Here is a 55,528-nt window from a genome sequence, read left to right on the forward strand (position 1 = left end):
AACGATGTCGCAGTATAAAAAGATGCCTCCTCCGGCATCCGACGCCACCAATACCTTTAATAACTCCCTTAACCCACCTATGTAACGCAATACCCGCCTTAACTCAGACTGGTAGAGTGCGCGGCTGTAGTTTGGTTTGCCGTTTCGGTAACCGCGCGGCTACCGCGATGTCCCCGGTTCGACTCCGGGAGGCGGGATCTGCAACGAGCCCAGGTAGTGTAGAGGCCTATCATGATGCCCTGTCACGGCATCGACACGGATTCGAATTCCGTCCTGGGCGCTACTTTCTTTTTGAACGTTGATTGAATGAGCACAGGGCTTTAAAAAAAGGTTTTTTCTTTCAGACGGCCCGGATCTCCACCCTGCGGCCGAGACACTTTTCGATCGCCGGCAGGGCGTCGCGCACTCCCCATATTTCGAGGTCGCACCCGCCCGGGCTCTCGACCTCGATGACCACGCTTTCCCCCTCTCTCCTCAGGGCGGCGTCGTTTACGAGACCCAGCTGGCTGCGGTCCAGGTTCTCTGCGATCCGCAGCAGGGCCGAGAGGGTCCGCACGGCCTTTGCCCCCTCGGGATCGAGTCCTGCGGCGATGAGCGCCTTTTCAGACGGGGCTTTTTTGCGGTGGAAGCATGCGGTCTCGCCGATGATCAGGGTTTCCCGCCGGGAAAACCCGGACATCCCGGCGTTCTCGACGATGTAGCGGGAGTGGTGCTGGTGGTTGCGAAAGGCGATGACCTTTCCTGTGTCATGGAGGAGGGCGGCGTATTCGAGCAGTTCCCGCATCTCTTCGCCGAGGGCGTGGACGCCTGATGCCGCCCCGGTGTCGAAGAGGCGCAGGGCCAGTCTGGCCACCTGGTGGGCGTGCCCCTCGTCGGCGCGGCAGGCACGCATCAGGTGCACGACGCTCTGGCGGCGGACCGGGACCGGGCTGCCCTGCAAAAAACCCTCGAAGCCGCTGAGGTAATCGACCAGCAGCCCGTCGATCACCCCGCGGTCGGAGATCCTGATCGCGGGGAGGCCGATCCCGGCCATCAGCACCTCCAGGATCACGCCGCCGCCGACGATGATGTCGGCGCGGCCCGGGTTGATCGCCGGGATCTGCCGCCGCTCCTCCAGGCTCATCGGATAGAGCCTCCTGAGGGCGGCGCAGAGGTCGGCGTAGGCGAGGAGGCTCCTGTCCCCGGCGATCGCCGCCAGCGTCTCGATCGTTCCCGAGCTCCCGAAGGCGAGGTCGGTCCCGATGTCGCCGAAGCCGTCGAGGGCCGGGCGGACGGCGGCGAGCACATGGGCCCGCATCGCCTCGTAGGTCTCCAGGTCGATCCGGCCGTCCTCATCCGGCGGGAAGAGGGCCGAGAGCCGGATCGCCCCGAGTTTCAGGCTTGCCCGGTGGCGGGGGGCGTGGTGGCCGCCGACCGAGATCTCGGTCGAGCCGCCGCCGATGTCGATGAAGACCGCTTCCCTCCCGCCGGTATCCCCGCCCGATGCGACGCCGAGGTGGATGAGCCGCGCCTCTTCGAGCCCCGAGATCACCCTGAGGTCCACGCCGGCCCCCTCCTTCATCGATGCCAGGAACTCGTCCTGGTTCTCCGCCTCCCGCGTCGCCGAGGTGGCGACCGCCACGGTCTCGTCTGCCCCGAAGCCCCGCGCCGCCTCCATGAGGTTTTTGCAGGCGAGGACCGTGCGCTCCATCGCCGCAGGCTGGAGGCGTCCGCTCTCGAACTCCCCTTCGCCCAGGCGGACGGTCACCTTCTGCCTGGTGAGCACGGTGTAGGAGCCGTTCTCGTTGAGCCTGACGATCAGCAGGCGGACCGAGTTGGTGCCGAGATCGATGAAGGCGGCGACCCTGCCCCCCGGCGGCACCGCCGCCCGGCTCATGGCCCCTCCCCGCCCGGCCGGTGGGCGATCATCCACGCCTGGGCGCTGCAGGTGCCGGTCTCTGGGCGCTCGTACGACCCGTCCGGGCGGAGCCGTCTTGCCTTCACGTCGTCCTCCAGGTGGACGGCGAGGAGGCGGAGGAGCCCGGCCCTGATCGCCGGGTCCTCCACCGGGAAGAGCACCTCCACCCTTCGGTCGAGGTTTCTGGGCATCAGGTCGGCGCTGCCCAGGAGGACCTCGCCGCTGCCGAAGGCGTAGATCCGGGCGTGCTCCAGGAACCGCCCGACGATCGAGGTGACGGCGATCCGCTCAGAGACGCCCGGGATGCCCGGGCGCAGGCAGCAGATCCCGCGCACCTGCAGGTCGACCTGGACGCCGGCCTCTGAGGCGCGGTACAGGGCGTCGATGCACTCCCGGTCCACCAGGGCGTTCATCTTGAAGATGATCCGGCCGTCCCCGTGCGCCCGCTGCCGTTCGATCTCCCCTTCGATCCGCGCGAGGACCTCTTTGCGCATCGAGACCGGAGCGGCCAGGATCTTCCGGTAGTCGGCCTTGCGCGAGACGCCGGTGAGGACGTTGAAGAGGTCGGAGACGTCGGCGGCGATCGCCGGGTCAGTGGTGAAGAGCCCGATGTCGGTGTAGACCCTGGCGCTCTGGGCGTTGTAGTTGCCGGTGCCGAGATGGACGTACCTGACGATCCCGTCCTTCTCCTTTCGTACGATCAGGCAGACCTTCGCATGGACCTTGAGGCCGGTGAGCCCGTAGACGACATGGACGCCGACACCTTCCAGGGCCCGGGCCCAGCCGATGTTGTTCTCCTCGTCGAACCGCGCCTTCAACTCGATGATCGCGGTCACCTGCTTGCCGTTCTGCCGCGCCTCCATCAGGGCGGCGACGATCGGGGAGTTGGGGCCGACCCGGTAGAGGGTCTGCTTGATCGCGAGCACCGCGGGGTCGTGCGCCGCCTCGCGCAGGACGGCGACGACCGGGGCGAAGCTGTCGTACGGGTGGTAGAGGAGGAGGTCCCGGCCCGAGAGGGCGGGGATGACCGGGGTGCCCCGGGTGAACTCAGGCGGCACCGCCGGGAGGAAGGGGGGGTCCTTCAGGTCGGGCCGGTCGATCCCGGCGATCTCCATCAGGTCGGCCATGCCGAGGGGGCCGCCGGTGGTGTAGACCTGGATCGGCGGGATGCCGAGGTGCGAGGCGAGGCGCTCCCGGATCCACCCGGGCATCGAGGTGGTGACGGCGAGGCGCGCCGGTGCGCCCCGGCGGCGGAGTTCCATCCCCTCCTCGACGGCGGTGAGCAGGTCTGAGGCTTCGTCCTCCTCGATCTCCATGTCGGCGTCGCGGGTGACCCTGAAGGCGTGACACTCCTCCACCTCCATGCCGACGAAGAGGAGGTCTAAGTTTGCGGCCACCACCTCCTCGATGAAGACGAGGTGGTGGCCGTCCATCCCCGGCACCCTGAGGAGGCGCGGGATGAGGTCGGTCGGCACTTTCACCCGCGCCAGCGCCCGCTCGCCGGTGGCCGGATTTCTGACGGCGACGGCGAGGTTGAGGGAGAGGTTCGAGATCGCCGGGAAGGGGTGGCAGGGGTCGATGACCATCGGGGTGAGGACCGGGAAGACCTCCTCGAAGAAGCGTTTCCTGATCGCCTCCTGTGCCGCGGCCGGGAGGTCTTCTGCCCGGTGGACGACGATCCCCTCCGCCTCCAGGGCCGGGAGGAGTTCCTCTTCCCAGCACCGCTGCCGCTCCTGGAGGAGGGGGACGAGGCGCTCGCGGATCGCCTGCATCTGCTCCTTCGGGCTCATGCCGTCGGGCGGGGCCTCGAGGGCGCCGCAGGCGATCTGCCGCCGCAGCCCGGCCACGCGGATCATGAAGAACTCGTCGAGGTTCGAGGAGAAGATCGAGAGGAATTTCACCCGTTCCAGGAGGGGGTGGGTGCGGTCGAAGGCCTCTTCGAGGACGCGCCGGTCAAACTCGATCCAGGAGAGCTCGCGGTTGATGTACAGCGCCGGGTCGCCGGGGGTGAATGCCGCCATGCTGATCACACTCTCTCGTTTTTTTTCCACAAGTAGTTTGAGGGAGGAGGGCGAGATCGGATGCATGAATCAGGAGAAGATTGGGGAGGAGGCGCTCACCCTCGCCCTCGGCGGTGCCGACGACGCCCGGATCAGGCGGATGTCCTCGCTCCTCCTTGGCAGGACCGGGGATGCGGCGGCGGCCCTTCCGCTGGTTGCGGCGCTCGGCGATCCCGATAAGGGGGTGCGGGAGGAGGCGGCGGCGGCGCTTGCGGCCCTCGGGCCGGTTGCGGTCGTTCCCCTGATCCCTGCCCTCCGTGACCCTGCGTGGCGGACCCGCTACCGGGCGGCCGAGGCCCTCGGGCGGATCGGCGACCGGCGGGCCGTGGGAGCGCTCGTGCGTGCGCTCTCAGACGAGAAAGACCATGTCCGCTATATGAGCGCGAAGGCGCTCGGCCTGATCGCCGACCCTGCGGCCGGGGACGCCCTCGTCCGGGTGCTCGGGGATCCGAACCCGCCGGCACGGAAGGCGGCGGCATGGGCCCTCGGCGAGATCGGCGAGTATGAGGCGGCCCTGCGGGCGGCGCTCGATGGCGAGCCCTCGGGTGCGGTGCGCCGGGCGATCAGGGACGCACTCGGGCAGGGGTGAGGCGCCTGTGGACCCGCTCGCCCTGCAGATCGATGTCGCCGTCGGCACGGCCGGGACCGGCGATCCTGCCGGTGTGACCGGGCGTATCGATGCGGTCCTTGCCCATACGCCCCACACGCTCGCTATCCGGGCGGTGTCTGTCGAGGAGGTCGACGGCTGCGATCTTGTCGTCGTTTTTCCCGACGCACCTGCCGGTCTGATCGCCGCCGCACGCTTCTCGGGCATCCCGGTCTTCCGGGTCATGGGTGGCGGCGGCGTTGTCGAGGGGCACGGTGCCGAGGGTTTTCTGGCGACGCTGCGTTCGCTCGACGCCTACAATGCCGAACGGGTGGACGCCAAACGGATTGGCCGGCAGGTGGACGAGCGCACCGCGGCGCTTCAGGCCGAGCTCCGCGCCGCCGGTCTGGACGCCGCTCTGCTCGAACCGGTCGCCGCCTCGCTTCTCCCCCATTATGTGCGGACCAGGATCCTCGCCGACCGCTACGGTCTCCTCCACCTCGGCGCCGGGACGTCGGTCTATGCCCTTTCGGCGATGGCGATTGCGGCGGTCACGGTGCAGGCGCTCCTTTTTCCCGATCTCCTCTCCCTCATCTGGGTTGAGGTGGGAGCGATCGCCGCCATCCTGCTGCTGCTGATCGCCGCCCGCACGCTGGACTGGCACCGCAAGTGGCTCGACTACCGGTTTCTTGCCGAACGGATCAGGTCGGCGATCTTCCTCTGTTTTGTCTGTGTCCGCTGCTCGGTGCCGGGCAACCACCCGGGGATCACCCTCACCCACCATGCCGACGACTGGATGTCCCGGGCCTTTGAGGGGCTGCTTGACGTCCGCCCGCTGGAGTACTGCTCTCTTGCGATCCCGCTCGAACCCCTGAAGCATTTCCTGCTCTCGACCTGGATCGACCGGCAGATCGATTTCTATGCGGCCACCGAAAGGCACAACCGCCGGTGGTACGACCTCCTCCTCCACGCCGGGGAGTTCTTCTTCATCGCCACCCTCATCGCCGCCGCCGCCCATGCATCAGGGGCCGTGCACCACGACGGCGCCCTGCTCGCCGCCGCCACCATCGTGCTGCCGGCGGTGGCGGCCTCTCTCTCGGCGATCCGGGTCCAGCGGGAGTACCGCCACAATGCCGAGCGGGCGGCGGCGATGCTCCATCATCTCTCGTCGATCACGCTCCGCATCCGCCGGGCCGAGAGGATGGACGAACTCTGTGATCTCCTGGAGGAGGCGAACGAGGTGATGCTTCGAGAGCAGCAGGAGTGGCGGGTGGTCTTCCGGTTCCGGGAGCTGGAGGGGGTGTGAAAGTGTCGATTGTAATCGACACTTTAATCATGTATTGTCGATTATACTCGACAGATGGATCACAGGCTCCGGATTGCTCTCGAAAGTCAAAACCCCTGGTGGTTTGAAAAAGCGTTTGAAACCGGTGTTGAGCGCCTATCGTATTTCCCCCAGATCGAGGCTACGATGGAGGCGAGGGAGGTGCTTCTTCTCTTCGGTGCCCGGAGAACCGGAAAATCCACGCTCGTATACCAGATCATCAGGTCTCTTCTCGAACGAGGGGTGGCCCGCGAGGCGATCCTTTTCATGAACCTGGATGAGCCGTTCTTCTTTTCCATGGCAGACGATCCCGCCCTGATCACCGGCATCGTCGAGGATCATATCGCCCGTCACCCCCATGTCGAGCGGTTTTACCTCTGCATCGATGAGATCCAGAATTATTCATACTGGGCCCAGGCGATCAAGACCATATACGACACAAAGAGCACGGTGAAGTGCATCCTGACCGGGTCCACATCGTCGCTGCTCCAGCGAGAGAGCAGCCGCCTTTCAGGCAGATATTTCTCCTGTACCGTCTATCCTCTGTCTTTTGAGGAATACCTCCGCTTTTGCGGGGTCGCACACCCGACCGTTGTCGAGCGCCGGCAGCATCTCGAGGACTATCTGAAATTCGGTGGGTTTCCAAGGGTGGTCCTGGAAGAGCAGGAGGGCCTGAAGATCCAGATCCTCAAAAATTATTATGAGACGATATACCTCAAGGATATCATCTTTCCAAACAGGCTGAGGAACAACAGCGACCTCGTCGATCTGCTTTATTATCTGATCTCCAATGTCGGCACCACGCTTTCCTACAACCGCATCGCCGATGGCCTTCAGATCTCGACCGATACCGTGAAGGAATATATCGAGTATGCAGAAGACGCCTTTCTTCTGTACACCGTGATGAAATTTGATTACTCGGTAAAAAAACAGGTTGCAAACCCGAAAAAGATCTATGCTCTCGATACGGGGCTTGTCAATGCCGTCGCCTTCACCTTTTCGGAAAACGCGGGAAAACTCCTGGAGAACCTCGTATATATCGCCCTGAGGAGAAAACACGGCGGGATCTATTATCATAAAGACCAGTATGAGTGCGACTTTCTGGTGAAGTCGGGCAGAACGATCGTCCAGGCCGTCCAGGTGACATGGTCCCTGAAGGAGGAGAGCACGCGGAAGAGGGAGATCCGCGGGCTGGTTGAGGCGATGGATGCCTATACCCTTGACGAAGGCGTCATTGTCACGGCGTCGGAATCTGAAGAACTGGTCGTCGATGGGAGGGCGATTCACGTCGTCCCTCTCTATGAGTGGCTGGACGCATGAGGGGTGTAGCCATGCAGAGATGGGGGATTGTCTGGAGCGGGATGGCGGACGCACGGCAGAATATATATAGCGTCTCAGGGATCATACGCGGCGTACACAACCCGGGAGGCACAGCGCCGGATGGTGCGGGCGGAAAAAGATCTACGGAGCGTACCTGGCGAAGATTTCGAGTGGGCATGTCTCTGTAAATATTTCGAAGAGGAGGAATGGATAGGTATACCGGCAGCACGGCCCCTTCTCCCGACCTGATGGCGGCCCTCCGCGCCTTTGCGGCGGATGTGCGCTCCCGCTTCCGGGTCGACCGGATCGTCCTGTTTGGTTCGGCGGCGAGGGGGTCCATGCACGAAGGGAGCGATATCGACCTGATCGTGATCGGGGATTTTTCCGAACGCTTCCACCGGCGCATCGCCGCCCTGCTCGACCTCACCGATCTCCCGGTCGAGCCCCTCTGCTATACGCCGGCAGAGTTCGAGCGCCTCGTGGAGGAGAAGAACCCGTTCATCCTCGAGGCGCTCTTAGAGGGCGTCGACCTGTAAAAAATCGCCCCGGGAACAGGGGTGATGACGAAACCGTTCCTCTGCCGAAAGGCTGATGATGGGTCAGGTTACAGCAAGAGGAATGTATACCCTGACCGAGAAGATCTGTGAGACCATCGTTCGTGTACTGACGCAGAACGATGCCGAGCGGATCGCAGTCTTCGGCTCCTATGCGCGGGGGGAGGCCGGCCCGGAGAGCGACATCGATATCCTGGTCAGGTTCGGCCGCACAAAAAGTCTTATCGAGATCGTGCGTATCGAGGACGAACTCAAGGCTGCCCTCCATAGAAACGTCGATCTCGTCACGGAAAAGGCGGTCAGCCCCTATCTTGCCGATGCCATACGTCGTGATGAAGTGGTGATTTATGAAGCCGGAAGATCCTGCGTACCTCCATCATATCCTTGATGCCAGCATTGAGGATTTTTCGAGGGGCATTTCGTCGGCAGCAGAACTCAACAAACCCGGCGTGCCGGAATCAGCGAGGCTTCACGGAACGTTTCGCCGCACCTGTGTAGTAAATATCGGCTTTGCAAAACCCCTCATTTTTTCTGGGTGCGAACGTGACCCAGTCGCCGGGATGAAGACAGGTCCGGGAAGGCAAAATAAATGAGCCTCGCCTCTGCCCGGGGGTTGCACCCCCGGACCCCCGCGCATGATTGCCCCTGGATATGCGAGGAGGGGCCGGGAGGAGCAGGTGTCGATGAAAAATGCTGGCTGTGCGTGCCGGAGTGGTTTGCCCGTCCCTACCTCTATCAGATGTGCGGGGGGGGTCGGGGAGCGGCTAGCCCTGGTTCTCGTCGCTTTCGAATGCATCGCTGCCAAATGTCTCGATGTGGAAGCGTATCGCGGATTTTATTTCGGCGAGCGCCTCTTCGTAGGTCTCCCCCTCTGCGACGACAACACCTCTCAGGCCAGGCGGATAGGCGACATAACCGTCAGGATGTTTTTCAACGATTATTTTTATGGTCTTCATGCCCTGTCCTGCTGCAGTCGTTTGTATTTGGGCGCTCCAGGTACTTTTTGAGCGTGTTCAGGTCCTGCTCTGCATCTTCTGCCGAATAATCCAGGGCTACGCCCTTCTCGTCCAGCAGCATGACCATCTCCCATTTGTTTCTCGCCCCGGCCACTTCTGCTGCCTTTCCAAGCGATAATCGCCCCTCACGATAGAGCTCGACGGCAAGGATCCGGCGGATGAAGCGTTCCAGCACTCGTATTGCCTGGAGCACCGATTCCGGGAGTGTGATCGTAGCTGCCATGGGGAACCTCACGTCATGGAGTGACGTGCGCAAGCAAAATAGTATCGTGGCCCGGCGGGGTATTGAGGCACGCTTCGGTAGATGGACGTCATTCCCTGGATGTTCGTCCTGCAGCTGATCGTCCGGTATTATTAATGGGTGTGGCAATACTCTCAGGTATATGGCTGGAACCGGATCGGTTGAACCTGTGATCGATCTGCTCAGGGCGATCAAACCCCTGCTGAAGAAAAAATACGGCGTTGTCGATATCGGCGTCTTCGGCTCGTATGCCCGGGGCGAAGAGGTCGAAGGGAGCGATCTCGATATTCTCGTCGATCTGGCCGAGCCCATCGGGTGGGACGTTGTCGACCTCAAGGAGGAGCTGGAGCATATCCTTGGGAGGCGCGTGGACCTCGTCCTGAAAGGGGGGGTTGTGGGGCGAAAACGTCTCTTCAAGGCGATATCAGAGGATATCATCTATGCCTGAGCGGAGATTCGCCTTCTTCATCAAATGCCCGGGAACGATAGGTCTACTTTTTCCCTGGACACATCCCCATCACGGCATCTGTCATACGGGAGAATGATTGCAATGGTTACTCCGCGTGACGACATCTCCGAGACCGGGGTGGTGCGGGAGATCCTGGAGTTACAGGAGCGTCCGAAACTCGTCGACAGAGAGCCCGGCCTGAAATAGAATCGTCTGAAGTGTCTTTGGAGCAAGGGTCTTCCCGGCGTGTACCGGAATCGTGACGATGGCACCGCGCCCGGCATGATAGAGGTAGTGGTGGCTGCCTCGCACTCCAACTTCCTCAAAACCCGCTTTTTTAAGGGCCCTGATCGCTCTCTCCCCGGTGATTCTTGGAAGTTTCATACTGCATTGATTGTATTGAGAGATACGGAAACCTCAACGGGAATGGGCCGTCCCAGTTTTCTGGCTACCTCAAGGTAGCCCGCGATCGCCTCCTCGATGTTTGCCAGCGCTTCTTCCCAGGTGGACCCCTCACTGATGCAGCCGGGGAGCGATGGAACCGTTACGGTGTAGCCTCCGTCCTCGTTCTGCTCCATGAGTACTGTGTAGCGCAGACGATTCTCTGACAATATATCCCTCCATGGGAGAATGGTATATGGCATTATATAGGGGTTCCGCAGGGGGGCATCTTCTCCTCGCCCGGAGTGCCATCCGGGGGGGACGATCGTTATCCCCCGGCGACCGCCTCATAGAAGGTGCGCAGTTCTCCCACCTCGTCCTCGCCGCAGGGGGTGCCGGCATACCGCACCCGTTCGTACAGGCGGGCGAACGCCCCCGCGGCGTCCGCGGCCGGCGTCTCCGCGAGGGCGGCGGCGACCTCGCGCGGGGTCTTCGCGCGCGGGTTTTTGATCCCGAAGCGCCTCCCCGCGGCGACGGCGAAGCGCTCCCAGAGGAGGGCGGCTTCGTCCAGGGGGGAGAGCGGGCCGACAGGCTCAGGGGGCTCCGGGATCTCTTCCTCCTCTTGCTCTTCCTCCACCACCGCGGGGGGCTGCACCGCGGGCTCCGGGGGCGCCGGCCGCCGGGAGCGGCGGAGGTACGCAAGCCCGGCGATCAGCCCGAACGAGACGGCGGCGAGGGCGGTGAGAACCGTCTTGATCAGCCCGAAGGGGTCGACGATCGCCACCTCCAGCTCCTGGCTCTCAGAGGGCTCCAGCGGGAAGCCCTCGCCGGCGAAGACCGTCTTGATCGTATACTGCCCGGGCTCCAGGGGGACCTCGATCTGGTACGCCCCGTTCTCCGCGGTTTTTCCCCAGGCGGTGGCGTTCCCGTCGACGAAGACCGCCACCTCGGCGCCGGGGACGCCGCGGCCGAGGGCCGTCAGCCTGCCGGTGCAGGCCGCAAGCCCTGCCGAGGCGTTCGCCTTTGCCGCGAGGGTGAGGTCTGAGGGCGAGGAGAGCACCGAGAACTGCGCCAGGTCTGAGACCGACCTGCCTGACTGCACATAGGCGAGGTGCGTTCCGGCCCGGTTCCTCCCCACCGTATAGACGAACTCGTAGCGCCCGCTCTCTGCGGTGGTGACGTTGGCGGCGAGGCGGCTGTCGATGTAGAGGTCCACCCCGGCGCCGTCCTCGCCGGTGGCGAGGAGGCCGCGGACCTGGACCGACTCGCCGTACCGCGCCTCCTCGGGCGTGAGGAAGATCGAGATCGCCGGCGGCGGCAGCACCGGGGCCGAGGCGCTCACCTCCTGGACCTGGACCTCTGCCACCTCCTCGACGATCTCCTTGTAGCCGTCCACGCTCTCCTCGTAGGCGGTGGTGTCGGCCTCGTACTTCTGGCCGATATCGGTCAGCTGCTCCTTCTGGCCGGCGTACGAGGTGTAGGCCTGGGAGAGCTCGTCCCGCAGGGCCTCGCCCTCGTAGATGATCGAGTAGAGCTTGCCGGGGTCGTCCTTGTTCCTGTACTCGATCTGGAGCTCCTTGATCTCCTCGAAGCGCTGCGTCCCGTTCACCAGGGTGCGCAGCGCCTCCACGTTCTCCCGGCTCCGGCTGGAGAAGTCCTGGACGTCGGTCTCCGAGAGGTCCAGGGAGACGACCAGGTTGCTCATCGACTGCGTCATCTCGGCGTAGCGTTCGAGGTCTCTCTGGGCGCTCTCCCAGTCCTTCACCTTCACCGAGAGGACGATCGTCCCGGACTGCGAGAGGAGGTCCTGCATCAGGGGGAGGACCGACTCCGCCTTATCGGCGTTCATCTTCGCCGCCACCGAGAGGTCGCGCTCGGCCACCGTGGCGGCGGCGTCCGCTGCCGTCCAGAGCATGGGGCTCGCCGCCTGGGCTGCGAGCAGGACGATGCAGAGGGCGGCGAGCCCGGCCAGGAGGAGGTGCGCCCCTCTCATGTGGCGACGATCTCCATGATCTTCATCACGACGATATACCCGAAGACCGCCACGCCGGCGGCGATGAGGTATTTCATCCGTCTCATGTACGTCGGCTGCGCGAACGGGGTGTCGATGAGCACCGCCACCACCAACAGGCCGATCAGGGCGAGGACGAAATAGACCTGGAGGTCCAGGGTGCGGTTCAAGAGCATGAACGCCCCCACCACCGCCGCCCAGGCGGCGAGCGCGCCGGCCGCCGCATATTTCGCCCTGGTCATCACTCCTATAGGTCGCCCCCCATGAGGATATATCTTTTGAAGAATGTCTGAATAGTCGGTGCCGCCGCCGTGCTGCCGGATGCCGACATCATAACCTTTTTATGGGCCCCGGCGGTTTGCAGCGCCTGCCGGCGCCGCCCCCTCCGCGCGATCTCTCATGGGGATCTTTTCTTATATTTCACTTTTGCCCGGGGACGCTCTTTCGTATATATGGCTTCTGTTTTACGTTCGCGGGGTGAAACCGTATGGTTATATACTTTCGAACCAATTTACTCATCACTTTAAATAACTGTTCCCCCCACGGAACCTCCCCGCACCTCAAGAATTCAGGGAAATTGTAGGATCCCCTGTGCTTGTGGGAAAAGGGCGGCGGTGAGGAGGGGCGGTTGGGAAGTGTCGCGTGGACCCAATCATGTCTCAGGAAGTACAGGTGCGCTGCCGGGACGGATCTTCCGGTATGCAGGAAAGAGGAGTTCACCCGGGGTATGCTCCTCTCAGGGGCCGGGTGCTCACGGACGATCCGGCCTCCCTCGCCACGCTGACCGGGTGTGCCGAAGGGCAGACGATCGCCGCGATGCCGGCCTACAACGAGGAGCAGTACATCGCGAAGACGATCGTCGGCGCATACCGCTACGTCGACCTGGTCCTCGTGATCGACGACGGCTCCTCCGACGCCACCGTCGAGATTGCGCAGGCCCTCGGCGCCCTCGTGATCAGGCACCGGACGAACCTGGGCTACGGCGGGGCGCTGCGGACGATCTTCTCGGTCTCCCGCACCCTGGGCGCCGGCGCCCTGGTGATCCTCGACTCCGACGGCCAGCACAGCCCCGATGATCTCCCTGCCCTCCTGAACGGCCTTGAGGAGGGCTCGGACGTGGTGATCGGCTCCCGCTTCCTGGACGGCTCGAAGGGCGACATTCCTGCCTACCGCAAGGTCGGCATGAAGGTCCTCGACACCGCCACGCAGTTTGCCGGCGGCGACCTGAAGGTTTCGGACTCCCAGAGCGGCTTTCGGGCATACGGCCGGCGGGCGATCGGGGCCGTGCACGTCACCGGCGAGGGGATGTCCGCGGGATCCGAGATCCTGATCCAGGCGGCCGACGCCGGCCTTGCGATCTCGGAGGTGCCGATCACGGTGCGCTACGACATCGAGGGGACGTCCTCGGAGAACCCGGTCTCGCACGGGGTCGGGGTGCTGATGAACATCGTGCGGCTGATCAGTCTGCGCCGGCCGCTGGTGTTTTTCGGGATCCCGGGGGCGCTCTTTACGGGTGTTGGGCTGGCGGCTGAACTCTATGCGTTTTCGGAGTTTTACCAGGCCGGGCAGTTTCATTATATTGTGTTTACCGGGGGGATCTTCTCGTTGATGCTGGGGTTGCTGCTCGTGACGACGGGGTTGATTTTGTACTCGCTGGTGGAGATTATGGGTTCGCAAAAGCAGTGTTCTGGAGGGAATAGTAATGGGTTATAGAGGTCGACGCGCTCCTAAATCTTCACGTGATGGGGATCCAAAGATCTCAGTGGTCATCCCTGTCCTGAACGATCAGACCAGAATAAAAGACTGTCTGAAAGCGGTCTTTAATCAGACTCTCCCTCCATATGAGGTCATTGTAGTTGATGGTCATTCCACCGATAATACCGTCAAAAATGCCCTTAAGTTCCCGGTACGTGTTGTCTTTGAGGACTTCGGGACTGTCGGCGGTGCACGCCAGGTGGGTGTCGAAGAGGCGCAGGGCGAGTATATCGCTTTTACCGACTCAGATTGCATTCCTCAGAAAGACTGGCTTGAAAACCTTGTCCGGGAATTTGATGACGGCATCGTGGGCGTTGGGGGAGGCATAAAAAACATCGGCACCGGGCTCTGGGAGGAGTCCATCTCCCTTGCCCTCGACACCTTCCTTGGGAGCGCGAACTCGGTCCAGGACCGCGTTCTCAAAGGGAAGAGGATTGTAAAGAGCATCAGCGGGTGCAACAGCATGTACCGCAAGCGGGATATTCTGGAGGCCGGAGGCTTTGATGTTCACCTCTCCATTAACGAGGACACCGAAATGAACAGGCGCCTCCAGAGTCTCGGTCGCATCTTCTATACTCCTGATGCCCTCATCCACCACAATCAGGCACGATCACTCCCGGCCTTTGTCCGGCGGATGGTGTTTTTCGGCTATGGGCGGGGTGTCAACAGGCTCTGGGATCTTCAGGTCGTCCCACCGATCGCGGCTGTCGGGATCCTTTTGATGGCGTTCATCGCTCCTCTGATATCCGTTGCCATGCTTGTGGTTTATGCATTGATCGTTATCGGTTATACTCTGGCGATCTCTACGAAGTCTAGAAAATTTGGTTATCTGGTCTCAGTTCCGATCGTATTTATTCTTGAACATACTGCCTATATGTTCGGGTTCTGGAAGGGCACGATTGAAAGCGTTACCGCCGGGAGCAATTCATGAGGATATATCTTCTCAATCCTCCATACTTCCCCCATTTTGGAAGGAGCGCACGCTGGCAGGACACGGGGAGAGCAGGCACCCTCTATTACCCGATCTGGCTGTCCTACGCGACCGCTCTCCTTGAGCAGGAGCATGAGACGCGGCTTGTTGATGCACCTGCATGGGACTGGAAGATAGAGGATGTCATAGATGATATCGGTACGTTTAAACCAGATATTCTGGTCATTGATTCAAGTTTTCCCAGCTTGAATAATGATATCGGTGTTGCAAGGGCTGTAAAGGCAGTCTGCCCTGCAATCACGACCGTCCTTGTCGGTCCCCCGGCGTCCCAGTACGCAACACAGATCCTGGGGCACGCGGCCATTGATATTGTCGCCCGGTTGGAGTATGACTTTACGTTGCAGGCCCTGGCGAGGGTTCTTGAGTGCTCGAAAGATCTTTCTTCTGTAGATGGCATTTCTTTCCGGATAAATGAGGAGATCATCCATAATCCAGATAGAGCGTTTTCAACATCGGCAGACCTCGATACGATCCCGTTTGTATCGAAAGTCTACAAAAAATATCTCCATATCGAGGACTATTTCCTTGGGCAATCCCTGTACCCGGAGGTCCAGATCTTCACCGGGAGAGGCTGTCCGAACCAGTGCACCTTCTGCGCCTGGCCCCAGACTCTCACGGGGCGGAGATACCGGGTGAGGAGTATTTCCAGCGTTCTGGATGAGTTTGCCTGGATTGAAGCCAACCTGAAGGTCAAGGAAGTCTTCTTCGAGGATGATACCTTCACCATCAGCAAGGACCGGGTCCTGGAGTTCTGTAAGGGCTATCAGCAACGCGGTCTTTCGGTCACCTGGTCATGCAACGCCCGTGCAAACTCCCTTGACCTCGAGACGATGCAAGCGATGAAGAAGGCGAACTGCCGCCTGCTTATCGCAGGCTATGAATCCGGGGTTGACTCCATACTTCAGGCGATCAAGAAAGGGATCACGACCGATCAGATCAGAACATTTGCAGAGAATGCCCGGAAGGCCGGGTTGCTTGTACATGGTGATTTCATCATAGGTCTTCCCGGCGAAACAAAAGAAACGATCGAGCAGACTAAGAAGCTCATCCGGGAGGTGAAGCCCGACATCCTGCAGGTTGCCGTGGCATCGCCCTTCCCTGGGACGGAGTTTTACGTCTGGTGCAGGGACAACGGCTATCTTCTCACCGATGATCCCAACGAGTATCTTGATGGTGAGGGCCATCAGAAGGCTATCATCTCTTATCCTGCCCTGAGCAACGAGGAGATGGTGCGTGAGGCAAATGAGATCTTGCGGGGGTATTATCTTTCGCCGGGATATGTGCCGCTTGCCATGAGGCAGATATTCAGGAAGAACGCAGTAGATGAATTGAAGAGGCTCTGGTTTTCTGCAAAGATGTTTTTAGGATATGTTTTGTAAAAAAGGTGTAGGATCTGAAGATCCCTTTAACGCTCTTATCTGTCACTTGAACAGAACTCAACTTAATAGGAGAGATGGTATATGGATGAATTCTTAGATAGGATCAAAGACTGCAATAAAATTGCATTATTAGTCCCAAATTTCGCCTCATATAGCGGCGACGCACGTGTTGTAGAATTACAGGCTAAGGATCTTCGAAGCCTTGGGAAAGATGTTGATATTATAACATTTCATCAAGAAATTGATTCAGATCTATCTGTTATTGAGATTGGGATGCCAAAATACCTCTTTTGGCAAAGGATTTACCGTTTGATCTTTCCAATTGATTTTATTAAAATTAACAATGTTCTGAAGGATCTTAAGGACTACGATCTAATCATCAGTCATCTCTATCCTATGAATTGGCTTGCAGATCTTGCCAAAAAGCACCATGGAACAAAGTATATTTATTGGTATCACGGTATCCCGACACCAAGTCTTCAGCCTTATCTATACGAACGGATTTATTTGAAACTCTTTATATGGGCGACCAAGATTACGATACAGAATGCAGATCTTGTTGTTTCCGTCAGCAAATCCGCTCGTGACGAAGTTAAAGGATACACTGGTTTAGATAGTATTGTAATATACAATAAAACAGATCTGTTAAGGTTTAATAAACAAGTCGATGGAACAAAAATTCGAGAGAGGTATAATCTTGGTGATGCTCCTGTAATTTTAAATGTTGGAAGGGTTTGTCCTCCAAAAGGCGCCGATCTCTTGATCAGGGCATTTAATCTCTTAAAGAAGAGAGTTCCCGAAGCAAAACTCATCATCATAGGGAAACCAACCTATCCATATTATATGGAGGAGTTGAAGAAGATGGCCGACAGTTCAGTAATTTTTGCTGGTTTTGTGTCGGATGAAGAATTGCCATATTATTATGCTGCATGTGATGTCTATGCTACAGGCTCACTCTGGGAAGCAAATAATGTTCCAGTGCTTGAAGCTCAAGCATCTGGAAAGCCAATTGTCGCATTTGATTTCAATTTCTTTGCCGAAGAACTTGGGGATAATGACATTCTAGTAGATAGAGGGAATGTTGAGAAGTTTGCTGAGGCATGTATACTCAAATTGCGCGAACTTGGGAGAGTCGCATGAGTGAGCAGGAACTTGAATATTGTATTCATGATCTTCTCTCCTTCCGTGTACAGAAGAAATCACAGCCCTGGATTCACTCCTCGATTCGCGAAGAATACCAAAATTTTCTCTCAAATGCGAGTTCAGATCCCGCCCTCACTGTAACTATCGGTGATTTTCATCCTGACTGCACTGGTTGTACTATCCTTGACAATATTTTCCATATCAAAAAGGACTACATCTATTGTGAGGACTCATATAAACGAGCACAATGGAAATTTGAGTTGACTGGTCTTGAAAGGGGGCATACGCAGTTAAAAATTTCTGGGAACTACTTTGCTAAATACATAATTCCCGGATTCCTCATCGATCCCATAATAACATATAAACTAAATGAGTTGGGCTGTTCATTGGTTCATGGTTCTGCTGTGTGTAACAACCATGGGACTCATCTTTTCACCGCTCAAGGCGGTGGGGGCAAAACGTCTACAGCGCTCTATGCCACTGAGCGTGGTTGTCAGTTTATGGGTGATAACTTTATTATTGTGCGTAAGGGACACGCTATGCCGTACTTATCGCCTCTGAATATCTTCTCATTTAACATGCTTCCCTATCTGGAGCGAAATATACCTTGGCAAATAAGGTTAGGTTATCACATGAGGAATATGCTCTTCCCATTAACTGGTCTACAAATGGTGACTAAGATCAATCCAACTGATATCGATATTTATTCTCCTTCTATACCGTCTCCTTTGCGTACAATTTGTATGCTTGTACCGCATGAGAGGTTTAGTTCTTCAAAAATCGATATTAATGAGTTGGTTCGACGAATGGCTTTTAATCTAAGAGTTGATTTTTCTTTTTTCACCAAATATATCATGCAATATTCATTTATCTATCCCCAAAGTTCTCTTGCAAAGTATTGGGATACATACGAAGAAAACCTAATGTGCAACCTGCAGAATATCTCTGACAGTAGTTACAGGATTGAAGTTCCTCAAAAATATGATCTGAACGTATTCGAAAAGATTTGGGAACTGATCGAATGAAAATTCCATTCTCTTGTTGTTTTGGTTCAAAGATAGTTTATGAAAATGGAGATGTTAGAAGATGAAACAGATACTATCTTACAACATTCACAACATCCTTAAATTCCAGATTATTCGGGATGCTACATGTGGTTGGAGAGACCGTATCAACTTGAAATTTTCTTATTTTGAGGTTGATAAAGTCGAAGATCCAGATATTACTCTCAATATTGGAAAGTTTACGCCTTCATGTACATCCTGCTACTCGGTCGATCATAAGTATTATATAAAGCAAAATTACCTCTACAGCAAAGAGTCAGAGGGTGTAGCAGAGTGGGAGCTTCAGATCAACGGGCTCGAAGATGGTCCTGCTATTCTCCACTATGATGGAAAAATCAGAGGAATATCTTCGCTACTGAACCGGGATTTCCTAGCTCAAAACTTTCTCTTAAAGATCATCGAATATAAACTATATCAGAAGGGATACTATTTAGCTCACGCTGGTGGTGTCAGTAAAAACGGTAAGGGGTATATCCTCGCTGGTAGAGGAGGCTCTTTTAAGACGACCCTTTGCATGGATCTGATCCGCAAGAAGGGCTGTAACCTGCTTGGGGATGATCGGGTCCTCATTGGGAATGGTTCAGCATACAGTTTTCCGATGAGTTTACCAGTTTTCTCCTATATGCTCCAAAATCTTGATCATGAAAATGCTTGGGCGTTCTCGCATAAGTTGGATTTACTCAGGCAATTGAGAAATAACAGTCTATCCGTTGACACTAATGTCTGTGAGCACAAACCTGTAAATATCTCAGGACTTTCCTTTATTAGTCGGGTGAATATATCCGAACCTAGAATGCAACAGGTGTCAGGGGAAGACACTTTTCAAAAGCTTATCATGAATAATAGACTAGAGGACTATATCGACATTTCATTTCTTCGGATTACATCTGGCCCCTTTTTGAGGTACATGCTGGCATATTCGTATATTTTTCCGGATAGTAAACTTGCACGATTCCTTGATCGTAGTGGCGTAAATCACCCCGAAATAGTCCAGTGTTTAGGGGATCTCGCAGTTTCAAATATGATGATTCCTAAAATCTACAATGAACAGGTTGTCGAACAATTATGTGACATAATTGGCCTGCATGGCATAGGCATAGAGTAAGTATGAAGAGCGTTGCAATTCTTGGGGGTGGCCTTGCGCCATATTTTAATGAAGCAATGGCAAACCAGATCAATCTGCTCTCTAAACATCTGAACCTACGGGTGATAACCTGTAATGATATCGGGTCACGGCCATTCATGAAGTACGACCAATATACTATATTTAATTCTAAATATCTTATCCAGAGGACTCCTTTTCTCTCCTTAATTAATGGAGGTGTACTTTTTCTGGCTACAAAATATTATGAACAAATTTTTGACTGGATCATACTACCGGGGGGGATCGAAAGTGAATTTCTGGAGTATTTAGATTCATGTAAGTGCATTCCCATGGTCCCTTCAATCTGCCAATTAGATGACAATGCTCTGGTAAAGATAAGGAATAAAATCCCTCAATTTCCGCTTATTATTGCACAGAGTAGGAAAACCAGGAATCAACTTGTCGAATTTGGTGCGGATCCTAAGCGCATTTTCTTGATGTATCCTCTGGTCGATTTAACCAAGTTCCGTTACAGCGATCCACCAAATCTAGATGAGTTTAGGATTGTCTTTGCTAGTTCTCCAAATATGGAGGTTCCAGGAGAAGACAACTTCGCTGATAAAGGTGTTCCTCTATTACTTGAGGCATTTAATGACTTCCTTAAGTATGAACCAAAATCGAAACTCTACTTGGTCTGGAGAGGTTACTATACCAGCGAACTCGATAAAAAACTGGATGAATTGGAATTAGGGAACTCGGTTGAAATACTACACGGTTTTGTTGATATGCCTGCAATTTATTCCCGTTCTCATGTTATAGTGATTCCATATCTGAATCTCAAGCGGAGCCCTGATATTCCTTTGTCTGCCCTCGAATCATTAGCCTGTGGCAGACCTGTTGTGGCAACCGATGTGGGGGAGATCGCCGATATTTTAACCTCACAGGGAGTAGGCGTAGCTTCCAAGACTAGGGTTGAGGATCTCTCACAGGCATTAAAAGAATGTCGACAGAATTACAACAAATTACAGGGAAACTGTAAAAATCTGAACATCCCTACCGAGTTATCTTTACAAAGGTTTATGCAACAAAATATCAATGAATAAAGAGGATTGCTGTGGACACGAAGATTACTACCATTCAGTTGATATCTGGTAGATGGGACAGAGATAACTTATCAATCGCGAGGACTGCTACAAAACTGTTGAACTCTCTCCTCCCTCTTACGCAGCATGTAGTCTCTATTACAACAAACCATCGCATTCCAACGAATTCAAATCAGGTCGAACAGACTATAATTCCTTATAGTAGTGGCAAGAGATCTCTTATTCGCCTAACTTCGATCCTCCACCACGAGATTGCTGTGACAAAGAAAGTGATAAGTTGTAGTGATGCCCGAGTAGTCTTGTTTTGCTTTGGGGCTGATCTTTTTGTTCTCCCAATTTTAACTGCGAAAATACTTAATAAGAAAGTGTTCATCAGGGCTGATGGTCGTCCTTCCCATTATTTACGTGCGATGCGATATTCTAAGATCAAGATTGCCTTTTTTACTCTCATTGAGAGACTAATCTATCCTCTTGTCGATCGAATTGTGCTTGAACATCCATATATGCTCTATTATTTTAATTATAAACAATACCAAAAAAAGGTCGTTGCAATTCCACTGTATATAGATTCCACGTTATTCAAAAGATCAAAAGATCTCAAGAGCAGACATTTCGACTTCGCTTTTATAGGTCGCTTCTCCCCTGAGAAAGGGATTATCGAATTTATATCTGCTCTGCAGGGCTTACCCTCAGGAATAAATATTCTCGTGATTGGGGATGGTCCACTAAAAAATGACATACCTTGGCCAAATCAATGTGCTCTGACTTATTTTCCATGGGTTGATCACGAGGCGATGCCCAACTTTTTAAATGATATAAAGATTTTAGTGATGCCCTCCTACAAAGAAGGGTTATCAAATCTTCTCCTAGAGTCCATGGCCTGTGGCACGCCGGTGCTCGCGACACCTGTCGGGGCGGCAATGGATATCGTAATAGATGAAAAAACTGGATTTATAATGGAGAATAACTCTCCGGAGTGCATCGCTAAGAACATGATCCGGGCGCTGAACTCTCCAGACCTGGAGCAAATTGCTGAGAGTGGGAGGCGATTTGTGGAGGGTAATTTTATGCTTGAAGGATCTGTAGAGAAATGGAGGCGGGTCTTACGGGATGTTGTATGAATCGTACATATGGCGGTTTTCATACCCATCCTCTGTACCTGGTCATATTGATTGTTGCATACTTCCTCCTTGCAGTAGCACTGCTTGTAACATCGAACTCCTCTGCAACGGGATATGAGGCTTCGATCTATCGTTCGACTCCCACAATTTTCTGGATAGCAGTGGCCTTTTCCACTGTCTGTGGGATAGTTTCTTTTATAGTCCATGTTTACAGTGGTGATAACAGAACTAGAAAGTTGTTACCCGCTTTTCTGTTAATCTTTCTGAGTTATGCGGTTTGCCTTTCGCTCTTTATTATTAGGGGTTACTATATGTGGTGCATGGGGGGTGACCCGGCTACCCATATTGGCTGGATAAAAGAAACCATCTGTACAGGATATGTTCCAGATTCGGTTATATATCCCATCACTCATATTTATTTCTCAGAGATTGTCCAGATTACTGGCCTTGACTTGGTTCTGTTGCATAAGGTGGTTCCCCTTATCTTTGCTTTATTGATGGTTCCATTCATGTACCTTTTTGCATGTATGGTTCTACCCCAAAAAGCGGAGATTCTCTTGGCAACACTGATCAGTTGTACAATGATCTATGGGTGGTATACCGATTTAACTCCAAATGGATTAGCAAATCTTTTTCTTCCCCTCGTTCTCTATCTTCTATTTAAATCTTTAAATTCCTACACGATCTCGTGGGGTTTTCTTCTGTGCATAGCACTCCTCTTTTATCCTGTTTTTCATCCAATTCCAACTATATTTTTAGGTTTAGTTCTCTTAATTCTGTTAATTCTCTATATAACTTTTCAATTTTTTAAGAAAAAACATTCCACTATTTTAACAGGTTACATGGGAGAAATAAAATCATATCTCCTCCCTTTGCTGGTTTTGGGAATTTGGTTCATCTTCTGGATCTCGTCATTTCGTGCATGGGATGTGACCATACAGAATATACTTGGCGATGGGGCTAGTCCTACTAGTTTGTCTAAATTGACAGCACAGATTGAATTAGCACAAGGATATGGCTACAATATACTTGAGCAGATCGTGAGACAAATGGGGGGGCAAATTGTTCTCGTATTTCTGGCTCTGGTTAGCCTACCCCTGCTCTGGCAACAAATCCAGAAAAATAACAGATATAGATATGTCTTTTCCCTTTATGGACCTATTTTTGTATTAGGGACACTCATAGCAATATTATATGTGTTCTATCTGCCCTTTGGCCCACTAAGGCTGATGTTTTATGTGTTAGTTTTGAGTACAGTCCCTGCAAGTTTTCTTTTGTGCTGGGCCTTGAAAAAATCTTGGGTCTGTAAAGGTGCACTAACTGCCGGGTCTATTTTGTTTTTAACAGGGATTGTATTAGTGGGTTTGTTTCTGGGGGGTATAACCAGTCTTTATCCATCTCCTTACGTTGCAACTGCAAATTATCATACGACCCAGGCTGAGGTGGAGGGGATGGATCATCTATTTGTACACATGTCAATTGATGTTCCTATTTTAAGAATCTCCATTCCCTTGAGTCGTTATGGGGAACTCTTACTAACTTCTGAAGAGATTAAGATAAAAAAAATACCTCCATTATATTTAGATAGCCCGAATGCTCCATATCACTTTGGTTATGATAATGTTTCGACAATAAGCATACTTTATTCTACAGAATACTATCTTATAATCTCTGAAAAGGATAGAAATATGTATGTTGATACCTTTCCAGATATGGCGCCATACCGATGGTGGCCTCAGGATTTTGAGCGACTGAACCATGATCCTGGTTTGAATCTACTCTATGTGAATGGTGGATTTGGCTTATGGATGTTAAGAGACGAGAGCACATGATGGTGCGATATTGTTACCGACGGTGTCACCGGCAGAAAATATCTATCTATGGAGATAGAATGGTCCTAGGAGAAGATTGGGATCAACAAAATTATAGAAATGGTGAGATATTACCTTAGAACAAAATCAATAAATAAATTTGATGATAATACTTTAAATCAAGTGCTTGCACATTAGACAGGTATTGGGTCGGTGAGAACAGTGATATACTCAGTGGAAAACATCCTGCTGGAGATTATGCTGCCTCTCTATATTAATAACGCGACAATATCCTAGAGTCTTGAGGGATGTTTTTACAGAGTCAATCATTATTTTAAGTTATAGGAGATTGTAATAATGGTCAAAAGACTTTTACTTGCAGAAAATGTTCCCTGTTTAAATAAAGGAGAAGAAACGATATTGCAAGGAATGCTTGAAAGTTTCAATTCTCTTGGGGATTTTCAGTTATCAATGTTATCAACGAATCCCCAATTGGATAAAAGTCGATATGGATCTAAGATTAAAATTCTTGATATAAGACAATATCTTCTATTTTTTGGTGACCGTGGATTCAAGTCGAGACTTTCAAAAATTATTTCTTCAATGATATTTTTACTGAATCATATTGGATTTCTCTGTCTGTTCAAGTTAATGGGGTCAAAGGTTTTTAGTCTTTATCGCTCCCCCATTTGGAAGGAGTATATAATTTCGGATGTAATTATTATAGGGCACAATGGAGCTTTCGGCATTGGTGGCGGGCCGAGCATCCCTGTCATTGGATATCCTATATTTATGTCATTCTTTGCGAAAAAGATGAATAAAGTATCGATTCTGTATGCTGGAAGTATAAAAGATCCGAAAACACTGGGCATTCTTACGAGAATGGCCTATAGGTTTGCACTTGAACATCTAGATCTAATTACTTTACGGGAGAATATTTCCTATGAACGCTGTATCGACCTTGGGGTTAAGAATGAAAGCATTTACGTGACATCTGATCTCGCCTTCCTTATGAAACCTGAAACTGATGACCGGGTATATGAAATAATGGCAAAAGAGGGGCTCCAAGAGAGTAATATGCCATTAATTGGGATGACAGTCACGAGGGAGAAAGCAAACATCGCATACCCCTATTTGGATCCAGATCAGAGTTATAATGAACATATAAGGGTACTTGTGAATATAATTGACGAGATCATCTCAAATACAAATGCATTATTTGTATTTTTGCCCCATTGTATTGGCCCAGATCCTTTTAGAGATGATCGACTGGCTGCAAAAGATATTTACTCCCGTAGCAGTATGAAAGATCATATCATTTTAATCGAAACAGAATATAATGCTGCTGAATTAAAAGGTTTGATCGGAAAATTTGATCTGTTCATCGGGGAACGAATCCATTCGGTTATTAATGCAATGTCAATGGGTGTTCCGGTCATCGCCCTTTCAAACGGAGCGGATGAAAGATTAGAGATAATTAGGATGTTTGGTCAAAAAAATGCAATTTATCCTATAGAAGATCTCCAATCGCAACCATTTGTAAATAAAATATGTGATATCCTTGTGGATTCGATGGATCTCCGGGAAATTATGGTAGCGCAATTAACTGAGACCATTCACAAATCAATGTTAAATGGTTCACTATTAAATCACCTGGTTACATCGCAAAGTGAATAGGCAGATATCTTAATTTTTCGGATAAATTTGCCGACATATTTTATTATGGATAAGAATATATTTAAGAGTTGGATGGTTTGACGATTCGCTGCTAAAACTGTGCGTGGACAGAGAATAAAAAGATCGAGTACCCAATCAATCTTTGATGGTTTGGGCAGATCGTTACATATAAGATATTTTGGGGTGCTTTTCCCTAAAAGCTTTGACAGATTAACACGAATCACATGGCGACGCTTTCTTTCAATTCCTCCTTGCGATCGAACGACATCAACAGTACTTATTTCCTTAATTCTGATGAGACTTTTTTTAGTCATATCATCAATAATATCCTTGCCAATTATACTCCTAGGCAATACAATGGAAGAACCAAGATTGTCATCCTCTGTAATCTCTTTTAGCCATGCATCTCCACATGATATGTCCGCTAACTCCGCTGTATGATCGATGCATAAAATACACCTCCATGGGGTGAAGGAACTAAAATAGGGGCTGTAATAATCAGATAAGGGTATAATAATAGCAGCATCATTAACTGATGTTGAAATTGACATGGATCCGGGCCATCCTCTACCCCGGTATTCTATTTTGGTAACTGTTAATGGATTAATATTCATCTTATGGAGTAATAACTCTGTGGCGAGGAAAGTCTTTGTACCTGCGCAAAATAAACCGAGATGTAACACTATTCTATGCTGCAGTTTTTTATTCATTGCCTCCGCTTTTCTAATTCCTTGGATGTGACACGGCAGCCCAACAACTGCATACTTTCCTTCGTTCTCCAAAATGTACTTTATTGCAACATTGGTGGGAACTGGACAATATTTTGATCCTGCAGCTTCAAGAATTTCTTCACGCGTTTTTGCTATGAATGGCTCTGGCTCTAGGGGTTTATTACAATTCATCCTTGTTACTAGCGCCCCATCGATTAGTCCCTCTTCGAGTGCATAAATGAGTATTTCTGTAATTATGCCCCCTGAAGATGAATTGTATCTTCGCTCTTGATTTATGGCATATGCAACACAGCAATCTCTTACGTTACCTAGAAGAGGGTGACTTGGTATTGCACCAAAGGAGAACTCGTTCAGATATGCGTAATTAACACTATGGCCAGGACAGCAGTTATAGCATATCCCACAGTTATTACACTTTATATGCTCTACCGTTGGGAGGTAGATTCCTCGTTGGTCATTTTTTTCTAGCGAGATTGCATTCCTCGGACAAAGACTTACACACGTACCGCAACCGGTGCAGAGGTCGTGTTTGACGACGGCGGTAATAACAGATGGTTTCATACGATAATTCTCCTGAGCGTTGGGGGCAGGTAGGACACAAAGAGTTCTCGTTCAAATCCACTGAGGCCGAGTTCCCAGACTGCCACAAGGTAGACCAGGGTGATGGCCGCACCAACAACGGTGAGCGTAACCTGGGCAGGAAGCTGGAGGACCGCACCCAAGGTTGCTGCCGCGATCCCAATGAGGACGGTCGCCACGATCCCAGGGAGCATCGACCGAGTGAAGGTGTGGGTTCCAACCCCGAGCACCTTCGTCGCATACCAGGGGGTGAAGAGGGCGTTCTTCAGGGTGAGAACGATCGCCCCCGCGGCTGCAACTCCGTAGTAGCCCCAGCCGGTCAGGAGTGGGAGGGCGATCGCAAGGCCGAAGTTTGCGATGCCCATGAAAAACGTCACGATCCCTGGTACCCGCACTCTGTTGTAGGCGATGTTGATGGTGAACAGAGGAGAGATTGAGAATGTGGTAATGCGTGGCCCAATAATGAGAATAACTAATGGAGCGAGGAAGGCGAGATCTGAACCGACCCAAAATTTTAGAATTTGGGGGGCAAGCCCACAGACCAAACCTAGTGGAATGGCCATGATAAGTCCTATCAACTTAATCGTACTCTTTGTGACTTTGATGAGAGTTTTCGTTTGTTTATTGGCGTAGTAACTAAGGATCGTAGGCGTCAGCACCCCCCCAATTGTCCCTGATATTGCTTGGAGCAGTACCGACAATTGTAGAGCAATTGCGTACTCCCCAGCTGATGTCGCCCCGAAGAGGAGGTTTACGACAATGAGGTCAATCTGGAGGAAGAGGAGAACACCGATCTGGTTGACAACAGACCACCATCCCATCCCACAGAGATCTTTCACCTTGCTACGGTCGAAGGAGTGGATTGAAACCCGCAAGTAAGGACAGACCTGTTGGGCAAGGGCAATCGAGACTCCTGAAGCCACGACAGCCCCTGCCAGGTATGCCCCTCCGATAAGGCCGAGGTCAGGACCGAGAAGGGTGAAGAGGAGGACGATCAGCCCGGTTTGAATTACGATATTTGTGATGTTAACGAGGTTTTGGAGGTCAAGCCGGTTGTAGGCGAATAATTGGACCGTGAAGTTTCCGCTCCAGGAGCGGATCATAAAGGCGGCAGAAACCCCGAGGAAGAGGAGGACTGCGCCGCTCTCCTGCCCTTCAGGTATACTGAAGATTGCCGGGATAAAATACGCGACCGTGAGGATGATCGGAGCCATCAGGAGGATGACCGCAGAGAGCCCGAAGAAGGCGGTGTTGAAGGTTCGGTTTGCGGCTGCATAGTCCTCTCGCTGGAGGTCGACGGTGAGGAATCGGGAGACGGAGGTGTTAAGGGACTGGACGACGATCGCAACGTAGCCAGTGATCGAGGTCGCCAGCGGGATGAGGCCGTAGGCAGCGACCCCGAGGGTGTCGATGAAGTAGGGAACCAGGAGGACGCCGATGACGACGTTCACCAGGAAGTAGGCGATGTTTGCCGCGAGGTTGCGGGGGAGTTGCGCCGCAAAATGTTGATTGGTATTGGTTTCTGTCTGCACGTTGGATCCTCGGGGGTGGGGAAGAGAATATTATTCTCAATGGATGAATTACTAAATAAATAGAGTTTTATTCTTTTAATGTGTGTTTCCCCTATTATCCGATTTGTAAATCTTACTTCTGTTTTCAGAGCAGGAGAAGAGGAGCGCCCGCCGTACGGTACGCTGGAAGAGCGACTCTTTTCCGAGGAGGGGGATGAACTGCTTCGGGTAGCAGGTCCGGCTGAGGGGAAAGAGGCGGGTGCCCGAACCGCCTGCAAGGATGATAGTCTTCATGGTGGGGGTACTCCGGATGAATGTGCGAAAACTCATATTTTATTTTGCGGCAATCGTTTAAGTGGATTTCTCTTTGTCGCTCCTGCCGATCTCCGGGAAGGGTGGTTATTTCCAGGCAACTCCGCAAGAGGTGGCTGTATCCGGGGTTTCTGGCTACGCAACAACCATTCTTTCAGGCTCGTTCAGGAACGAGAGATCCGCCGGCCCGGCGACCAGGTCATAGATCCCCCTCCCATGCCTGATCCCGAACTCCGGTACTTCCTGTGCCCGAATTTCCCGGATCTCCGGCACCGCACCATACCGCGCATTCCGCACCCACGCGCCCCCCTCCATCTCATAGTACGCCGCCCCCCTCCGCTCTTCGTACACCCCGTACTCACTCGAAAACCGCGTCGAGACCAGGTTCGCCATCACCAGCACCTCCTTCCCCGGGTTGACCGTTACATGCCCATATCCTGGCGGGATAAATACGAACTCTCCCGATCGCGCCGTGACCGCCACCACATCTGAAAGATCCTTTCTCTGCAGGAGATAGTGCGCCTCCCCGGCGAGCACCTGGTACACCTCCGGGTAGCCGACGCCGGCCGGGTTCTCCGGGTGGTAGTGCCCCTTCGTCTTGACGTACTCGCCGCCGATGACGGCCGGCGGGATGACGGTGAGGTCGAACCTGACGCCCTGCCCGCCGAGCCAGGCGCTGTCCTCCGGGGTGAGGGCGCAGTCGCGGTACATGAAATAGAGGGGGCCGTCGCAGGGGGCCGCGGGGTCGGCGAGCACGCACCTCATCTCGTCGGCGGTCCGCACCGCGGGGGCGGGGAGGGGGCCGGGCCAGAGGTCTGCCAGGGGGGTGGTCATGGGCCTGCCCTCGCTGATCGGTCTTCCCGGTGGTGTGGTGCTGAACCGCCTGCACGGATGATCGTCTTCATGGTGGGGGTGCTCCGGATGAATGTGCGAAAACTCATGTTTTATTTTGCGGCAATGGTTTAAGTGGATTTCTCTTTGCCCCTCCTGCCGATCTCCATGAAGGATAGTTATTTCCGGGCACACCCGCTGAAAAAGCCCTGAATCTCTGGTACCTCTGGAATGGGGCGCATGGCCTCTCTCCAGGGGACCCCCCTCCACCACCGACAAAATACGGCCGTATCGTCCCCGGATCCGGGGATCGCCCGGCCAATCCCTGCCCATGCCGCCGAGATCCGGAGATCCGGCCCCTGCGGGCGGCATCGGAGAAACACGGGAAATTCCGCCCCCTCTCCTGGCCCCCTGGCGGGCTGTATGATTAGCAGTAATGAAATGCCCTTCACACCCCCGCATACGGCCGGGGATGGAGCCGGACTCCGGGCGGAAATTGGTTTGATTCTTGGTCTGATTGGAAATTAATGCGTTTTTTATGGTGTTCTCCTGGTTCGATGAGGACGATTCACTCTTCCCCTGTCACTGTGAGAATGCGCCTGTACAGCGCATCATGGATCCAGAATCCCCCCTCTCCTCGCAGCCGGTCCATCTCCTCGCGCATCGAAACAACCTGGCCTTCAGCCTTCGCCTGCAACAAAAGGCCGATAATCCCGGTGACCGGGAGATCGTAGAGTCCGGCGATACGGCGGGCTTCGGTCTCGTCGAGAAGGAGAATATCCGGCTTCAACTCTACGGCCAGGGCAATACTTTCCGCCTCGCCCGGGTGCAGGTCCTGTTCGAGCAGGTGCACCAGAGCGGTATTCCCGGGCTCGACCACCGAGAGCCAGCCCTCCTCGCGGGCCCTCCTGACCTCGCCTGTCCCCGGGCGGTTGCCGCCCTCTTCTACGACCTCGCGCCAGACAGCAGGCGGAATACACACTGATGAAAACTGTTGGAGCAGGTGTAAGCGACCAATCGCTGAGAGGTGGATGAGTGGGGAGGAGTTACTGACCGCCCGCGGCATAAGCAATGTCCTGATCGAGGTCCTCGTCGGCATAGTGCCGCGGGATCTTCCGTGCGCCAAGCAATATCTCCCACTCCCACCGTTTCACCCCTGCAAGAGTACATGCCTTCCCCGACGAAAGAATGCCGCGCTGGTAGAGTGCCAGGGCAAGCTCCTGCTGCAGTGCAGCCTGGATGGCATCGGGAGGGAGACGGAGCGCCCGGACGATATCGTGAGGCACCATGATCGTGACGTCTGACATACTGCTTCACCTGATAAATAGGGATGGGACGGAGATCATATAATAGTGGTGCTGATGCTGATGCCCCTCTCTGGTGAGGGGGAGAGAGTGGGTTGAATACGCCCGTATCGCCCCCGGATCCGGGGTTCGCCCGGCAAATCCCTGCCCATACCGTCGAGATCCCCCGATCCCGGCCCGGCAGGCGGCATTGGAGAAAACCCCGAAATGCCGCCGCCTCTCCTGCCCCCCTGGTGGCCCGTATGATTGCTAGTAATGAACGCCCCTTCAACCCCCCGCATGCGGCCAGGGAGAGGGAGGGAATCCGGGTGGAAATCGGCATAAATCTGGCGAAAAATCTAAAATTGCACGTTTAAATTCGTTGTTGTAGACCGAGGGCGCAGGGCCGGCCGCGGGAGGAAACCCTTATCCTGATCAGTGCGTACCAGAGGTATAGCATGCTGACGGCGGAGGGCATCATCGGTGCGCTGGCAGATCACCGGGCGCGGATCAGGAGCCTCGGCGTCCGGCGGATCGGGATCTTCGGGTCCTTCGTTCGGGGCGAAGCACGCGAAGACAGCGATATCGATATCCTGATCGAGTTCGAAGAGGGGAGACGCTCCTTTGACACCTATATGGATCTCAAGTTTTTTCTCGAAGACCTCTTCGGGAGGAGCGTCGACCTCGTCGACCGGGACACCTTAAAACCGGGTCTTGCACCCCACATCCTCCGGAGCGTCAGGTATGTCCAGGGAATATAATCTCTATCTAAGAGACATTCTTGAGGCGATCGAGAGGATTCAGCGATATACCCGGGGAATGGACTACGAGGCGTTCATAAAGAACGATCTTGTGCAGGATGGGGTGATCCGGAACCTCATGGTGATCGGCGAGGCCGTCAAACTCATTCCCGAACCGCTCACGTCCGGGCATCCCGGTGTTCCCTGGAGAAAGATTGCAGGCATGCGGGACATTCTCATTCACGCCTACTTCGGGGTGCATGATGAGATCGTGTGGGATGTCGTCCTGAACAAAATTCCTGATCTGCAGGCTGCGGTCAGGGAGATGCTTGATCTCGCCTGATGATTTTTCCCGCTTCAGAATGGCGAGGGCGATGGGGAACACTCCATTGGCCCCCCTTCACCATAGACAAAATACGCCCGTATCGTCCCTGGATCAGGGGATCGCCCGGCCAATCCCCGCCCATACCGGCGGGATCCCCCGATTCCGGCCCGGCAGGCGGCGTTCGAGAAACCCACGAAATACCGGGCGCTCTCCTGCGCCCCTGGCGGCCCGTATGATTGCCAGTAATGAAACGCCCTTCAAACCCCCGCATGCGGCCGGGGAGGGGGAGGCATTCTGGCCGAAAAACGGCTAAATTCAGGTCATTATCGGGAAATGGCCGTGTTATATTCGTGGGCCGGCAGGCGCCGATCCGTGCAGCCGTGAGATGATCTCTCCATCAGGAATGCCGAACGCGCCTTTGAAATCAGTTCGAAAGAGCAGGATTCCCACCTCGGCCGCGTGATCCTCACGTTTGAACAACCGTCCTGATCTGATCGAGCATAACCCCTGCCGATCTCACCACGTCCCGGGCATCGCTTTCTGAGTACACGCACCCATAATCCGCGCCCTCACGCGTGCGCATCGCAAAGGTGAAATCTTCAAGTATGGATGGGGGCAGAATTTTTTCATCGATATAAAGCGCTTCGACGGCATACCGAAGACAGGTGTGGCTCTTTTCGCGCTTAACCCCTGGCAAAGACCAGCGCACGAAGGGCATGGAACGGTGCATAGTAGCCCTGGATGATCGCCCACTTCATATTCGCCTCCGCAAGAGAGTGGTGCGAGAGCATCGAAATCATCTCCTGCCTCCTGCAGTTCTTTTGCAACCAGCGCCTCATCGACCGGTATGCGCACGATCTTCCCCCGCTTCAGGCACTGCTCAAACTGATACTTCATCGTGCTCCTCGATCAACACCGTTCCTCCGAGAATACGCTCATACAGGGCTTGATCTCGTGCTTTCAACGAACGGAATTCGCCAGGCGTGAGGATGATCGGCGAGATCTCGCGGTCGAGAACGGCCTGAACCGCTGCAACGCTCTCCACCACGCCTGACATATCCACCGTCTCGATAAAGAGATCGATATCGCTCTCATCGGTGTCTTCGCCGGTTGCCGCGCTCCCGAAAAGTATCGCCCTCTTCGCATCTCTCCGCAACCGGAGGATCAGCGGGTTTATTTCAATGAGCGTGGCACAGATCTTCATCTCCCGCAGGAGCGGACTCTCCATCGCTGCCCGGTACACCACAAGACGTCCTCTCTCCTCGCGGTGGAGGAGACCGGCCTCTGAAAGACGTGCAAGCGTTTCACTGACCGTTCCCAGCCCCAGATCCAGGGCCCGGGCGATCTCACGAACATAAAATCCTTCATGATAATTCCTTCCCAGAAATCGGAGAAGCAAAAACGAAGTTCTGGAGATGATGTTCGTGTCACTGAACATATGTTCGTATATGCGAACGTATTCTCTGTCAACCTGTCGGTCTGGATATATGTTGATCGGGGGTTTGGATTTGCTTTTTCATCTCCTTGAGCGTGATGGCCGGTTCGTTTCGTCGCTCTGCCGCCACAACTAGATCATGGAGGTCCTCCTCCTCGTGGAGGGGAAGAATCACTGCAACGCCCTCTCCATGCTCATCGGTGATAGAGTGCTCTTTTAACGCGCTCAATTCGTTCTGCCCCCTGTATACTCCATGGAGGGTGTGTCATATATAATTCATCTCATTCTGCAGGGTTTCATCAGCAGAATCGAAGATCCTGAACTGGATGCACCGTCCAGAAAGACCTGTGAACCGTACCCTGTTCGTTCCGACAATGATCTCCCCGGCACGCTCCTGCACCCTCTGCCGGTGCTCGCATTGCACACCCATCCAGGAGGTACGGGATTATTATCCTCTGACATGTGCCGGGCAACGAGGTATTTACGTGAAAAACAGGCAAAAACCCCGGCCACTTCCTGCACCTCCCGTCATATTTATTGGTGGCATACATCCTATGCACTACAAGGAGGCACCGGTCATGCTGGTTACATTTGATAGCTATTTTGACGGTGCGTTCTGGTGTGCCCGCGGCATGGGTGTGGACATCTTCACGCAGGGCACGACGCTTGACGAACTCATGCATAATGTCAAAGATGCCGTAGAACTCCACTTTGAAGAAACTATCGATGCAGGAGAGCAGATCACGGTTGTATCCCTGACAGAACTTCAGGTCGGTTCAATTGCCAGAATCTCCGGTTGTTAGTGGATCTCTTCTGGTGAAGGTGCTCGGCTCGCCTGGATATACCGTTCTGCGGCAGCCATGTTCAAAAATCCCTGCACCAACATGCTCCTTTGTCTTGTGGGGGCGGAGCGGGAAGACCCGGGTGAGGGGATGAACGCTCTGCTGTCCCTCTCCCACAATTCCGGCCTGACAAAGGCAGAACGCTCATGGGGCGCCATCACGCCGAACCGGTACCGTCCACTACTCCCGTTCGGCGTTGCCTCGCCAGAGCCCGGTGCAGATCGAGGTACCGGGCACGGGAGAGGGCATAATTTCCGGCATTCTCCAGGAACGAATCGATCAGGTCGGCCTGCTCGCGGCTCCACACTTCATTCGGGGCCTCTCTGACCCATAGGGCCTGCTTCCGCACAAAGGCGAGCCTCTCCTGCCGGTTACGCTCGCGGTCAAACTTTAATTCCATACGGCTCCCCCTGCACATGCAGCCTCTCCATAAACGTTCGCAGCAGATCGCCGTCCAGCATCTCCTCAAACAACACCCAGAGATAGACCGCATCCTCAATATCCTTGTCGCTCCCGAGATAGAGTTTGTACGCAATCTGCAGCTCGATGGGAGATATAGAGAACTGGATATCCTCGAAGGTCACCACTTTCGCCATATTCATGGCGTAACGATCGAAGTCGTCTTTTTTGAATTTCATCTCAATGTTTGGGATGATCTTCTCCTTCTCGGCAATCCTTACGGCAAGCCCGTCCCGGAGCATCGAATATATCTCCCCGACATCATCTGAATTTAAAAAGTAGAACCCCCGTGCCAGAATCTCTTCAAAAAAAGACCGGAACATATCCTTATCCATATAGTCGATGAAGAGATCGATGTCTTCGGTACCTCTGGCCCTTCCAAAAAGGATCGCCACGTAGCCGCTGACGATCACGTAGTCGGTATACCGCTTGATGATCTCTGTCACCGAAGCCACAAAACGATCGAGTGCGGTTACAACCTTACCATTGATGAGAATGGTCCCGTCAGGAGCACTCGTGATCTGCATAACCTCTCCTCTGGTAGATTCTTACGGGGCACTATATAATTGCACATGCTCGGCCACCTCAAACGTCGTGATGATGGGCCGCCCCCCTTCTTCCATCGGGAATCCGGCAAGGTACAACTCTGTTGCCTCCTTGAGGTTTGCCACTGCCTCTTCCACCGTCCCGCCCTGGCTGACGGTGCCCACCTCCGGGCATTCGGCGATGTACATATCCTCTTCCCTGGAGAGCACGGCCGTCAATATCAGGGTATCATCTCCCTTCATAGATAAGATATGCCGCTCCCGGACCGTATGGCAGAATCTTCGCACCTCATCCCTGTGCCGCTCTCCGCACCAGCGCCGCAAGATCCTCGAGATCGAAACAGGCGCAATCGCCCCTGCGCGAGAACGACCGTGCAACGACGCAGAAGTGCTCGCTCCGCCGGTCGTTGTGCCAGGAGACGAGTGACGCCTTTCGCTGCAACTCAGAAAAAATCTCTGCGGCATCGACATCGTCCTGCCATTTGCACTCGCAGAAGAGGATATGATGCGGGTCCTCGGCGAGGCAGACGATATCGATCTCCTCTCCCCGGTGCCACCAGCTCCCGATTCTGGTGAACACGAACGGCAGGAGAGCGCGGCGGTTGAAGTGATCGAAGAGGTCCATCACCATGTCCTCAAAATGTTTGCCGACATACCGGGCAAAGTGCGGCCGCACGTAATGGTCCGCGATCAGCCGGGCATTGCCGCGCTCAAGTGCATCAAGGTGGGGGTTGACGAAAGAGAACCAGAAGTCGAAAAGGTTGTCCGAGAGAAAGTAGAGCCCTTTTCTGCTCTTGTAGCCCTCGGTCACCGGGATGCGCCGGTACACCAGCTTCAGGTCGATGAGGATCGAGAGGTACTTGTTGACGATGCTCTTCGAAAGGCCGGTGTCGTTGCAGACGAGGCCGATGCTGTGGTTCCCCTGCGCAAGGGAGAAGAGGATGGAGAAGTAATACCTCGGTTCGACGAGTTCGGTCCTGAGGACGAACTCCACATCCCTGAAGAGAAACGAATCCTCCCTCATCACCTTCTCCTCGATATTCTCCTGAATATCCCGGTCGGGATCGGCGGCCATGAGGTATGCCGGTGTCCCTCCAAAGACCGCGTAAAACTCGACTGCCTTCTTCATCTCCCCCAGGTAATCGAGGACATGGACGAACCTGAGGGGTTGCAGCAGGATCTGCCCGGTCCTCCTCCCGAAGAGAGGACTCCCGTACTCCATCGTCGCCGATTCCATCATCGATATGCTCGACCCGGAGAGGATGAGAAATATCCGGGTATTTTTCAGGCGTGTATCCCAGTATTCCTGGAGCATGGAGGGAAGGGAGGGATCCTCCTTGATCAGGTAGGGAAACTCGTCGATGGCGATCACGATACGGGAGCCGGCGTGCTGGATGAGGTACTCAAAAAAACTGTCCCAATCAGAAAAACCATTCTTTTGAAGGAATGGGTCCTGGAAGTATGCGCCCAGATCTCTGGAAAATTTTCGGAGCTGCAGATTTTTCGACTCTTCCCGGGCGATCAGGTGTATTCCTGCGGTGGTATGGAGGAATTGATCGATAAGTTCGCTTTTCCCGATCCGCCGTCTGCCGTAGAGCACGATGAACTCTGCACTCTCGCTCCTGTAGCGCTCATGGAGATGGGTGAGCTCACGCTCCCGGCCAAGGAAGGCACTCATAAGTAATATACTATCAAGTGTACTATTTCAGGATTGTGGGAGGAGATACATGGGTTACGCCCCTGCCCCTGTCAGGGGTCTGGAGGTGGAGCTGGTGGTCGGGGGAAGACGGCGCCCATATCTGAGGGCGGGGTAGCGACCCATCGAAGACGGTGCGTCACCGGGATCGGTGAGCACGCGCAAAAGCCGGGGGGCCGGGCAAGAGGCTCTTCAGGGGGTGCTCATGCGCTCGCCCTCGCTGATCGGTCTTCCCGGTGGTGTGGTGCTGAACTGCCTGCACGGATGATCGTCTTCATGGCGGGGCGACTCCACCCGGGGATTATCCCGCCTGAAGGATCTCGATGAGCCTGGTGACGACCGATAGTATCGCCTGATCATTGAGGTGGCCGGCCCGATACAGGACAAGACTGGCATCTGCGGAAAAAAGTCGGTTTGGCCGGATATTGCTTGCTTTTTGGAGCGTGCCCTCGGTGAAATCGGTATCGCTGATGCTGATGGCATAGCGGTCCCTGACCTGCTGGCTCGTGATCTGGCAGAGGATGATGTCGTCGCCACCCGGGGTGGCAACGACGAGGGCCGGACGCCGTTTCACCGTTGTAAGATCAGAGAAGGGAAACGGCACGACAACAACATCGCCTTTTACAAGTCGCTCCATGCCTCCTCCTCCTCGGGAAGAAGCCAGTCTTTCCTGAGCACGGGCTCGCTCGCGAGGGCGGTGTCGGGTTCGGCCTTCTGGCGCGTATGTTTCAGGAACCTGATGAAACTGAGAACTTCTCTGGACGCCCCGGGCGAGAGATTGTTCAACTCGCTGATGATCTCCTCTTTCACGCGGCTCATGGCAGCATCAACCTGATCTGGTGTGGGAGCCCCTGTCCGGCAGGTACGGCGAGGGGGTTATCTTATCACTGATTTATTTTTCTGCAATTATGTATCTTTTGTGGATGCCGTCATCTGATCCGCACCGGTGATCCCGCTCATGATACTCTTTCATCTCCATGGCCGGGGCGAGTGCTCTCCGTTTTGTGCAGGTTCTGTTCGAGCAGGTGCACCCGGGCTCGACCACCGAGAGCCAGCCCCCCTGACCTCCCCTGTTCCCGGGCGGTTGCCGCCCTCATCCACGACCTCGCGCCAGACAGCAGGCGGAATACACACTGATGAAAAGCGTTGGAGCAGGTGTAAGCGACCAATCGCTGAGAGGTGGATCAGCGGCGAGGAATTACTGACCGCCCGCGGCATAGGCAATGTCCTGATCGAGGTCCTCATCGGCATAGTGCCGCAGGATCCTCCGTGCGCCAGGCAATGCCTCCCATTCCCACCGTTTCACCCCTGCAAGAGCACATGCCTTCCCCGACGAAAGAATGCAGCGCTGGTAGAGCGCCAGGGCAAGCTCCTGCTGCAGTGCAGCCTGGATGGCATCGGGAGGAAGGCGAAGCGCCGGACGCTTATCGTGAGGCACCATGATCGTGACGTCTGACATACCGTACGAAAAGGGATGGAACGGAGATCATAGAATAGTGGTGCTGGTGCTGAATGACCCTCTCTGGTGAGGGGGATAGAGTGGGTTGAATACGCTTAATGGTGAGGTCCCATCCTGGTGGGCGGTGCTCCGGGATCCCACAAAATGCCGCTCACTCTCCAGACCGGTACGGCTGCCGGTCATTCCCTCTTCTTCGGGATCGTAAATGTGCGTACGGGGATAATCCGGATCTGCCGGGAGGAATGTGTCTGATATGGCCGATATATGTCCAATAAATGTTCAGGAATTAGAGGGGGGGGTTGCTGTGATAGAACCTACTTCCTTCCCCTTTTCTGACCGGTTGGATCAAGAAAACCATTTTCCACGCGTTCGATCAGGTCACGGCAAAGCGTTTTCTTCGATGCTTCCGGAATAATCATGGTATATTCTGCAAGAGTGATTGCACGGTGCTGTTTCACCCCCGGTCATATGTATGATTGCGACATCCCATGCACTATCTGGAGGCACCGGTCATGCTGGTTACATTTGATAGCTATTTTGACGGTGCGTTCTGGTGCGCCCGCGGCAATGGGTGTGGACATCTTCACGCAGGGCACGACGCTTGACGAACTCATGCATAATGTCAAAGATGCCGTCGAACTCCACTTTGAAGAGACTATCGATGCCGGAGAGCAGATCACGGTTGTATCCCTGACAGAACTTCAGGTTGGTTCAAAGAGCTCTGGCAAAGGATCGTCAGGTGTTACTGCTCATCCTTGTGATAGAGATCCAGAAAGACCAGCAGATCCCTCTGCTGATCATAGCAGTATGATAACCGGAATGGGGGGATATATACCTCCCTCGTCTGCTTTCTGCCGTACCTCATCGGCTTTCCGATCGCCGGATCATTGACGATCCTGATGATCTGCTGCTTCACCCGGTTCTTCGTCGTGCGATCACGGATCTTTTTGATCGTTTTCTTGAAGGACGCATCGTAGGCAACGGTTACCATGATTCAAGATCGTTGATAAAATCGACATCGCTCTTTCTGGTGAATGTACCCTTTTTAAACTCCTTAAATGCCTTTTCTGTTCTCTCTGCGAAGATAATGTCTTCTTTTAGCTCCGGCTCCAGTTCATCAAGGGGTTTTACGATAAAACGGCCGCCCTCCCTGATGATGAGCAGGTGTGTCCCCTCGACAAGATCTTTCCTCATAGATGCCGGAATGACGATCTGCCCCTTCGAACTCAGTCTGGTGATGCCAATGTCCATGGGTGTCCTGTAAGATGTATCTTACCTGATCCCATATGGCTCTTTGCATGGTGCCGACCGAACGCCCCCGCCCCTCGGCCCTTCCCTCAGGCATCGCAGATGTCGAGCAACGCATGGATCAGGGGTTTTTGTGCCGGGATCTCGTGGGTGATGACGTCCCACACGATTTCCCAGTCTACACTGAAATAGGCATGGATCAGGCGGTCCCTCATCCCTGCCATTGCTTTCCAGGGAACCTCGGGGTGCGCCTCCCTGAAAGGCGGGGGGAGGTTCTTTGCCGCCTCGCCGATCACTTCGATGCTCCGGAGAACCGATCGTTTGAGCACCTCGTCGTGGACGAGGTCATCGAAGGTGATAGCGCCGCATTGCTCCTCCAGAAAAGCCATCTCCTCTGCAATATGGCGGAGGAAGACCTCTTCACGCCTCACACCAGATCACCTCGCCTTCGATTGTCGGGCGGAGGTAGGGATCGATCCCGCCTGTGGTGACCAGGTCGACCCTCCGGCCGAAGAGGTCTTCCAGGTACGCTATCAGGGCCATGAAGTTCTGAAATGTCGCCTTCCCAATCGCGAATTCGACGAGGATGTCGATATCGCTCGCCGGGGTATTCTCCCCCCGGGCGACGGAGCCGAAGATCCCGATCCGCTCCACGCCGAAGTGCTCCCTGATCCAGGCCGTTCGCTCCTGCAATCGCCTGAGGTCATCGGTCTGGAGGTGAGCGGTCATATTGAATCGAGTGGATCTGGGGTAAGGGCGTATTTATAGGTACCCGTGCTTTGTGTACCTCCGGTCCGGGGGCGGTGCGCAAAACCCGTCACCAGGCCTGGATGAACCAGCATCCCTGCCAGGGCGGTTGCCGCCGGCAGACCGCAGGCGGAATGTTGGAGTGGGCTCAGGCGACCAATCGCCGAGAGGTGGATCAGTGGGGAGGAGTTACTGACCGCCTGCGGCTATAAGCGATTGTCCTGATCGAGGTCCTCGTCGGCATAGTGCCGCGGGATCTTCCGTGCGCCAGGCAATAGCTCCCATTCCCACCGTTTCACCCCTGCAAGAGCACATGCCTTCCCTGACGAAAGAATGCCGCGCTGGTAGAGCGCCAGGGCAAGCTCCTGCTGCAGTGCAGCCTGGATGGCATCGGGAGGAAGACGGAGCGCCTGACGCTTATCGTGAGGCACCATGATCGTGACGTCTGACATACCGTACGAAAAGGGATGGAACGGAGATCATAGAATAGTGGTGCTGATGCTGATGATCCCTCTCTGGTGAGGGGGATAGAGTGGGTTGAATACGCCCGTATCGTCCCGGGATCCGGGGGTCGCCCGGCCAATCCCTGCCCATGCCGCCGAGATCCGGAGATCCGGCCCCTGCGGACGGCATCGGAGAAACACGGGAAATGCCGCCCCCTCTCCTGCCCCCCTGGCAGGCCGTATGATTGGTAGTAATGAAATGCCTTCAAACCCTCGCATACGGCTGGGGGTGGAGCCGGAATCCGGGCGGAAATTGGTTTTATTCTTGGCCTGATTGGAGATTACTGCGTTTTTTATGGTGTTTTCCTGGTTCAGTGGGGACGATTCACTCTTCCCCTATCTCTAGAATACGCCTGTACAGACTGTCCTGAATCCATCGTCAATCCGTTCCGCGAGGAGAACTGCCCCGGGAGTACAGACGAGATCGGGTGACCCGTACTTCATGCCCAAAATGGACGAGATCGTGCTCTGCGCTTTTTTCCAGAGACCTTCCGTAGCCCCGCCGCTCGTTATCAGGTGAACGCCATGCAAGGGGACGGCAGTAGATCGCGGAGACGGGAGCGGCCCCATGGCAACCCTTATGATCCCCTATTCAGATAGGAGAGGATCAGATGAGCCTGTATGCAGATGTGCTCGAAAAACGGGATGATATCCTGCGGATCGCAGCAGGTCACGGCGCCCGTACAGTCCGGCTCTTCGGCTCCGTCGTCAGGGGCGAGGAGACCCCGGAGAGCGATATCGATCTCCTCGTCGAATTTGAACCGGGACGAAATCTCCTCGACCATGTCGCTCTCGTCCAGGACCTGGAGAACCTGCTCGGCCGCACGGTCGATGTGGTGACCGAGGGGGGGCTGCACTGGTATATCAGGGACCGCATCCACCGGGAGGCCGTCCCCCTGTGAAAGACGCTCTGGCCGTACCTCATCCATATCCTCGAATGTACCGACAGGATCGAGTCCTACACGCAAGGGAGGGCGGGACGCGTTCATGACATCTCCGATGGTGCAGGATGCGTATGATCCGGAACCTCGAGATCATCGGCGAGGCGGTGAAGCAGGTCTCCGAATCGGTGAGAGAGAAACGCTCCGAAGTACCCTGGCGGGCGGTTGCCGGCCTTCGTGATATCCTGGTATATGGGTGTGGATCTGACCGCTGTCTGGGACGTCGTCGAAGAGGGTCTCCCTGCGCTGAAGCGGGCAGTTGCAGAAGATCCTTGCCACACTGCAGCAGGACTCCTGACCTGGCGCTCTCTCCCGGGGGAGAATGGGGCCTTGCCCGGCCGGAAGAAGACGGGGGCCATATCTTGAGGTCACGGCCCAATCGTAGAGGGTACACTGCTGGCCCCCTCTTCGTGCCCCGCTCTCCCTCACTCCAGATACGAAAAGATCGGTTCCAGGTCCCGGTAGCCGACCAGCTGCCCCCCGATCCGACGCTGGGACTGATCGCCCCCATAGACCACGAACGATCGATCGGGCGTGTTGCCGGAGAGCCCATTCCAGTACGCGATCTCTTTGAAGAAGTCGGAACTTGCCGTCCTGCCCGATTTGATCTCGACCGGGACAAGGTCCAGTCCTCCATATTCGATGACGCAGTCGATCTCGTGCCCGAGTTTATCCCGCCAGAAGAAGAGATTGGACTCTTTGCCCCGGTTGAATCTAAACTTCAGGAACTCTGTTATAATGAGCGATTCAAAGAGCCCTCCTTTGAGAGGATGATAACAGAGATCGTCGGCATGCTGTATCCCGGCCAGGTGTGCGGCAAGACCCGGGTCGGTGAAGTAGAGTTTTGGCATCTTCACCAGCCGCTTGTTGAAGTTTTTGTGGTGGGGCCTGATCAGGACGATCAACGACGATGTCTCAAGAAGGGACAACCACTCTTTCGCCGTGTTATGGGTGATGCCGCAGTCATTGGCAAGGGACGAGTAGTTGACCACCTGGCCTGACCGGTGGGCGCACATCTTCATAAATGCCTGGAATGTCGAGAGGTTCTGCACCTGCTTGAGAAGACGGAGATCACGCTCAAGGTACGTCTGAATATATGACGAATAAAAATCTGCCGGGTGAATGGCGCTGGCGTACGGGCGGGGGAAGAGACCGGCATAGAGGAGGTCCTCGTACCGTCCGGCCTCAATCCCGGCCCGGGCAAGTTCCCTCATCGAGAGGGGGAGCAGTTTGATGATCCCGACCCGGCCGGCAAGCGACCGGGATACCCGCTCCATCATCAGGAAGTTCCGGGACCCGGTGAGAATGAACTGCCCCGGCCTCTGATGCCTGTCCAGAACGCCCTGGAGATACGAAAATATCTCAGGGACCCGCTGCACCTCATCAAAGACTGCCCCGCTCTTCTCGTACTGCGTAAGAAAACTGCGTGGATCCTCCTCTGCAAAGGCGCGGGTGTCAGGATCTTCCAGTAATACATCAGGCAGATCCGGGAAGACCGATCGGACGAGGGTCGTCTTTCCTGACTGGCGGGGGCCGATCGCCGATACTGCTGGAAATCCCCGGGCGAGCGATCGGACCTTCCTCCTCTGCATCCCGCTGGATGATGGAGGCCCTGCTGGACAGATTGTAAATCGTATTTACAATTTGTCCATATGTGTCTGCCTCTCTCCAGAGATTAGAGTGGAATACTATCTGAGGATGTCAATGGACGCAAAGAAAAAAAGGCCCTGTTCAAATCCCCCATATCTTTGTGGAAATTTGCGTCTATACGTCTGCCAGAGGCTGATGAACAGCGGATCAAAGACGAACTGATGGCTCTCGCAGACGAAACATATCCTCATGTGCACATCAAAAAACTGAATGGCCATCCTGATGCCCCGGTTTATGCTCTTCGTGCAGGGCAGTACCGGGCGATTCTCACCATCGATGGTGATATCATGGTTATTTTCGTGATCGAGGTCGAAAATCGGAGCACCGTCTACCGGAAGTAAGGATCCCGTGTTCATGGGCTCTCCAACCTCTTTTTCCATCAGACATGCCGACCCGGGCTCCAGGATCAGCAGCACTAAATTTTCATTTTCTCTCTGCGTGTACCCTCTCCGATTTTCATTTTTGTGTAAAAAAGAAAATCATCTGCGCAGAAATCACCCTCTTTTTTTTCATTTTTATCCTCGAAAATTTTCAGCATATGGCAGAAAAGATCTCTCTACACACGCACAACCGATCGGTCTTGAGATCCGATCTGCGTGCAGCAGCACGCAGTTTGGATCCTGGACCTTCCGGAAATACACGCAGGATCAGGGGGCGGCACTTCCTGCCGGAGAACCCGGCCAGTGCACGTCGCCTCCTTTCGCGCGGGCTCCCCCCTCCGGCCCTCTCTCCCGGGTCAGCTCCGCCTGTTTCGGGTTCCTCGATCAGGGCGGCGCCGCACTTCCTGACGACGTTTTGGCGGTGACGCCGACCGGCACCTCTTTTGCCCTCCAGAAAGAGAGATCCTGGCGATGGCAGACCGGTACCGTGTCGAATACCGCGCCGGGATCCGGCGGATAGAGGTCCTCAGCGGGGACGGCGAGATCGTCGTCCAGGCGCCCCGCGGCACGCCTGAAGAGCAGATCCGCGCTGCCGTGGGAGAGCACAACCACCCTGCCGGCCTCTTCAGGATCGGCTGGCGCCTCATCCCTTATTCCGTGGAATTTCGCCCCCGCTGCCGGACCGTGACCGTCGGGGTCGGGGACGGCGCACTCGTGGTGCGGGCGCCGCCGGGAACGAACCGGCACGAGATCGACGCCGCCCTCCGCACCCATGAAGCGAGAATCCTGCGGGCGCTGGCACCCCGGCGGGGCGAAGAATCTGCCGCCCTTCTCGTCGGTGGAATGACAATCCCGTACGTGATCGCCTACCGGTCGCGGGCGGTCAACCTCACCCTCAGGGTCCTGCCCGACAACACGGTCCGCGTCACCGCCCCCCCGGGCATATCGACAGACCGCGTTCGCTCATTCGTCGAATCGCACGCCGCGTACATCCATCAGCGTATCGCCGCCCCGGAAAGAACACCGGCGCTGCCGGTCGAGTACGCCGATGGGGGCGTGCTCCTCCTCTCCGGAAAAACGGTGACGATCAGGGCAGAGGAAAGGAGTGGGCCCTCCCTCGAGGGAGACCTCCTCCTCGTCCCTGACGACCGCCCGGTCGAAAAAACGGTATCCGCATATCTCCGGGCGGCCACACTCGCCCGGGCGAACCGCTCCCTCCCGCAGTATGCCGGCGCATTCGGCGTCGCTGTTCCCCCCGTGGAGGTCCGCTTCATGAAGACCTTCTGGGGCCGCTGCCACCCGGACCCGAAGATCGTCTTCAACGAGCGCTGTGCGATGCTCCCCCCCGACCTCATCGACTACGTCGTCGCCCACGAACTCTGCCACATCCTCCACCCCCACCACCAGCGGCCCTTCTACGACGCCCTCAGGGCGGTCATGCCCGACGCCGACGCACGAAAGGAGCGGTTGAAAAACTATCACCCGTGCTGGGCGAAGGGCACCTGACCGTTCAACAAAAGGTATCAACCAGGAGCACCGAATACTCAAGTAAACGGCATATCACCATGATCGTCATCGGCATCGATCCCGGGCTGGCAAGAGTCGGCTACGGCGTCCTCAGAAAAGGCGAGCGGTTTCCGGCGCCGCTGGCCTTCGGCTGCATCGAGACCGGCGGGGACCGGAGCCCCCCGGAGCGGCTGCTCGAGATCCACGAGCGGGTCTCGGCCCTCCTCGACGAATACGACCCCGCATGGGTCGTCCTGGAAAAGTTGTTCTTCTCCAGGAACGTCACCTCGGCGATGCATGTCAGCGAGGCCAGGGGCGTCATCCTCCTCGCCGCCGAGCAGCACGGGGTCGGGATCGCCGAGTACACCCCGAACCAGATCAAACAGGCCGTCACCGGATCCGGGCGTGCCGACAAACACCAGGTGCAGGAGATGATGCGGCGGCTCCTCCGCCTGGACGAGATCCCCCGTCCGGACGACGCCGCCGACGGCCTCGCCATCGCCCTCTGCCACATCAATATGGTACGATAAGATGATCGCTCATCTCTCTGGAGAACTGGCATCCACCGGCGACCGGTGGGTGGTGATCGATATCGGCGGCGTCGGCTACCTGGTGCAGGTGACCAGGCCGACGCTGGAGAGCCTCAGGCAGACCGAGGGCCGCGTCATGGTGCACACCCATATGGTGGTCCGCGACGACGACCTCCAGGTCTATGGCTTTCTCCACCCGGGCGAGCGCGACCTCTTCACGATCCTGATCGGCGTCACCGGGATCGGCCCCCAGACCGCCATGAACATCCTCTCCGGCCTCTCCTTCGAGGAATTTGCGATCGCCGTCATCGACGAGGACGAGCGGGCGCTCACCCGGATCCCCGGGATCGGGCAGAAGGGTGCAAAACGCCTGATCCTGGAGCTCAAGGAGAAGATGAAGAAGCGCGCCGATACCCTGGCCGTCAGCAGGCGCCCGGCCGCGGCTTCCGACGCCGCGAGCGCCCTCATCTCCCTCGGGTTCTCGCCGCAGGAGGCAGAGGCGGCAGTCGACGCCGTCCTCCCCGGCCTCGCCGACCCGACGGTGCAGGCGCTGATCAGGGCCGCGCTTGCCCGTCTCAGGGAGCGTCGATCCCCATGAACGAACGCATCCCCTCGCCTGCCGTCCTTCAGGACGAGCCCGACGACGCCGCCATCAGGCCGGCGCGCTTCGACGAGTTCGTGGGCCAGCCGCAGGTAAAAGAGACTCTCGCCATCGCCATCGCCGCCGCGAAAAAGCGCGGCGAGTCCCTCGACCACATCCTCTTCTCCGGGCCTCCGGGCCTGGGCAAGACGACCCTCGCCCAGATCATCGCACGGGAGATGGGGGTCGGGATCAGGAGCACCTCAGGGCCGGTGCTCGAGCGGCCCGGCGACCTGGCCGCCCAGCTCACCGCCCTCTCCCGCGGCGACATCCTCTTCATCGACGAGATCCACCGGTTAAACCCGGTGGTCGAGGAGATCCTCTACCCGGCGATGGAGGACTCCTGCATCGATGTGATGATCGGCGAGGGGCCGGGCGCCCGCTCGGTCCAGCTCCCCCTCGAGCCCTTCACCCTGGTCGGGGCGACGACGAAGGTCGGGCTGCTCGGCTCTCCCCTCCGCGATAGGTTCGGCTTCATCTTCCGCCTCAACCTCTACGAGGCCGCCGACCTGGTCAGGATCGTGGAGCGGAGCGCCGCGATCATGCAGACCCCGATCACCCCCGAAGGGGCGGACGAGATCGCACGGCGGAGCCGGGGCACGCCCAGGATCGCCAACCGTCTCCTCAGGCGGGTGCGGGACTTCGCCCTCGTCCGGGGCGACGGCCGCATCGACGGGGCGACCGCCGACGCCGCCCTCACCATGCTCGGCATCGACCGCCTGGGCCTCGACGACCTCGACCGCCGGATCCTCTCGGTGATCGCAGAGGACTTCGGCGGCGGGCCGGTCGGGGTCAGGACGATCGCCATCTCGGTCGGGGAGGAGGTTCGGACCGTCGAAGAGGTCTACGAGCCCTACCTGATCCAGATCGGGTTTATCAAGCGCACGCCCCAGGGCCGGGAGACGACCGCCGCCGCCCGGCGGCACCTCGATGCCGCCTGAGGCTTGTTCAACCGAAGAAACGCCGATGCTCAATGCGTTCGATGCTCCGGGGGCACGTGGCACCTGGAGAGCGATGGTAGAGGGGATCACCCTGTGGATCGGTCTCCCCGGGGCAGGGGCGGCGTTGTGTCAGCGTACGAGAAATCGGATTCTGCCGGTGTCGGGGGGCTGGCCGGCCCGCAAAACTGCGATAGGGGCAGGGACGGGCAAGCCTCGCCGGCATGTCCATCCATCATTTTTCATCGAGAGAGGCTCCGATCTCCCGTTCCCGCAGATCCAGGGCAATCGTATGCGGGGATCCGGGGGTAAGAGCCCCCGGGCAGAGGCGGACTTCGCTATTCGTTCTATCGTCTCTTCGTACCTGGAGAGTAAGAGTTCTGGAAAACCGAGCAGCCTCCCCCGGGAGGCTAGCCGCCCCCCGATCCCCCTGCACATGCGATTGGGGCAGGGGTGGGCACACCACGCCAGCCGGACCATCAAGATTTTTTTCATCGATAGATGCTCCGCCTGGCCCTTCCCCGCATTTCAGGAGCAATCCTCGCGCGGGGGTCTGGGGGTGCAACCCCCAGCGCGGGGCGGGATTTGTGTGACCGTATGGGAAATCAGGTTCGGCCCCTGCCGGGGGGCTAGCCGCCCCCGACCCCCCCGCACATGCGATTGGTGCGGGGATGGGCAAACCTCGCCGGCATGTCCATCCCGCTTTTTTTACCGATAGATTCTCCACCTCGCCTCTCCCCGCATATCCGGGGCAATTCGCTTTGCGGGGGTCCGGGGCAGAAACCCCGGCGCGAATCTTGGGGAAGGCGAATGAATCACGCGTGCATCCGGAAAAGTGAGGGTTTATATAAAGCTGTTCTCCGGGAGTATCTCACCCGAAGATTCGCGCCTGGAGCGAGAGGCTCTAAATCGCCCCCGGTGCTGAAAACTCATGCTCCGGGCGCGAAGCGAAGTCGATGGTCTGACCTCCTGAAGATAGTCTCAAACATTTTAGCGAAGTAATGTGGCCGAAAACCACCGGATCGTCTCCTCCAGCCCCTCCTCCAGGGAGTAGACGGGATCGTAGCCGAACGCCTCGCGTGCCCGGGTGATGTCGGCGAGCGAGTCCCGCACGTCCCCGGCCCGCCGTTCCCGGTGGATTGGTTCGATATCAGTCCCGGTCAGGTCCATGATCGTCCGGGCGAGGGCGTTGATGCTTGTGCGCTCCCCGCAGGCGATGTTGAACGCTCCCTGCGCATCGCTCTGCATCGATTTTATGTTCGCCTGCACCACGTTTTTCACGTAGGTGAAGTCCCGCGTCTGTTCGCCGTCGCCGTCGATCACCGGCGGCTGACGGTTCAGGATCCACGCCAGAAAGTGCGGGATCACCGCCGCGTACTGCGAGTTCGGGTCCTGCCGCGGGCCAAAGACGTTGAAATACCGGAGGCAGACGGTCGAAAGCCCGTAGAGGTCGGAAAAAACCCGGCAGTAGTGCTCGTCTGCGAGTTTCGAGACGGCGTACGGGGAGAGCGGGGCCGGGACCATATCCTCGCGCTTCGGGAGGACCGGCGTGTTCCCGTAGACCGACGAGGAAGAGGCCATCACGACCTTTCGCACCCCGCAGTCCCTGGCGGCGATCAGGACATTCAGGGTGCCGGTGACGTTCGCCTCGTGCGTCGCCATCGGGTTCTCCACCGAGCGCTGGACACTCGGGAGTGCGGCCTGATGGAAGACGCCGTCCGCCCCTGCAAAGACCCTCTGGAGGAGGGGGAGATCGGTCACGCTCCCCTGAACGAACGATATCCGTCCCTCATTGAGGAGCGGCTCGATGTTCTCGATGTGCCCGGTCGAAAGGTTGTCGAGCACGATCAGGTCGTGCGCATCTGCAAGTTCTTCGGTGAGGTTCGAGCCGATAAACCCTGCTCCTCCTGTAATGATATACTTCAGATCATCGCCTCGTCTGAGTAACGACAGAATTACTATATAAATATTTGTATATTGTGCTCGCCTTATTTCTGCCTTCCTCTCCCCGAGGAGGCGATGAAGCGGGTGTGCGCCAGCATCAGGTCTGTCCTGGTCAAAAACCCGGTCAGGCGGTCGGGGTCGCCGTCCCCGACGACCGGGAGGTGGTGGATATCGTGCTCGATCATCACCCGCAACGCTTCTTCGAGGGTGCGCCCCTCGTGGATCGTCAGCGGGGAGCGTGTCATCCTCTCCCCGACCGGCCTGGAGAGATCGCCGCCGGCCAGGAGCTCGCGCACGTCCCGCGTCGTGATGATCCCGACGAGGCGGTCCCCTTCGAGGACCGGATAGCCGGTGTGGGTCGTGGTCGAGATCAGGGAGAAGACCTTTGTGCAGGGGTCTTCGGGGGAGAGGGAGATGACCGAGGGGGCCGGGACCATCACCCCGCCCACCCGGATCGCCTCCAGGACGTCCACCTCGAACTCGCCCCGGTGAGCGCCCGACTCTGCCTTGCTCTGCACCTGCTCGAGAAAGATCGTCTCCTCGCGGGCGAGCACATAGGCCACCGCCACCGCTCCCATCGCCGGCACGAAGAGGGAGAAGTTCCCGGTCATCTCGACGACCATGATCAGCACGGCGATCGGTGCATTGGAGATGGCGCCAAAGAGGGCGATCATCCCGACGACCACGAAGCCCGGCACCAGGTCGAGCGGGACCATGCCCGGGAGAACCGTGTGGAAGGCCATGCCGACCGCCCCGCCGGCCACCGCGCCGATCATCATCCCCGGGGCGAAGACGCCGCCGCTCCCGCCCGAACCGATGGTTAAGGAGGTGGTGAGGATCTTGACGAAGGGGATGACGAGGAGGACAGAGAGCGGGAGCATCGAGTAGAGGGCGAGCTGGACAAAGCCGTAGCCGGTCCCGAGACCGGCCAACCCGATCACCGCCGTTTCCGGAGAGAAATAACAGAGCCCGACCGCAACGGCGCCGGTGAGGAAGGCGCCGGCGAGGGGCTTGACATGGTTCGGGATACCGTATCGCTCAAAAAATGCGGAAAACACCTTCTTCGTCCCGTAAAATGTCCTGATATAGAGGATGCCGAAGCCGGCGCAGATCACGCCGAGGACGAGGAAGAAGGGGAGCTGGGGGATGGTCCACGACACCGCCACCGGCGAAAAGATCGGATCGAAGCCTTCGAAGGTCCCGAAGATCGCATACCCGATCACCGAGGCGAGAAAGCCCGGGACGATCGCGTCCGACTCGAAATCGCGCCGGTAGAGCACCTCGGCCGCAAGGATCGCCCCGCCGAGGGGCGCCTTGAAGATCGTGCCGATCCCGGCCCCGATGCCGGTGGCGATCGCGATGCGCCGCTCCTTCTCGGAAAGCCCGAGATAGTCGGCGACGATCGATCCGAAGCCGGCCGAGATCTGGGCGGTCGGCCCCTCCCTGCCCGCGCTTCCGCCGGTGGAGATGGTGATGATCGCCGTGATCGCCTTGAGCAGGGGTATGCGGCGCCGGATCCGCCCGTCGCCGTGAAACGCCCTGATCGCCGCATCGGTCCCGTGCCCCTCGGCCTCAGGGGCGAAGGTATAGACCAGGAGGCCGGAGAGGAGGCCGCCGAAACAGATCACCGGCAGAATGAGCCAGGGCGTTTCCGGGGGCGACCAGAGGGAGATATCGGCGATGCTCTGCCCCTCCTCGGGGAGGTTGAACCCGACGATCGTCTCCATGAAGAAGTGTGTCCCGATCTCGAGCCCCTCAAAGAAGAGAAGGGCGCCGACTCCGGAGATCACGCCGACTACGATGGCGATGAGGAGAATCCGCTGCGAAGGTGTGGCGCCGCCGGTCATGGTTTTTCAGCATGAACATTGTGGGGCAAACGGGATAAAACGTATCTCGTCATCCCTGAATTGCCATCGGACAGGATATGGCCGGCCTTGCGGGGCGCAGCAAAAACTCTGCGCGCTCATCGAGCAATCGGGGGATTTCGGCGCGTATAATGGCGCGATGGGATCGGGAGGGGGATTCTCCGTGAAGTATTAGATTAACTATCTATAAAAGTTAATTAAAAATTGTGTACCTGCCTGGAAGACCGGTTCGGGTACGGCGCCGCGAAGATCCGGTTTTGCACTATCGTTTAGAAAGTCTTTAATAAGATTTCAAGAGAGTTAAGTTTGACCTATACGAGAAAGACTTTATAGTGCTGTATAGGTAGGACGTTTAAGAGGTGTAAAGAAAAATGGTGTTCCATCCTCCAGTAGCAATTGTCGCAAAGGCGGGTGACGTCGGCAAGTACAAGGTCGGCCTGCCCGCATGGAACATGATCCTGAGAGGGTTCATGTCAGGAGCCTACATCGCCATGGGTGCCGGTCTGGCAACCGTCTGTGCCACGGGTGCAGCCGGCTTCCTCGGTGCCGGTATGGCAAAGGTGATCCTGGGTTCCGTCTTCCCCGTTGGGCTTATCATCACCGTCCTTACCGGTGCAGAACTCTTCACCGGCGACGCGATGCTCGCCCCGATGGCCGCGTTTATCCACAAGATCTCCTGGGCCAGCGTGATCAACCTCTGGATCTGGGTCTATATCGGCAACCTGATCGGCTCGCTCATCTACGCCTACATCATGTCAATGGGCCCCCTGACCAGCTGGAACGCTGCAGGTGTCGGTGTTGCAAACGCCTTTGGCGTGAACGCCGTGGCCATTGCAGTGGGCAAGATATCGTACTTCAGTGCTCCAGCCGTATGGTCGCTCTTCCTTAAGGCGATCGGCTGTAACTGGCTCGTCAACCTGGCTATCCTCCTCGGCATCTGCGCCGACGACGCGGTAGGCAAGTTCTTCGGCATCTGGTTCCCGATCATGGCCTTCGTTTCGACCGGGTTCGAGCACTGTGTCGCAAACATGTACTTCATCCCGGCAGGCATCATGACCGCACCATACCTCACCGCCGAACAGGCCGCAGGCATCGGTGCAAACCTCCAGAGCCTCAGCTGGGCAACCTTTGTGACCAACAACCTGATCGTCGTTACCATCGGCAACATCGTTGGTGGCCTGCTCTTCGTCGGCGTCATTTACTGGGTCGCCTTCAAGAAAGAGATCGCGGCACTCAAGTAACCAGCGTGTACAATGGAAATCAGAAACATCAACGTGCGGATGTCGGCCGTTTCCCTGGCCGTCGCCGCATTTTTTATCGTTCTCGTCCTGGTGACGTTCACGCTCACCGGCGACCGCAGTATTCTCATCTGGGGCATCCCGACGATCATCCTGCTCTTCGTCATCCCGCTGGCGCTCAACTACATGAGCCAGAGCCAGTATGCCGAACTGGTCCCTGTCTATGAACAGGAGGCAAAGGACGTCAGGATCAAGGCGATCAACGAGAGTATGCTGGGCAAACCAGTCAGGATCCGCGGTGTCGTCGAACGATCGATGTTCCGTTTCCTGAACCGTCCGCAGTACCTCGTCGCCGATAAGAGCGGCGAGATCTCGGTGAAGATGTTCACGTCGCCGCAGGAAGACGTCAAAAAAGGCGACGTCGTCGAAGTGCTCGGTATTATCATCCGTCGGTACGTGGCGGCCGGAGAACCGGTGGTCAACTGCGTCTCGATCAGGAAGATAAAGCCGCAAGAAAAGTAACTCTTTTGCATGAAGGAGCAGGGGGCCTAGGAAAAGCCCCGGTGCAGTCCTTCATCGAGGGAAGAACGTCTCTCCCTGTTCAGTCTTGCGATATACTCGTCGAAGAGATGGATCCTGGTGCTCACCGGGAAAGGTATCTTCAGCGTGGAGATCACCGCCTCGCCGGTATCGAGGGTCTGGATCTCGGTGTCCATGCGGGAGAGGTCCTGTTTTGCGCTGCTCGCGACGATATCGCGGTCGCCGCGGTCCCCGAGCCCCATCACCACGAAGGTGTTGAGCTGGGCGAGCACGCGGGGGTCGATGTTCTTTGGCTGCTGGGTGACGACGCAGAGCCCGACGCCGAACTTCCGCCCCTCCATCGCCGCCTCGCGGAAGATCTGCGTCCGCCGTCCGCCTGCTCCGAGCACCCGCTGCGCCTCCTCGATGGCGATGAGCACCTGCGGGGGCTCCTCTTCGCGTGCGACGCCCCACTCGCGGTGGCGCTGCATGATCCGCCGGGCGATCACCGAGAGGGCGAAGAGTTCGCTGCGCTCGCCCATCTTCGGGATGTCGATGAGCACCACCCGGTTCTCCTCCAGGGCGGAGATGATCTCCTCGATCGCCGAGCCCGAGGGTTTTAAGAAGGCGGCGTTCGTCCGGGTGAGGATCTGGACGTGGCGGGCGATCACCTTCAGGGTGCCCGGGTGGAAACCGCAAAGTTGTTTGGCAGTCGCTTTATGATTTTCCGGATACGTCGCCTCTTTTGCCGGATCGAAGGTCTCGAAGTCGGTGTCCTGGAAGAAGCCGATCAGTTCTGCGCCGTTCACGTCCTCCAGGAGTTCGAGGACATCGCGCTGGGCGTCCGAGTGGTCGAAGAGGAGGTTGAGGTCGGAGGCCCGCACGTCGTCGTACTCGAGCCTGAGCCTGGAGAACGAGTATTTCTTCACGCTCTCCTCGTCGATCGTGAAGACGGCGAGACCGTCCCTCCCGGCCGTGTAGTGGATGAGCCCTTTCGTCGATTCCCCGGTCGATGAGCGCCCGCCGGTGGCGTACTCCCCGTGCGGGTCGACGATCAGGAGCCCGAACTGCTTCTCCCTCATGCACGAGGCAGAGAAGATCTTCATGAAGTTGCTCTTTCCCATCCCGGTCGTCGCAAACACGCCCATGTGCTGGGCCATCACCCGCGCGTGGAGGGCGACCCTGACGCCTTCCAGGACGCCCTGCCCGGTCTTCATCACCCCGACCTCGATCTCGCCCATCAGGCCGCGCAGGAAGTCGAGGTCGTCTGCGGTGGCGACCGAGACCAAAGAGAACTTTGCCGGGATCGTGTTTGGCCGCCTGAACTTCTTCTCCTGGTCGAGGTAGCCGAGGGGGACGGCGTCGACGCCCAGGAAGACGTCCTCGCCCATCTGGTAGAAGTGCCTCGTATAGGACCGCGTGTCCCACTTCGGGTCGGCGAAGTTGCAGTCGTGGAGGATGTCGGTGACCTTCCCGAAAAAGGCGAGTCCTTTGACCGTGTCCTGGATTTTCAGGAGGTCGCCGACGCAGAGGAGTTCGTCGTGGGGGACGATGAAGCGGTACGAGAGGACGCTGGTGCCGATCAGCCTGAAGGCGGCGCCTTCGGTTTCAATAGCGTGCAAATTCATCATGCATATCTCCGAACAATTCCTGGTATTCGCGCTCTGTCATGCCCCGTCCTGAAAGCGCCCCGATCACCTGCTGCTTCACGAACTCCGTCTGATCGGCGGTGATTGCGGCCATGCGGTGGGCGTCGAAGAGGGGGAAGGGGTAGCCGGTGACCCGGCCGTCGTCGGCATAGGCGGCAAGGGCCGAGAACGTCCTGGCCGCCTCGTCAGGCGAGGTGCCGACCGGCAGGTCCACCTTGAAGGGGTGCGGCGATCCGGGGTGGAGGCAGGCGACATAGGTGGCGCCAAAGTCCCACTCCAGGTGGCGCACGGCGTCGCCCAGGGTGGCCGGGATCTCGAGGTACCATGGGCCCGCGACGCCGAGCCGGCGAGCCAGCGCCGCGGCGGCCGGGACGAGGGGGATGCCGTTCCCCCAGGTCGCCGCCGCCGCCTTGGTCACCGCCGCCACCAGGACGCCGCGCCCGGCAGCCTTCCTGAGGATATCCATCAAGACCGGGCGGTGGCTCTCGTGGCCCACCCTGAGGGCGCCGTCCAGGAGGAGGACGTCGCCGGCGTCCAGGCTCTCCGCGAGGCGGCGTGCGACCCAGTACTCCAGGGTGTCGCGCAGGGTGGCGGCGGCCTCTGAACGGTCCTCATTCTCGAGGGATCGTGCCGGGAGGGCGCCGTCGAAGCATTCTGCATAGAGATCGGCATACGCCAAATTTTCCCGTTCAGGCCCGATCCGAAAGGCCCTGAGCGGGCTCTCCCCGGCATGCGCCCTTTTTCCCCCGAGATAGGTGACCTCGACCGCCCGCACGACCGCCACCGAGAAACTCCCCGAGGCCAGCACCTCGGCATTGCTCCCGTCCACCGCGGCGATGTGCCCGGGGCATGCAGGAGGGCAGGGGAGATAGGACGAGGCGTCAAAGCCTCCGCAGGCGGCGAAGCGTTCGGCAAGGTCAGAGGGACGGATGTGCGCCATCCATGCAAGGACGGCGGCGACGTCGCCGGGATCGACCGGGATCACTCAAGGGCCTCCACGTGGCTCTCAGGGCCAGGCCCGGCCTCGACGCGCAGCGTCGTCTCGAACTCCTCCTGCACCTCGCCGACATGGGAGATCAGGAAGATCTGCGGGAAGTGGGCCTCCTGGGTCCGCAGCGCCCGTATCAGGTTGGCCCGCCGCTCCTCGTCCTGGCTCCCGAAGATCTCGTCGAAGATGAGGACGGTGGCGTCCTGGACGCCGCGCACCTCGGCCAGGTAGCGGGAGAGGGCGATGCGCAGGGCGATGGCGATGTCGTCCTGTTCGCCGCCCGAGAAGCGCTCGGCCGGGTAGTCCTCGCCCATATCGTTGATCAGGGGCGTGAAGTCCTCGTCGATGAAGACGGTGTCGTAGCGGCCGTCGGTGATCTCGCCGAGCACCTCGCCGACGACGCCTTCGAGCCGGCCCCGCACCACGCCGAGGAGGTAGGCGGCATATTCGGAGATGAGGGAGCGGGCGAGTTTCAGGTGCTCGCGCTCCGTGTGCAGGGCGGCCGCCTGCCCCCTCAGGGCGCGGGCC

General features: G+C 56.5%; 61 protein-coding genes, 2 tRNA genes and 1 pseudogene (1 of these 64 only partly in view). 29 read left to right on the forward strand and 35 right to left on the reverse strand.

Going from position 1 to position 55,528, the window contains the following annotated elements:
• Positions 1–92 precede the first annotated feature (92 nt).
• A tRNA-Tyr gene (locus METLI_RS03645) sits at positions 93–197 on the forward strand.
• A gap of 10 nt (positions 198–207) precedes the next feature.
• A tRNA-Asp gene (locus METLI_RS03650) sits at positions 208–280 on the forward strand.
• A 60-nt stretch (positions 281–340) separates the two neighbouring features.
• Here METLI_RS03650 and METLI_RS03655 read toward each other — a convergent pair.
• Positions 341–1,876: a Ppx/GppA phosphatase family protein gene (locus tag METLI_RS03655; RefSeq protein ID WP_004038121.1), complete on the reverse strand. Its 1,536-nt coding sequence runs from the start codon at positions 1,874–1,876 to the stop codon at positions 341–343.
• Complete coding sequence (gene ppk1 / locus METLI_RS03660) at positions 1,873–3,918, reverse strand: polyphosphate kinase 1 (RefSeq protein WP_004038123.1); 2,046 nt, start codon at positions 3,916–3,918, stop codon at positions 1,873–1,875. Before ppk1 ends, METLI_RS03655 begins: the two co-directional genes overlap by 4 nt.
• A 64-nt stretch (positions 3,919–3,982) precedes the next feature.
• Here ppk1 and METLI_RS03665 point away from each other — a divergent pair, with 64 nt between their 5' ends.
• The 5 genes from METLI_RS03665 (at position 3,983) to mntA (ending at position 8,129) form a co-directional block, all read left to right on the forward strand.
• The gene (locus tag METLI_RS03665; protein WP_004038125.1) at positions 3,983–4,546 is read left to right on the forward strand and encodes a HEAT repeat domain-containing protein; all 564 of its coding nucleotides are present in this window, start codon (positions 3,983–3,985) and stop codon (positions 4,544–4,546) included.
• On the forward strand, positions 4,488–5,849 hold the full coding sequence (locus METLI_RS03670; protein WP_004038126.1) for a hypothetical protein: 1,362 nt from the start codon (positions 4,488–4,490) through the stop codon (positions 5,847–5,849). The genes METLI_RS03665 and METLI_RS03670 overlap by 59 nt, the downstream gene beginning before the upstream one ends.
• Positions 5,850–5,903: 54 nt before the next feature.
• Positions 5,904–7,187 (forward strand): ATP-binding protein, encoded by a 1,284-nt coding sequence (locus METLI_RS03675; RefSeq protein WP_004038127.1) that lies wholly within the window; start codon positions 5,904–5,906, stop codon positions 7,185–7,187.
• A 206-nt stretch (positions 7,188–7,393) separates the two neighbouring features.
• Entirely contained in the window at positions 7,394–7,723 is a 330-nt protein-coding gene (locus METLI_RS03680; RefSeq protein ID WP_004038128.1) for a nucleotidyltransferase domain-containing protein, read from the forward strand.
• Between the two features lie 82 nt (positions 7,724–7,805).
• Positions 7,806–8,129 carry a type VII toxin-antitoxin system MntA family adenylyltransferase antitoxin gene (gene mntA, locus METLI_RS03685; protein WP_157203205.1) on the forward strand — a complete coding sequence of 108 codons (324 nt, stop codon included), beginning with the start codon at positions 7,806–7,808 and terminating at the stop codon, positions 8,127–8,129.
• Positions 8,130–8,505: 376 nt separating this feature from the next.
• Here the strand turns inward: mntA and METLI_RS03690 are convergent, their stop codons facing one another.
• On the reverse strand, positions 8,506–8,697 hold the full coding sequence (locus tag METLI_RS03690; RefSeq protein ID WP_004038131.1) for a type II toxin-antitoxin system HicB family antitoxin: 192 nt from the start codon (positions 8,695–8,697) through the stop codon (positions 8,506–8,508).
• A complete protein-coding gene (locus METLI_RS03695; protein WP_004038132.1) occupies positions 8,672–8,980 on the reverse strand; it encodes a UPF0175 family protein in 309 nt (102 codons plus the stop codon). Before METLI_RS03695 ends, METLI_RS03690 begins: the two co-directional genes overlap by 26 nt.
• 160 nt (positions 8,981–9,140) lie before the next feature.
• Here METLI_RS03695 and METLI_RS03700 point away from each other — a divergent pair, with 160 nt between their 5' ends.
• Entirely contained in the window at positions 9,141–9,446 is a 306-nt protein-coding gene (locus METLI_RS03700) for a nucleotidyltransferase family protein (protein ID WP_004038134.1), read from the forward strand.
• Between the two features lie 159 nt (positions 9,447–9,605).
• Here the strand turns inward: METLI_RS03700 and METLI_RS03705 are convergent, their stop codons facing one another.
• The 4 genes from METLI_RS03705 to METLI_RS03720 all read right to left on the reverse strand — a co-directional run bounded on the left by METLI_RS03705 (position 9,606) and on the right by METLI_RS03720 (position 12,080).
• The gene (locus METLI_RS03705) at positions 9,606–9,830 is read right to left on the reverse strand and encodes a type II toxin-antitoxin system HicA family toxin (protein ID WP_004038138.1); all 225 of its coding nucleotides are present in this window, start codon (positions 9,828–9,830) and stop codon (positions 9,606–9,608) included.
• Positions 9,827–10,057, reverse strand: a complete 231-nt coding sequence (locus METLI_RS03710; protein ID WP_004038140.1) for a type II toxin-antitoxin system HicB family antitoxin — start codon at positions 10,055–10,057, stop codon at positions 9,827–9,829. The genes METLI_RS03705 and METLI_RS03710 overlap by 4 nt, the downstream gene beginning before the upstream one ends.
• Before the next feature lie 98 nt (positions 10,058–10,155).
• Positions 10,156–11,820 (reverse strand): carboxypeptidase-like regulatory domain-containing protein, encoded by a 1,665-nt coding sequence (locus METLI_RS03715; RefSeq protein WP_004038141.1) that lies wholly within the window; start codon positions 11,818–11,820, stop codon positions 10,156–10,158.
• Positions 11,817–12,080: a hypothetical protein gene (locus tag METLI_RS03720; RefSeq protein WP_004038143.1), complete on the reverse strand. Its 264-nt coding sequence runs from the start codon at positions 12,078–12,080 to the stop codon at positions 11,817–11,819. Before METLI_RS03720 ends, METLI_RS03715 begins: the two co-directional genes overlap by 4 nt.
• 412 nt (positions 12,081–12,492) lie before the next feature.
• On the opposite strand from METLI_RS03720, the gene METLI_RS03725 reads away from it, so the two are divergent.
• The 10 genes from METLI_RS03725 (at position 12,493) to METLI_RS03765 (ending at position 24,966) form a co-directional block, all read left to right on the forward strand.
• Entirely contained in the window at positions 12,493–13,551 is a 1,059-nt protein-coding gene (locus tag METLI_RS03725; RefSeq protein ID WP_245529396.1) for a glycosyltransferase family 2 protein, read from the forward strand.
• 49 nt (positions 13,552–13,600) lie between these two features.
• Positions 13,601–14,524 carry a glycosyltransferase gene (locus METLI_RS03730; protein WP_048103613.1) on the forward strand — a complete coding sequence of 308 codons (924 nt, stop codon included), beginning with the start codon at positions 13,601–13,603 and terminating at the stop codon, positions 14,522–14,524.
• Positions 14,521–15,963: a B12-binding domain-containing radical SAM protein gene (locus tag METLI_RS03735; protein WP_004038149.1), complete on the forward strand. Its 1,443-nt coding sequence runs from the start codon at positions 14,521–14,523 to the stop codon at positions 15,961–15,963. Before METLI_RS03730 ends, METLI_RS03735 begins: the two co-directional genes overlap by 4 nt.
• 81 nt (positions 15,964–16,044) lie before the next feature.
• Positions 16,045–17,103 carry a glycosyltransferase family 4 protein gene (locus tag METLI_RS12350; RefSeq protein WP_004038151.1) on the forward strand — a complete coding sequence of 353 codons (1,059 nt, stop codon included), beginning with the start codon at positions 16,045–16,047 and terminating at the stop codon, positions 17,101–17,103.
• Positions 17,100–18,131, forward strand: coding sequence for a hypothetical protein (locus METLI_RS13075; RefSeq protein WP_004038153.1), 1,032 nt, complete (start codon positions 17,100–17,102; stop codon positions 18,129–18,131). Before METLI_RS12350 ends, METLI_RS13075 begins: the two co-directional genes overlap by 4 nt.
• A gap of 61 nt (positions 18,132–18,192) precedes the next feature.
• Positions 18,193–19,275, forward strand: coding sequence for a hypothetical protein (locus tag METLI_RS03750; RefSeq protein ID WP_004038155.1), 1,083 nt, complete (start codon positions 18,193–18,195; stop codon positions 19,273–19,275).
• 2 nt (positions 19,276–19,277) lie between these two features.
• Positions 19,278–20,357 carry a glycosyltransferase family 4 protein gene (locus METLI_RS03755; RefSeq protein ID WP_004038158.1) on the forward strand — a complete coding sequence of 360 codons (1,080 nt, stop codon included), beginning with the start codon at positions 19,278–19,280 and terminating at the stop codon, positions 20,355–20,357.
• Between the two features lie 485 nt (positions 20,358–20,842).
• Positions 20,843–21,478 carry a glycosyltransferase family 4 protein gene (locus METLI_RS13465; protein WP_217178703.1) on the forward strand — a complete coding sequence of 212 codons (636 nt, stop codon included), beginning with the start codon at positions 20,843–20,845 and terminating at the stop codon, positions 21,476–21,478.
• Between the two features lie 47 nt (positions 21,479–21,525).
• On the forward strand, positions 21,526–23,310 hold the full coding sequence (locus METLI_RS13085; RefSeq protein ID WP_157203206.1) for a hypothetical protein: 1,785 nt from the start codon (positions 21,526–21,528) through the stop codon (positions 23,308–23,310).
• Positions 23,311–23,646: 336 nt separating this feature from the next.
• Complete coding sequence (locus METLI_RS03765; RefSeq protein WP_004038161.1) at positions 23,647–24,966, forward strand: polysaccharide pyruvyl transferase family protein; 1,320 nt, start codon at positions 23,647–23,649, stop codon at positions 24,964–24,966.
• Here METLI_RS03765 and METLI_RS12685 read toward each other — a convergent pair.
• The 6 genes from METLI_RS12685 to METLI_RS03790 all read right to left on the reverse strand — a co-directional run bounded on the left by METLI_RS12685 (position 24,939) and on the right by METLI_RS03790 (position 30,237).
• Complete coding sequence (locus METLI_RS12685; RefSeq protein WP_004038162.1) at positions 24,939–26,258, reverse strand: Coenzyme F420 hydrogenase/dehydrogenase, beta subunit C-terminal domain; 1,320 nt, start codon at positions 26,256–26,258, stop codon at positions 24,939–24,941. The genes METLI_RS03765 and METLI_RS12685 overlap by 28 nt on opposite strands.
• Positions 26,255–27,808, reverse strand: a complete 1,554-nt coding sequence (locus METLI_RS03770; RefSeq protein ID WP_004038164.1) for an oligosaccharide flippase family protein — start codon at positions 27,806–27,808, stop codon at positions 26,255–26,257. Before METLI_RS03770 ends, METLI_RS12685 begins: the two co-directional genes overlap by 4 nt.
• 75 nt (positions 27,809–27,883) lie before the next feature.
• Positions 27,884–28,081 (reverse strand): sugar phosphate nucleotidyltransferase, encoded by a 198-nt coding sequence (locus tag METLI_RS03775; RefSeq protein ID WP_004038166.1) that lies wholly within the window; start codon positions 28,079–28,081, stop codon positions 27,884–27,886.
• 153 nt (positions 28,082–28,234) lie between these two features.
• Entirely contained in the window at positions 28,235–28,933 is a 699-nt protein-coding gene (locus tag METLI_RS03780) for a glucose-6-phosphate isomerase family protein (RefSeq protein ID WP_004038167.1), read from the reverse strand.
• 565 nt (positions 28,934–29,498) lie between these two features.
• Positions 29,499–29,912 (reverse strand): DUF3368 domain-containing protein, encoded by a 414-nt coding sequence (locus METLI_RS03785; protein WP_217178705.1) that lies wholly within the window; start codon positions 29,910–29,912, stop codon positions 29,499–29,501.
• 64 nt (positions 29,913–29,976) lie between these two features.
• Complete coding sequence (locus METLI_RS03790) at positions 29,977–30,237, reverse strand: UPF0175 family protein (protein WP_004038170.1); 261 nt, start codon at positions 30,235–30,237, stop codon at positions 29,977–29,979.
• 434 nt (positions 30,238–30,671) lie between these two features.
• Between METLI_RS03790 and METLI_RS03795 the strand changes: the two genes are divergently transcribed.
• The gene (locus tag METLI_RS03795; RefSeq protein ID WP_004038172.1) at positions 30,672–30,974 is read left to right on the forward strand and encodes a nucleotidyltransferase family protein; all 303 of its coding nucleotides are present in this window, start codon (positions 30,672–30,674) and stop codon (positions 30,972–30,974) included.
• Positions 30,958–31,296, forward strand: coding sequence for a HepT-like ribonuclease domain-containing protein (locus METLI_RS03800; protein ID WP_004038174.1), 339 nt, complete (start codon positions 30,958–30,960; stop codon positions 31,294–31,296). Before METLI_RS03795 ends, METLI_RS03800 begins: the two co-directional genes overlap by 17 nt.
• A gap of 862 nt (positions 31,297–32,158) precedes the next feature.
• On the opposite strand, the gene METLI_RS03805 is transcribed toward METLI_RS03800, so the two are convergent.
• Together METLI_RS03805 and METLI_RS13320 are read right to left on the reverse strand one after the other, a co-directional pair.
• A complete protein-coding gene (locus METLI_RS03805) occupies positions 32,159–32,716 on the reverse strand; it encodes a MarR family transcriptional regulator (protein WP_004038176.1) in 558 nt (185 codons plus the stop codon).
• 28 nt (positions 32,717–32,744) lie between these two features.
• Entirely contained in the window at positions 32,745–32,942 is a 198-nt protein-coding gene (locus METLI_RS13320; RefSeq protein ID WP_004038186.1) for a hypothetical protein, read from the reverse strand.
• Positions 32,943–33,267: 325 nt separating this feature from the next.
• Here METLI_RS13320 and METLI_RS03810 point away from each other — a divergent pair, with 325 nt between their 5' ends.
• Positions 33,268–33,516 (forward strand): type II toxin-antitoxin system HicB family antitoxin, encoded by a 249-nt coding sequence (locus tag METLI_RS03810; protein WP_004038188.1) that lies wholly within the window; start codon positions 33,268–33,270, stop codon positions 33,514–33,516.
• A gap of 196 nt (positions 33,517–33,712) precedes the next feature.
• Here the strand turns inward: METLI_RS03810 and METLI_RS03815 are convergent, their stop codons facing one another.
• The 12 genes from METLI_RS03815 to METLI_RS03870 all read right to left on the reverse strand — a co-directional run bounded on the left by METLI_RS03815 (position 33,713) and on the right by METLI_RS03870 (position 40,161).
• Positions 33,713–33,955, reverse strand: coding sequence for a hypothetical protein (locus METLI_RS03815; RefSeq protein WP_004038189.1), 243 nt, complete (start codon positions 33,953–33,955; stop codon positions 33,713–33,715).
• Positions 33,939–34,541 (reverse strand): hypothetical protein, encoded by a 603-nt coding sequence (locus METLI_RS03820; RefSeq protein ID WP_004038191.1) that lies wholly within the window; start codon positions 34,539–34,541, stop codon positions 33,939–33,941. The genes METLI_RS03815 and METLI_RS03820 overlap by 17 nt, the downstream gene beginning before the upstream one ends.
• 21 nt (positions 34,542–34,562) lie before the next feature.
• Positions 34,563–34,802 carry a type II toxin-antitoxin system HicB family antitoxin gene (locus METLI_RS03825; RefSeq protein ID WP_004038196.1) on the reverse strand — a complete coding sequence of 80 codons (240 nt, stop codon included), beginning with the start codon at positions 34,800–34,802 and terminating at the stop codon, positions 34,563–34,565.
• A 46-nt stretch (positions 34,803–34,848) separates the two neighbouring features.
• Positions 34,849–36,237 carry an ATP-binding protein gene (locus tag METLI_RS03830; protein WP_004038198.1) on the reverse strand — a complete coding sequence of 463 codons (1,389 nt, stop codon included), beginning with the start codon at positions 36,235–36,237 and terminating at the stop codon, positions 34,849–34,851.
• Between the two features lie 319 nt (positions 36,238–36,556).
• The gene (locus METLI_RS03835; RefSeq protein WP_004038200.1) at positions 36,557–36,892 is read right to left on the reverse strand and encodes a type II toxin-antitoxin system PemK/MazF family toxin; all 336 of its coding nucleotides are present in this window, start codon (positions 36,890–36,892) and stop codon (positions 36,557–36,559) included.
• Complete coding sequence (locus tag METLI_RS03840) at positions 36,877–37,074, reverse strand: hypothetical protein (RefSeq protein WP_004038202.1); 198 nt, start codon at positions 37,072–37,074, stop codon at positions 36,877–36,879. Before METLI_RS03840 ends, METLI_RS03835 begins: the two co-directional genes overlap by 16 nt.
• Positions 37,075–37,453: 379 nt before the next feature.
• Positions 37,454–37,714 (reverse strand): UPF0175 family protein, encoded by a 261-nt coding sequence (locus METLI_RS03845; RefSeq protein ID WP_004038204.1) that lies wholly within the window; start codon positions 37,712–37,714, stop codon positions 37,454–37,456.
• A gap of 742 nt (positions 37,715–38,456) precedes the next feature.
• A complete protein-coding gene (locus METLI_RS03850; RefSeq protein WP_004038206.1) occupies positions 38,457–38,705 on the reverse strand; it encodes a type II toxin-antitoxin system RelE family toxin in 249 nt (82 codons plus the stop codon).
• The gene (locus METLI_RS03855) at positions 38,699–38,965 is read right to left on the reverse strand and encodes an AbrB/MazE/SpoVT family DNA-binding domain-containing protein (RefSeq protein ID WP_004038208.1); all 267 of its coding nucleotides are present in this window, start codon (positions 38,963–38,965) and stop codon (positions 38,699–38,701) included. The genes METLI_RS03850 and METLI_RS03855 overlap by 7 nt, the downstream gene beginning before the upstream one ends.
• Positions 38,966–39,051: 86 nt before the next feature.
• Positions 39,052–39,393 carry a HepT-like ribonuclease domain-containing protein gene (locus METLI_RS03860; RefSeq protein WP_004038210.1) on the reverse strand — a complete coding sequence of 114 codons (342 nt, stop codon included), beginning with the start codon at positions 39,391–39,393 and terminating at the stop codon, positions 39,052–39,054.
• The gene (locus METLI_RS03865; RefSeq protein ID WP_004038211.1) at positions 39,383–39,691 is read right to left on the reverse strand and encodes a nucleotidyltransferase family protein; all 309 of its coding nucleotides are present in this window, start codon (positions 39,689–39,691) and stop codon (positions 39,383–39,385) included. The genes METLI_RS03860 and METLI_RS03865 overlap by 11 nt, the downstream gene beginning before the upstream one ends.
• A gap of 224 nt (positions 39,692–39,915) precedes the next feature.
• Positions 39,916–40,161 carry a UPF0175 family protein gene (locus METLI_RS03870; protein WP_004038214.1) on the reverse strand — a complete coding sequence of 82 codons (246 nt, stop codon included), beginning with the start codon at positions 40,159–40,161 and terminating at the stop codon, positions 39,916–39,918.
• 662 nt (positions 40,162–40,823) lie between these two features.
• Here METLI_RS03870 and METLI_RS03875 point away from each other — a divergent pair.
• Together METLI_RS03875 and METLI_RS13515 are read left to right on the forward strand one after the other, a co-directional pair.
• Positions 40,824–41,114: a nucleotidyltransferase family protein gene (locus METLI_RS03875; RefSeq protein ID WP_004038215.1), complete on the forward strand. Its 291-nt coding sequence runs from the start codon at positions 40,824–40,826 to the stop codon at positions 41,112–41,114.
• 113 nt (positions 41,115–41,227) lie between these two features.
• A pseudogene (locus tag METLI_RS13515) lies at positions 41,228–41,287 on the forward strand (hypothetical protein); the annotation flags it as partial.
• Positions 41,288–41,578: 291 nt separating this feature from the next.
• Here METLI_RS13515 and METLI_RS03880 read toward each other — a convergent pair.
• Both METLI_RS03880 and METLI_RS13600 read right to left on the reverse strand, forming a co-directional pair.
• On the reverse strand, positions 41,579–42,745 hold the full coding sequence (locus METLI_RS03880) for an ATP-binding protein (RefSeq protein ID WP_004038217.1): 1,167 nt from the start codon (positions 42,743–42,745) through the stop codon (positions 41,579–41,581).
• Positions 42,746–42,841: 96 nt separating this feature from the next.
• Positions 42,842–43,183 carry a hypothetical protein gene (locus tag METLI_RS13600; protein ID WP_157203207.1) on the reverse strand — a complete coding sequence of 114 codons (342 nt, stop codon included), beginning with the start codon at positions 43,181–43,183 and terminating at the stop codon, positions 42,842–42,844.
• Between the two features lie 471 nt (positions 43,184–43,654).
• Between METLI_RS13600 and METLI_RS03890 the strand changes: the two genes are divergently transcribed.
• Genes METLI_RS03890 through ruvB form a run of 4 tightly spaced genes read left to right on the forward strand, consistent with a single transcriptional unit; the run spans position 43,655 to position 46,800 of the window.
• A complete protein-coding gene (locus METLI_RS03890; RefSeq protein WP_004038223.1) occupies positions 43,655–44,689 on the forward strand; it encodes a M48 family metallopeptidase in 1,035 nt (344 codons plus the stop codon).
• A 59-nt stretch (positions 44,690–44,748) separates the two neighbouring features.
• On the forward strand, positions 44,749–45,219 hold the full coding sequence (gene ruvC, locus METLI_RS03895) for a crossover junction endodeoxyribonuclease RuvC (RefSeq protein WP_004038234.1): 471 nt from the start codon (positions 44,749–44,751) through the stop codon (positions 45,217–45,219).
• A 1-nt stretch (position 45,220) separates the two neighbouring features.
• The gene (gene ruvA, locus METLI_RS03900) at positions 45,221–45,817 is read left to right on the forward strand and encodes a Holliday junction branch migration protein RuvA (RefSeq protein ID WP_004038236.1); all 597 of its coding nucleotides are present in this window, start codon (positions 45,221–45,223) and stop codon (positions 45,815–45,817) included.
• Positions 45,814–46,800 (forward strand): Holliday junction branch migration DNA helicase RuvB, encoded by a 987-nt coding sequence (ruvB, locus tag METLI_RS03905; protein WP_004038238.1) that lies wholly within the window; start codon positions 45,814–45,816, stop codon positions 46,798–46,800. The genes ruvA and ruvB overlap by 4 nt, the downstream gene beginning before the upstream one ends.
• A gap of 987 nt (positions 46,801–47,787) precedes the next feature.
• Here ruvB and METLI_RS03910 read toward each other — a convergent pair.
• Positions 47,788–48,723: an SDR family oxidoreductase gene (locus METLI_RS03910; RefSeq protein ID WP_004038242.1), complete on the reverse strand. Its 936-nt coding sequence runs from the start codon at positions 48,721–48,723 to the stop codon at positions 47,788–47,790.
• Positions 48,724–48,785: 62 nt separating this feature from the next.
• Complete coding sequence (locus METLI_RS03915; RefSeq protein WP_004038244.1) at positions 48,786–50,588, reverse strand: chloride channel protein; 1,803 nt, start codon at positions 50,586–50,588, stop codon at positions 48,786–48,788.
• A gap of 389 nt (positions 50,589–50,977) precedes the next feature.
• On the opposite strand from METLI_RS03915, the gene METLI_RS03920 reads away from it, so the two are divergent.
• Together METLI_RS03920 and METLI_RS03925 are read left to right on the forward strand one after the other, a co-directional pair.
• The gene (locus METLI_RS03920) at positions 50,978–51,847 is read left to right on the forward strand and encodes a formate/nitrite transporter family protein (protein WP_004038246.1); all 870 of its coding nucleotides are present in this window, start codon (positions 50,978–50,980) and stop codon (positions 51,845–51,847) included.
• A 12-nt stretch (positions 51,848–51,859) separates the two neighbouring features.
• Positions 51,860–52,366, forward strand: coding sequence for a hypothetical protein (locus tag METLI_RS03925; protein ID WP_004038248.1), 507 nt, complete (start codon positions 51,860–51,862; stop codon positions 52,364–52,366).
• 26 nt (positions 52,367–52,392) lie between these two features.
• Here METLI_RS03925 and METLI_RS03930 read toward each other — a convergent pair whose 3' ends face one another.
• The 3 genes in view from METLI_RS03930 to METLI_RS03940 are tightly spaced (each overlapping or abutting the next) and all read right to left on the reverse strand, a layout consistent with a single transcriptional unit that may run on beyond the window.
• Positions 52,393–53,994: an ATP-binding protein gene (locus tag METLI_RS03930; protein ID WP_004038250.1), complete on the reverse strand. Its 1,602-nt coding sequence runs from the start codon at positions 53,992–53,994 to the stop codon at positions 52,393–52,395.
• A complete protein-coding gene (locus METLI_RS03935) occupies positions 53,972–54,997 on the reverse strand; it encodes a DNA double-strand break repair nuclease NurA (RefSeq protein WP_004038252.1) in 1,026 nt (341 codons plus the stop codon). Before METLI_RS03935 ends, METLI_RS03930 begins: the two co-directional genes overlap by 23 nt.
• Positions 54,994–55,528 carry the final stretch of an AAA family ATPase gene (locus METLI_RS03940; protein WP_004038258.1) on the reverse strand. It continues 2,615 nt past the right edge of the window, so only the last 535 of its 3,150 coding nucleotides appear in the window; the start codon falls outside the window, past its right edge — the gene reads right to left on this strand; the stop codon is at positions 54,994–54,996. The genes METLI_RS03935 and METLI_RS03940 overlap by 4 nt, the downstream gene beginning before the upstream one ends.

The organism is Methanofollis liminatans DSM 4140 (genome assembly GCF_000275865.1).
In the GTDB taxonomy this organism is placed as follows: domain Archaea; phylum Halobacteriota; class Methanomicrobia; order Methanomicrobiales; family Methanofollaceae; genus Methanofollis; species Methanofollis liminatans.

Coding starts and splice junctions, on each gene's coding strand:
- METLI_RS03655 (WP_004038121.1), bottom strand. CDS start 1,876: ATGAGCCGGGCGGCGGTGCCGCCGGGGGGCAGGGTCGCCGCCTTCATC.
- ppk1 (WP_004038123.1), bottom strand. CDS start 3,918: ATGGCGGCATTCACCCCCGGCGACCCGGCGCTGTACATCAACCGCGAG.
- METLI_RS03665 (WP_004038125.1), top strand. CDS start 3,983: ATGAATCAGGAGAAGATTGGGGAGGAGGCGCTCACCCTCGCCCTCGGC.
- METLI_RS03670 (WP_004038126.1), top strand. CDS start 4,488: ATGGCGAGCCCTCGGGTGCGGTGCGCCGGGCGATCAGGGACGCACTCG.
- METLI_RS03675 (WP_004038127.1), top strand. CDS start 5,904: ATGGATCACAGGCTCCGGATTGCTCTCGAAAGTCAAAACCCCTGGTGG.
- METLI_RS03680 (WP_004038128.1), top strand. CDS start 7,394: ATGGATAGGTATACCGGCAGCACGGCCCCTTCTCCCGACCTGATGGCG.
- mntA (WP_157203205.1), top strand. CDS start 7,806: ATGTATACCCTGACCGAGAAGATCTGTGAGACCATCGTTCGTGTACTG.
- METLI_RS03690 (WP_004038131.1), bottom strand. CDS start 8,697: ATGAAGACCATAAAAATAATCGTTGAAAAACATCCTGACGGTTATGTC.
- METLI_RS03695 (WP_004038132.1), bottom strand. CDS start 8,980: ATGGCAGCTACGATCACACTCCCGGAATCGGTGCTCCAGGCAATACGA.
- METLI_RS03700 (WP_004038134.1), top strand. CDS start 9,141: ATGGCTGGAACCGGATCGGTTGAACCTGTGATCGATCTGCTCAGGGCG.
- METLI_RS03705 (WP_004038138.1), bottom strand. CDS start 9,830: ATGAAACTTCCAAGAATCACCGGGGAGAGAGCGATCAGGGCCCTTAAA.
- METLI_RS03715 (WP_004038141.1), bottom strand. CDS start 11,820: ATGAGAGGGGCGCACCTCCTCCTGGCCGGGCTCGCCGCCCTCTGCATC.
- METLI_RS03720 (WP_004038143.1), bottom strand. CDS start 12,080: ATGACCAGGGCGAAATATGCGGCGGCCGGCGCGCTCGCCGCCTGGGCG.
- METLI_RS03725 (WP_245529396.1), top strand. CDS start 12,493: ATGTCTCAGGAAGTACAGGTGCGCTGCCGGGACGGATCTTCCGGTATG.
- METLI_RS03735 (WP_004038149.1), top strand. CDS start 14,521: ATGAGGATATATCTTCTCAATCCTCCATACTTCCCCCATTTTGGAAGG.
- METLI_RS12350 (WP_004038151.1), top strand. CDS start 16,045: ATGGATGAATTCTTAGATAGGATCAAAGACTGCAATAAAATTGCATTA.
- METLI_RS13075 (WP_004038153.1), top strand. CDS start 17,100: ATGAGTGAGCAGGAACTTGAATATTGTATTCATGATCTTCTCTCCTTC.
- METLI_RS03750 (WP_004038155.1), top strand. CDS start 18,193: ATGAAACAGATACTATCTTACAACATTCACAACATCCTTAAATTCCAG.
- METLI_RS03755 (WP_004038158.1), top strand. CDS start 19,278: ATGAAGAGCGTTGCAATTCTTGGGGGTGGCCTTGCGCCATATTTTAAT.
- METLI_RS03765 (WP_004038161.1), top strand. CDS start 23,647: ATGGTCAAAAGACTTTTACTTGCAGAAAATGTTCCCTGTTTAAATAAA.
- METLI_RS12685 (WP_004038162.1), bottom strand. CDS start 26,258: ATGAAACCATCTGTTATTACCGCCGTCGTCAAACACGACCTCTGCACC.
- METLI_RS03775 (WP_004038166.1), bottom strand. CDS start 28,081: ATGAAGACTATCATCCTTGCAGGCGGTTCGGGCACCCGCCTCTTTCCC.
- METLI_RS03780 (WP_004038167.1), bottom strand. CDS start 28,933: ATGACCACCCCCCTGGCAGACCTCTGGCCCGGCCCCCTCCCCGCCCCC.
- METLI_RS03790 (WP_004038170.1), bottom strand. CDS start 30,237: ATGTCAGACGTCACGATCATGGTGCCTCACGATATCGTCCGGGCGCTC.
- METLI_RS03795 (WP_004038172.1), top strand. CDS start 30,672: ATGCTGACGGCGGAGGGCATCATCGGTGCGCTGGCAGATCACCGGGCG.
- METLI_RS03800 (WP_004038174.1), top strand. CDS start 30,958: ATGTCCAGGGAATATAATCTCTATCTAAGAGACATTCTTGAGGCGATC.
- METLI_RS03805 (WP_004038176.1), bottom strand. CDS start 32,716: ATGTTCAGTGACACGAACATCATCTCCAGAACTTCGTTTTTGCTTCTC.
- METLI_RS03810 (WP_004038188.1), top strand. CDS start 33,268: ATGCACTACAAGGAGGCACCGGTCATGCTGGTTACATTTGATAGCTAT.
- METLI_RS03815 (WP_004038189.1), bottom strand. CDS start 33,955: ATGGAATTAAAGTTTGACCGCGAGCGTAACCGGCAGGAGAGGCTCGCC.
- METLI_RS03820 (WP_004038191.1), bottom strand. CDS start 34,541: ATGCAGATCACGAGTGCTCCTGACGGGACCATTCTCATCAATGGTAAG.
- METLI_RS03825 (WP_004038196.1), bottom strand. CDS start 34,802: ATGAAGGGAGATGATACCCTGATATTGACGGCCGTGCTCTCCAGGGAA.
- METLI_RS03830 (WP_004038198.1), bottom strand. CDS start 36,237: ATGAGTGCCTTCCTTGGCCGGGAGCGTGAGCTCACCCATCTCCATGAG.
- METLI_RS03835 (WP_004038200.1), bottom strand. CDS start 36,892: ATGGAGCGACTTGTAAAAGGCGATGTTGTTGTCGTGCCGTTTCCCTTC.
- METLI_RS03840 (WP_004038202.1), bottom strand. CDS start 37,074: ATGAGCCGCGTGAAAGAGGAGATCATCAGCGAGTTGAACAATCTCTCG.
- METLI_RS03845 (WP_004038204.1), bottom strand. CDS start 37,714: ATGTCAGACGTCACGATCATGGTGCCTCACGATAAGCGTCCGGCGCTT.
- METLI_RS03850 (WP_004038206.1), bottom strand. CDS start 38,705: ATGGTAACCGTTGCCTACGATGCGTCCTTCAAGAAAACGATCAAAAAG.
- METLI_RS03855 (WP_004038208.1), bottom strand. CDS start 38,965: ATGGACATTGGCATCACCAGACTGAGTTCGAAGGGGCAGATCGTCATT.
- METLI_RS03865 (WP_004038211.1), bottom strand. CDS start 39,691: ATGACCGCTCACCTCCAGACCGATGACCTCAGGCGATTGCAGGAGCGA.
- METLI_RS03870 (WP_004038214.1), bottom strand. CDS start 40,161: ATGTCAGACGTCACGATCATGGTGCCTCACGATAAGCGTCAGGCGCTC.
- METLI_RS03875 (WP_004038215.1), top strand. CDS start 40,824: ATGAGCCTGTATGCAGATGTGCTCGAAAAACGGGATGATATCCTGCGG.
- METLI_RS03880 (WP_004038217.1), bottom strand. CDS start 42,745: ATGCAGAGGAGGAAGGTCCGATCGCTCGCCCGGGGATTTCCAGCAGTA.
- METLI_RS13600 (WP_157203207.1), bottom strand. CDS start 43,183: ATGGAAAAAGAGGTTGGAGAGCCCATGAACACGGGATCCTTACTTCCG.
- METLI_RS03890 (WP_004038223.1), top strand. CDS start 43,655: ATGGCAGACCGGTACCGTGTCGAATACCGCGCCGGGATCCGGCGGATA.
- ruvC (WP_004038234.1), top strand. CDS start 44,749: ATGATCGTCATCGGCATCGATCCCGGGCTGGCAAGAGTCGGCTACGGC.
- ruvA (WP_004038236.1), top strand. CDS start 45,221: ATGATCGCTCATCTCTCTGGAGAACTGGCATCCACCGGCGACCGGTGG.
- ruvB (WP_004038238.1), top strand. CDS start 45,814: ATGAACGAACGCATCCCCTCGCCTGCCGTCCTTCAGGACGAGCCCGAC.
- METLI_RS03915 (WP_004038244.1), bottom strand. CDS start 50,588: ATGACCGGCGGCGCCACACCTTCGCAGCGGATTCTCCTCATCGCCATC.
- METLI_RS03920 (WP_004038246.1), top strand. CDS start 50,978: ATGGTGTTCCATCCTCCAGTAGCAATTGTCGCAAAGGCGGGTGACGTC.
- METLI_RS03925 (WP_004038248.1), top strand. CDS start 51,860: ATGGAAATCAGAAACATCAACGTGCGGATGTCGGCCGTTTCCCTGGCC.
- METLI_RS03930 (WP_004038250.1), bottom strand. CDS start 53,994: ATGATGAATTTGCACGCTATTGAAACCGAAGGCGCCGCCTTCAGGCTG.